Below are 54,180 nucleotides of genomic sequence, written 5' to 3'. Positions count from 1 at the left end.
GCGAGTGTCGCCGTTCTTGGTATTCCGAAGCACGGCCATATCCCGTTTGAGGTCGAGGTCTTCCAGCGTCAGGCCGAGGATTTCGCCCTTCCGCGCGCCGGTGGACAGAGCGAAGATGACAATCGGATAGAGGTGCTTGTTCACACTGGCCCTGCAGGCCGTGAGAAGGGCAGCACGCTCTTCATCCGATAGAAAGCGCACCCGCTCATTCCGCAGCTTGGTGATCTTCTCCAGTTCACCTACGGGATTCTGGCGTGTCCACTGCCACTGTCGGGCGTGTTTGAACACCGCGAAGAGGGTGTCCTGATAGTACTTGATCGTGCGAAGGCTGCGCACGCCGCCGGAAGGGTTGCCCGCCTTGTCGCCCTTCTTCATGCGCTTCTCTTTTGCCAGGGCGGCTAGCTTCCGGCTGATCATTTCCGGCTCGATATAGGTCAGGCCGTATTCACCTAGCGCGGCTTCCCAGTAGGCCAGGTGCGACTTCTCAGACCGCTGGGTGCCGATTGTCTTCCGGGGCATGATTTCATTGCGATAGCGGTCGATGGCGTCCGCCAGCGTCTTATTGGCTGTGATCTTGGCGACGGCCTGTAGCTCGCCCCGGCGAATGGCGGCTTCCGTCTGCTGGGCCCACATCTTTGCGTCCGTCAGGCGCTTGAAGGTTTTCTGCTGAGGAGGGAAGCCCTTGATACGGATGAGCGCGCGGTAAGTCGTTCCGTTCTTCCGCTCGCGCTTTTCGATGGCCGCCATGAGTTAATCCGCATGTCTGTTTGGGGACACTATGGGGACACTGAATATCAAGTTTCGCCCATAAATCTCAATAGGCGACAAAAGCGGATTTCAGTTAAGATACTGAAATATATAGATTAAAAAGATTGGGCGTTGTGGAGCGGTTTTGGGCTAAAGCGGAATCATAATCCGCGTGTCGGGGGTTCGAGTCCCTCCTCCGCTACCAAATTTCATTTTAAAACAACGACTTAACTCCAACACGTCCATGCCGGCATTTCGGCATGGCTCCTGCAGCGCGAGGTCCAAGAGCCCTTTCGGGGCACGGATTTTCGCTGCCTTTGTGCCGAAATGGCGCAGGCGTGTCACAGGATGGAGCAAATGAAGATTCTTCTTTCCCGAACCGGATTGACGCTGGGTGCGATCATGGCGGTTGCTGCGGCGCTTGCCCTTTATGCGTTTGTCGGCGCCTCGTCGGCCTATGCCTGCAACGTCAATCACAATATCAATTCGAACTTCAATTCGAATTTCAACTCGAACTTCAATTTCAACAGCAATACCAACGTCAACGGCAACAGCAACTCGAATTCGAACAGTAATTCGACAACAACCAGCCTGCGGGTCAGCGTCACCGGCTGACAGCGGACCCCCCCCTCTGTCATCGAACTGTCACGAAACTGTCACAAAAGCCGGATGCGGGTCGTACCACCGCTTCCGGCTTTTTCCTTGCCCCCGGGGACAAGTCTCTGCTGACCCCGGGGACAAAGCGGGGACAAGTGCCTGGCGGCCTGCCTCCTAGAAGGGGCAGGGATCGCGGAAGGTGCAGAAGCGGCCATCCGCGGGGTGGCGCAGCGTCAGTTCGAGGGCATGGAGCTGCAACCGGTCGGCCGCCCGCAGCGCTTCGTCATGGGCGTAGAAGTTGTCGCCGAGCACCGGATGGCCGAGGCTCAGCAAATGGACCCTGAGCTGATGCGAACGGCCCGTCAGTGGACGGAGCATCACGCGGGTCGCGCCCGGTTCGCGTTCCATCACTTCCCATTGCGTCAGCGCCGGCCGGCCGTTGTCGCGATCGATCATCTGTTTCGGCCGGTTGGGCCAGTCGCAGGCGATCGGCGCGTCGACACAGCCCTTCATATTGGCGACCTCTCCCCAGACCCGCGCGACATAGGCCTTCCCGATCCGGCGGCGTTCGAACTGAAGGCCGAGATGGCGTTGCGCCTTGCGGTTCAGCGCCATCACCATGATTCCCGAGGTGTCGCGGTCGAGACGGTGAACCAACAGGGCGCCCGGAAAGGCGTTGCGCGCCCGGCTCTCCAGGCAATCGGCCAGCGCCGGATCCTTGCCGGGAACCGAGAGCAGACCGCTCGGCTTCGAGAGAACCAGAAGATCGTCGTCGCGGTGGAGGACCGACAGATCCGTTTCGACGGTGACGGCGCTGTGTGCGGGGGCGGTCAGCATCGCTGATCAATAGTGCGGCGGTGGCGGTTCGGCGCCCGCAGGGGCGTCGGCGCGGTCCTCGACCGCCTGCAGACGGCCGCCCAGCGTGCCGAGGCGGCGGCTCAGCTCGTCGATCGCCTGCCATTGACGGGCGACAAGCTCGTTCAGTTCCTCGATCTCGCGTTCGCGGTGGGCGAGCCGTGCCTCCAGCTCATCGATCCGCTCACTGAGGGGTGCCGTTTCGGTCATTGCTCTGCCTTGCCAACCAGTTTCCGCTTTTCCGCCGCGCTCAGCTTCTTGACGGCATATTCCGCCTTCGAGGCTTCGGAGCGATTGGCGAAGGCCTCGACCATCGCCAGCCGGACCGGCGGATAGCTGCGGGTGAATTTTGCGCCGCGCCCCTCGGCATGCGCCTTGTAGCGCGCCTCGGGATCGAGCGCGATACCGGTGTAGAGCCTGCCGCCCGCGCATTCCAGAATATAGAGATACCAAGGTCTGTTCATCGGCGGTTCCATATGCGCCCGGCGCATCGCGCGGTTGTCAAATGCCATATTGGCGCAGTGACGGCCTGCGTCAAAAGGTGTTAGATGCCAGCCGGCCCGGGGAAGGTACGGATTTCGATGAGACGTCGATGAAGCAACGAAGAAGCGGCGCCCTGCGCGGGCTAGCGCAGGTCGGCACCCGCAAGAGGCCGAATGGCAGCACGCTGGGCGAGGTGCTGGAGTCGCTGGGCGATCGCAGCTTCGGCTGGGGATTCGTGCTGGTCGGTCTCGTCAACATGCTGCCGCTGCCGCCCGGCGCCAACCTCTTTCTGGGGTTGCCGGCGATCTTCATCGCCGCGCAGATGGCCCTCGGTCGACGGGCCCTGTGGCTTCCCGATCTGATCACGAAGCGGCTGTTCGCCCGCAAGCGCTGGCGGGCTGGGGCGCTGAAGGCCCTGCCGCTGGCCCGGCCGCTGTCGCGGGTCATGCGGATGCGCATGCCTGGCCTGTTTCGCGGACCGGCCGAACGCCCGCTCGGCGTGCTGCTGCTGATGACCGCGCTGGTCCTGTGCATGCCGGTGCCGTTCACGGGCTGGCTGCCGGCGATTTCGCTTTTCGTGGTCGGGCTCGGCCTTGTCGAGCATGACGGACTTGTGGTCGGCATCGGCGCCAGCGTCGCCAGCGCGGCGATCGGCGTTGCCGCCTTTGTCATCGCTGCGATCTGGTTCGGACTCAATTACGCCGCGCATTACTAGACAGCGAGAGACGTCAGCCGCCCAAATCGTACTGGCCGCCGCGCTCGACGCCGCGCTTGTAGGCCGGCCGCGCATGGATCGCGTCGAGATAGCGGTTGAGATTGGCGTAAGGCTTCATCAGGCCGAGCGAACGGGCGGCTTCAAGTACGAAGACGATCTGGAAATCGGCGCCGGTCAGCGTGTTGCCGACGAAGAAGTCGTTCTTTCCGAGCGCCTTGTCCATGTAGCCGAAGTGATTGGCAATCTCGCTTTCGAGGCGCGGACGCAAGGGCGCGGCGGCGTCGCCGAGGCGCATCGTGTAGAGCGTCAGCATGACCGGCAGCATCGCCGATCCCTCGGCGTAATGCATCCAGTGCAGCCAGGGCAAGAAATCCGGCGTGTTCTCGCCCGGCATGAACTTGCCCTTGCCGTATTTGCGGATCAGATATTCGACAATGGCGCCCGATTCGGCGACTGTTTCGCCGCCGTCGGTGATGACGGGCGACTTGCCGAGCGGATGGATCTTCCGCAGCTCGTCGGGCGCGAGATTTGTGGTGGCATCGCGCTTGTAGCCGGCGATCTCATAGTCGAGGCCAAGCTCCTCCAGCAGCCAGAGGATGCGCTGGGAACGCGAATTGTTGAGATGGTGGACGGTAATCATGCGCGCCTCGTGCTTGCCGGTTGCCAGATGTCGTTGCGGCCTATCTTGCACGAAGCGCGTGAACGCTGAAGAACTGTTTTTCGTCGGTCCAGACTTCGATCGGATCGTAGCCGCCACGGGCGGCGAGATCGCGGAAGCCGTCGAGCCGGTACTTGTGCGAGCTTTCGGTGTGGATTGTCTCGCCTTCCTGGAAATGAAAGCGCTGCGCGCCGATGGCGACATCCTGGTCGCGCAGCGACACAAGATGCATCTCGATGCGTTCCAGACCGTCGTTCCAGCGTGCCTCGTGACGAAAGCGCGACAGATCGAAGGTGCCGCCGAGTTCGCGGTTGATGCGCCTGAGCAGATTGAGGTTGAAAGCGGCGGTGACGCCGGCCGCGTCGTCATAAGCGGCGCGCAGCACGTCGATATCCTTTACCAGATCGATCCCGACGATCATTATCGCGCCGCTGCCGAGCAGGTCGTGGGTGCCGGCGAGGAAGGCGGCTGCTTCTTCCTTCGTGAAATTTCCGATGGTCGAGCCGGGGAAGAAACCGGCCGTCGTTTCATGTGCGACGCCGGGGACATCGGGCAAGGCGAAGGGAGCGGTGTAGTCGGCACAAACCGGTGCGATGCGAAGCTCGGGAAAGGTCCTGGCGAGGTCGGTGCTGGCGGCGACAAGATGATCGCGCGAAATGTCGACCGGAAGATAGACGGCGGGGCGGTCGAGGGCGTCCAGCAGGATGCGGATCTTCGTTCCGGCACCCGAACCGAATTCGACCAGCCGGGTGCGCGGTCCGAGCAGGCGCGCAATGTCGCTTGCGTGGCGCTCGAGAATGCCGGTCTCGGTGCGTGTCGGATAATATTCGGGCAGTTCGCAGATATCGTCGAAGAGGCGCGAGCCGCGGGCGTCATAGAGGAACTTGCTGGATATGAATTTCCGCGGTGCCGAAAGTCCGTCGATCACGCCGCTGCGGAATTCGTCGAGCGAGGGTTCATGGTCCTGAAGCTCCGCCAGCCGTGTCTTGCTTCCTGTCATGCGTCCTCCGCCAGCCTGAAGCCGCTGAATTGCCATCTGGCACCGGGCCAGAAAAAGTTTCGATAGCTCGGCCGCTCGTGGCCCGGCGGCGTGGCACAGGAGCGGCCGCGCAGCACCATCTGGTTGACCATGAACTTGCCGTTGTATTCGCCGACCGCGCCGCTTGCGGGCCGGAAGCCCGGATAGGGCAGGTAGGCGCTGCCGGTCCATTCCCAGACGTCCTGACAGAAGCCGCGCGCCAGCGGGCGCGGATGCAGATTGAGCGCCGGTTGGTGTTCGTTCGGATGCGGCCAGGTGCGGGCCGCGACTTCCCATTCGGCTTCGTCCGGCAGACGCTTGCCGGCCCAGGCGGCATAGGCGGCCGCTTCGTAGAGACTGACATGCGTTACCGGTTCGTCCTGACGCAGACGCAACCGCCCGTGCAGGGTGTAGGCGGTCCAGCCGAGATCTTCATCGTGTCGCCAATAGGCCGGTGCGCGCCAGCCTTCCGCCTGCACGGCCTCCCAGCCGTCGGCATGCCAGAATTCCGGGCGGCGGTAGCCGTCATCCGCCATGAAGTCGAGATATTCGCCGATGCTGACGGGCCGTGTGGCGACGCGCGCATCGTTGAGCAGTACACGATGGGCCGGGCCTTCATTGTCGAAGGCAAAGCCTGCGCCGTCATGGCCGATGGTGTAGGCACCGGCCGCAATTTCGTGCCAGCCGAGCTGCGGCGCGGCGTCGTTGGCAGCCGGATTGCGCTCGCGACGGCTGTAAACGGGCTCTGTCGGATTGAGCGAGAATGCATGCTTGATGTCGGTGAGCAGCAATTCCTGATGCTGCTGCTCGTGATGGAGGCCGAGTTCGACGAGAGTTGCGGTGTCTTCCGGGCAATCGTCGAGGAGCCGCTGCATCGCCGCATCGACATGTGCGCGATAATCTGCGACTTCGCCGGCGGACGGGCGTGTGATCATGCCGCGTTGGGCGCGGGCCAGACGCTCGCCAAACGCCTCGTAGTAGGAATTGAAAAGATAGTGATAGCTCTCGTCGAACTGCGCGTAGCCCGGAAGCCGGGGACGCAGCAGGAACGTCTCGAAGAACCATGTCGTGTGGGCGCGGTGCCATTTCGCGGGACTGGCCGCCGTCATCGACTGGATCGTCTGATCTTCGGCACTGAGCGGGGCGGCAAGCGCCTCGGTCGTTTCGCGGACGGCCTTGTAGCGTTCCTTCAGGCTGGCCTGACAGGCATTTGCACAGCCGGCTGCATCGCCGCGCGCGTGGGGGAGGGATTCCGTCATAGGCCGATTTGCCGCCGCTCGCGATTGTCGCTCCTTCCATAATGGTCACGAAGCGACCCGGTTCCAACCCCGCAGAGCCTCTTTGGAGAACAAAAAATCCAACGACGATGTTCTTGACAGAGAGGCGACAGCTAAAAAAATCCCGCGCGGTGCTTCGCCGTGGCGCGTATAGTCCGCAATGCAGACATGCGCAGTCGACGCCGGCACGGATCGTTCGCGCCGCCGTCAGCGCTTCAACAGGAGGCCAAATTGGCCAAAGGTCAGAAGAAGAGCAATCGCGAAGCCAAGAAGCCCAAGGCGGACAAGAACAAGAAGAAGGCTCCCGCCGCGGCCGCTTCGCCCTTCGCGGCACCGACCAAGACGCCCCCCGGCAAGGGCGGCAAGAAATAAGCCTGCAAACGAAAATGGCCGGGCGCGAAGCCCGGCCATCCGATCCATCGAAGGATAAATGCCTTACGCCACTGTCAGATTGGCAGCGGACGTCTTGCCTTTTTCGGTCACGAGTTCGTAGTTGACCTTCTGGCCTTCGTTCAGCGTGCTGAGGCCAGCGCGCTCCACGGCGCTGATGTGAACGAACACATCGCGGCCACCGTCGGACGGCTGAATGAAGCCGTAACCCTTCTGGCCGTTGAACCACTTCACGATACCTGTCGCCATCTCTTCGTCTCCTCAAACGCATTTGCATGCGTCAATAACCGCGCGCCTATCGCGCGGCGTCGTACAACCTGATCTTTTGGGAGTCTTGAAAAGGCCCGTAGGACGGAGCAGCCAAGCCAGGCCAAAATGTCGATTGCCCGGAAAGACAACAGGATAAGACTGGCCAAGTCAACGGGTTTGTCCGCAGGTGGCGGCCGAAGAATGGCGGGAACCCGCGAAAAATAATGGCATTCATCAGGAGACGCTTGCGCGCTTTTTCTGCTGCGTATCGCGCGCGGCCAATCGCTTCTCCGGCATTTGCAGTCACGCCGCCGCCTTCGTACCGGTGCCGGAATGCGGTCTGCTTCTCCGTATTTGTCGCGCCGATCTTCGGCGCGACTTACAGAAGGCCGGTGAAATGCCGCCCGACAACGGACGGCTGCCTCACTTGTCGATGTTCTTGCGGACGAAGGTCACAGCATAAAACGCCTCGCCGTCGAACAGATCCCTGGGTGCACCGAGTCCCTCGATCATCTGGAACTTGCGCTGCACGATCTGGCCTTCCATGCGGTAGCCCTTCTCGCTCATGTTCCGGCGGTGGAATTCCATGGCGGCGGGGGTGAAATCGCGCGCAAGTACGGTGATGCGCTCGGGCTGGTCGCTGGTCTTGTCGTCGGCCATCGCTTGTCTCTAGCTCGTTTATGCTTATGCGGGAGGCGCGCGCGGTGCGCAGCGCGGTTTTCGGGGGCAGTATGGGGCGGGGGGCAGAGCTTGTCGATAGGCCGGGACGTCAGAAAAGCGGCTGGGCCGGCAGGGTGAAGGAGCCAACCAGCAGGAACAATCCAAAGAGCAGGATGAAGCCGCCACCCACGATCCGCAGGGTCCGTTCGAGACGCTGCGTCCAGGGACTGTCGACCTTGCCGGCAAGCCGAAGCGCAGCGTTTTTCGAGGCGACCGTCAGCAGCGCCAGCGCCGATACCGTGATCGCGGTTCCAACCGACATGGCGAAGGCTGAAAGCGCCCCGATGTGAAAGGCACCCTGCGTCAGCGCGAAGAGCAGCACCAGGATCGCGCCGCTGCAGGGGCGCAGCCCGACCGACAGGATGATCGCAATCATGCCTTTCAGGTCCCGCGCCTTGCGCAAATCCTGCGGCGCCGGCAGATGCGCGTGATCGTGGCCATGGTCATGGCCATGGTCATGGTCATGGTCATGATGGCCGTGATCATGGGTATGCACATGGATCGGGCGGAAGGCACGCCAGAGAAGCCAGGCGCCAATGCCTGCAATCAGCAGATAGCTTGCCCGTTCGACCATCGGCACGATGTCGGCCGTGGCACGCTGGGTCATGCCCAGCAGGACGGCCAGGATGCCGACCAGCAGGATTGCCGTCACGGCTTGCGCAAAGGCCGAGAGAAAGGCAATCAGGATGCCGCGCTTCACTTCGCGTTCGTCGGCAAGCAACCACGAGGTGACCACGACCTTGCCGTGACCCGGTCCGGCGGCGTGAAAGACGCCATAAAGGAAGGAGATCGATACGAGACCCCAGGCGGCGGCCAGCGAGCCCTGCAAATTGACGGCCCGCAAGGCGCCGGCCAGGGCACGATAATATTCCTGCTGCATGGCCATGATGTAGCGCATCAGCGTGGCCGCGAAGCCGGGTTCGGGCGGTGGCGCCTCGCCGCCCGGCATGGCGAAAGGGCTCTGGGCCAGGGCCGGCAGGTGAAACGCCAGCAATGCGGCCAGGACCGTCAATGCCGCCAGCGCGGTCCTGTTCGAGGCGGCGATCACGGCGTCTCCTGGCATGTCAGTGTCGCGGTTGCGGCGAACATTTCGCCGAATTGCGTCTGGCTGCCGGTAAAGGCCGTCTCAGGCAGCGTCGTCCAGACATTCTCGACATTCGGCGTTTCAATCCGGGTGGCGCAACGATCCGCCGCCGCGCCGACCAGCCGCAGCGGATCCTTTTCGACATAGTCGATCGAGATGTAATAGGAGGGATCGAAGACGCGGAATTTCGCCGGCGTTGCCGCCGTTGCAAGCTGTGGTTCCTCGAGGGGCAGGGTGAAGGTGAGGGTCAGGCGCCCGCTTTTTTCGTCCCAGGCCGAATGGGCATCGCGGGGCTTGCCGAATTTCGCCGTTTCGCCGCCCCGCGTCACCTCGGCAAAGTAGTTCCACTCCTCGAGATTGGTCATGTTGACGTCGGTCAGGGCGGCCAGATCCTCGGGCTTGTAAGCGCCGCCCGGCTTTTCGAGGCCGTCGAGCGCGAAGGCCGAATAGAATTCATCGAAGATCCAGACGATCGTGAGGGCGGCAAACCGTCCCTCGCCATCGATATGGGCTTCCGTCTTCAGGTCGATCCAGACATGGGGATGGGCCACGGCCGGCCCGGCCGTTGCAATCCCGCCCAGCATTGCCGCCAGAAGCGGCAGAATACGCACTGCCGAACCGAAACTGAAATTCACCATCGCCGACCGGCACCTCGCGGCATGTACATGGACGGATATCCGGACCGGGTCCGGATATCCGCGGGATCGTCAGAAGCCTTCCAGCAACGCATAACGGTCGCGATGGAAATTTCCGTCGCCGAAGGTCGCTGCCGCCACACGCGCACGCTTCATGAACAGGCCGATATCGAACTGGTCGGTCATGCCCATGCCGCCATGCATCTGCAGGCCTTCATTGGTCATCAGGGTGGCGATGTCGGACAGGCGCGCCTTGGCAAGGCTGGCAATCAGCGGCACGTCGTTGCGCCGGGCTTCGAGCGCGGAGAGCGCATCCAGCACGACCGACCGGGACAGCTCGATCTCGGCGAAGAGCACGGCCATGCGGTGCTGCAGTGCCTGGAAGGAGCCGATGACCTTGCCGAACTGCTTGCGCTCCTTCAGATAGGCCAGCGTCGTGTCGAAGACTTCCTGCACCAGACCCAGCATCTCGGCCGAGAGGCCGATGCGGGCGATGTCGAGCACCTGCTCCAGCACATCGATGCCGCCATCGACCGAGCCCAGCACGGCGGTGGCCGGCACGGCGACATTGTCGAAGGCGATCTCGGCGGCGTTGCGGCTATCGACCATCAGCGTGCGTGTGACTTTGACGCCTTCCGATTTCGGATCGACCAGGAACAGCGTGATGCCGGCCCGGTCGTTTTCGTTGCCGGCGGTGCGCGCGGCGACGATCAGCTGATCGGCGACATGACCGTCGAGCACAAAGGTCTTGCGGCCCGAAATCCTGAAATCCTTGCCATCGGCCGCGGCGCGGGTGGCGATGCGTGCCGGATTGTGGTGCGGGCCTTCTTCGAGCGCCAGCGCCATGACACGGTCGCCGGCGGCAATGGCCGAGAGAATGTCCTGGCGTTGCGTCGCATTGCCGGCGAGCTGTACGGCCGAGCCGCAGAGCAGCACGGTGGAGACCAGCGGGCTTGCCGCCAGCGTGCGGCCGGCCTGTTCGAGCACGAGGCCGAGACCGACGGGACCGAAATCGGTGCCGCCGTATTTTTCCGAGATCATGATGCCGGCAAAGCCGAGATCGGCCATCTCCTTCCAGAGGCCGCGGTCGAAGCCGGTGGCATCCTTCGTGTCGCGCAGCTTGCGCAGATTGGCGATCGGGGCGCGTTCCTGAAAGAACTGCGTTGCGGTGTCGCGCAGGAGCTGCTGCTCCTCGGTGAGTACTAGTGCCATCGCGTTTCTATGTCTTTTTCTGTTTCTGTGAATAGGCGAGGGCGCGCCGCAATTGTGCGTGAGTTGCCGGCGCGCCCGAACGGGAATGCGCTGCGCGTCAGTCGGGCAGGCCGAGCACGCGCTTCGAAACGACGTTCAGCTGGACCTCGCTGGTGCCGCCTTCGATCGAGTTGCCCTTGGAGCGCAACCAGGAGCGGGTGACGGCAATTTCGTCGCCAGTGAAACCTTCGCCCTCCCAGCCCAGCGCCTTCGTCCCCATGATTTCGAGCAGCAGTTCGAAGCGGCGCTTGTTGAGTTCGGTGCCGTAATATTTGAAGATCGACGAAGCGGCACCCGGACCCTGTCCGGCCTTGGCTTCCTCGGCCGAGCGCTGCATCGTCAATGCGAAGGCCTTGCCGTCCATCTTCTGGCGGGTGATGTGGTCGCGCAGCGCGGGGCTCGCGATGCGACCGTTCTCCTCGCCGTAATAATCCTTCGCCGCCTGTTCGAGGCCGCCGAGACCGGCACCGGAGCCCGCGCCACCGAGGCCCATGCCCGAGATCATCTCGCGTTCGTGCTGCAGCAGGCGCTTGGCAATGGTCCAGCCCTTGTTGAGTTCGCCGACCAGATTTCCCTTCGGCACCTTCACATCGGTGAAGAAGGTTTCGCAGAAGGGCGAGGCGCCCGAGATCATCGAGATCGGCCGCGCCTCGACACCGGGCGATGCCATGTCGAAGAGCAGGAAGCTGATGCCGTCGTGCTTCTTCGTCGGATCGGTGCGGACGAGGCAGAAAATCCAGTCGGCCTTGTCGGCATAGGAGGTCCAGATCTTCTGGCCGTTGACCAGGTAGTGATCGCCCTTGTCTTCGCATTTCGTCTGCAGGCCGGCGAGGTCCGAGCCCGCGCCCGGTTCCGAATAGCCCTGGCACCAGCGGATTTCGCCGCGCACGATTTTCGGCAGGTGTTCCTTCTTCTGCTCCTCGTTGGCGAATTCGAGCAGGGCCGGCCCGAGCATCCAGATGCCGAAGCTCGACAGCGCCGGACGCGCCTTGATGCGGCGCAGTTCCTGCTGGAGGACCTGGTTTTCCTCTTTCGAGAGACCGCCGCCGCCATATTCTTTCGGCCAGGTCGGCGCGGTCCAGCCGCGCGACGCCATGCGGTCGAGCCAGAGCTTCGCCTCGGGGTTCGGATATTTGGCGTTGCGGCCGCCCCAGACGGTTTCATCCTCGGAGGTCATCGGCGTCCGCATCGAGGGCGGGCAGTTCTCCTCCAGCCAGGCCCGTGTCTCCTGGCGGAATTTCTCCAGCGTTTCCATGGAAATCTCTCTCATAGGGGTTCGATTTTGGTTGGCGACAGCATAGCAACCGGCCCCGCCGAGGCAACCGGCATCGGCGGGTGAGGGGGAGGGCTCTTATGGGTGAATGCGGAACTTCGCTCAGGCCGCATTGGGGCGGCCGGTGCCGCGCATCACCAGCCCCGGCGGCTCGCGGCCTCCCGCGAAGGCATCGAGATTGGCGGCAATGGATTGCCAGCGCCGGACATCCGACCCCTCGGTGTGGGCCGAGCAATGCGGCGTCATGATCAGATTGTCGAGCGTGTGGAAGGGAAAACGCGAGGGGCGCGGATTCTCTTCCGGCGTGCCGCCGGGCAGCGGACGGTTCGGATAGATGTACCAGGTGTCGATGGCGGCGCCGGCAATGCGCTTGCCGGCAAGCGCCTTGTAAAGCGCTTCTTCCTCGATCACCGGTCCGCGCGCGACATTGACGATGACGGCGGACGGTTTCATGCGCGCGAAGGCGGCCGCGTCGATGGCGTGGCGGGTGTCGTCGTTGAGGTCGCAGGCGAGCAGGATGTAGTCGCTTTCGGCCAGAAAGCGTTCCGTGTCGGCGCGGGTGCCGATCCAGTCGAGCGGTGCGGGCGCCGCGTCGCGGGGGCTTCGGGCGATGGCAATGACGCGCATGCCGAAGGCCGCTGCACGGACCGCCGCCTCGCGGCCGATATTGCCATAGCCGAAAATGCCCAGCGTCTTTCCATGGACTTCGCCGTGCAGGGCTTCCGGGTCGCGGCTCGTGCCCTGATATTTCCACGAGCCGCCGCGAAAGCTGGCATCGAGCTTGCGGAAGCCGATCTCCCATTCGAGAAGGCTTGCGATCGCGAATTCGGCCATGGCCTGTTCATGACCGCGGGCGTTGCAGATGAAGCAGCCTTGCGGCAGGCCTTCCGGCTTCAGCCAGTCGAAGCCGGCAAAGGGAAGCTGGAAGAGGCGCAGCTTCTTCGCCTTCGGGATCAGCGCGAAGGCGCCGCCCGATACCAGCGCGTCGCTGCCCACCACCACGGCATCGGCGTCGCCGAGCAGCGCCTCGCCCCTGTCGACCGGATCGCCGGGCAGCCAGAGGCCGATCTCCCAGTCCGATGTCAGGCGCGCTTCCATATGGGCGCGGTTGTCGGCGCAGGTCTGGCCGAGCAGGGCAAGCTTCAGGGGCATCGGCTCTCCGGGGATCAGGATTTCAGATAGCGCGCGACGTCGGACCGTTCGCGCAGTTGCCGGGCCCATTTGCGCAGCACGCCGGCCAGGCGCGGCTCCTCGACGCCGAGCTGTGCCATGGCGACGCCGCCATTGACGCTTTCGCGGTAGTCGGCGATCAGCCCGTCGCGCAGTTCGAAACGGCTCATGCCGTCGATGACGACCTGGTTGCCTTCATATTGCGGCAGGGTCGAGACGAATTTCGAGAGCGACCAGGCGTAACCGAGATTACCGTTGCAGACAGGGTCGATCATGCGCCAGTCGTAGTCGCGCGCATCGCGGTGGAAGAGCTCTTCGAGCATATGGGCGATTTCGGCGCGGCCCTTGTGATCGCCATAGATGTAGTCGTGATAGACCGCATCCTCGGTGAAGCATTCGGCAAAGGCCTTGCCGTCGCCGGCCGTGGCGGCGGCGGAGAAGCGCGCGAGCAGGTCTGCAAATTCATCCGGCGTCATCGCGCTTCTCCTTTATTTCAGGCCGCGCCGAGTTCGCGCTTTGCGAATTCGGTCACGGTCTTGTAGTCGGCCTTGCCGTTCGGGGCCCGGAAGGGGACCGTGCCGATCAGAATGCGCTTGGGCGTCTTGTAACCGGCCAGCTGGTTGCGGACATGGGCCCGCAGCGCTTCCTCGTCGAAGGCGGCGCCGTTGCTGAGCTTGACGACGCCGGTGACGGCCTGGCCCCATTTCTCGTCGGGCAGGCCGACGACCAGCGCGTCCTCGATGGAGGGATGCGTCTTCAGCGCTTCCTCGACTTCTTCCGGGTAGACCTTTTCGCCGGCCGTGTTGATGCAGGCCGAGCCGCGGCCGAGCAGGGTCAGCGTGCCGTCGGGCTCGACGGTGCACCAGTCGCCGGGGATCGCATAGCGCTCCCCGCGTACCGTCTTGAAGGTGCGGGCGCTCTTTTCGGGATCCTTGTAGTAGCCGACCGGGATCGGCGCGCCGAGCGCGATGAAGCCCGGCTTGCCCGAGCCCGGCTCGACCAGTTCGTCGTTCTCGTCGAAGACCTTGCAGCGTTCGCCGATCTGGAACTTGGCGGTGGCGATCTCGCCGTCCTTCGTCATCAGCGAGGAGCCGAGGCCGACCGCTTCGGAGGCGCCGAAGCTGTCGGTCATGATCGCGTTCGGCATGTATTTCAGCAGGCCGCGCTTCACCTCGGTCGACCACATGACGCCCGAGGAGATGATGGTGACGATCGAGGACAGGTCGTATTTGCCGGGCGTCTCCTCGAGCGCGCGCAGCATCGGCTTGGCAAAGGCGTCGCCGACGATGGCGACCTGCTGGACCTTGTTGCGGTCGACTTCCGACCAGAGTTCGTGCGGGTCGAGCGAATGGCTGTCGAGGGTGACGATGCAGCCGCCCGAGACCATGTTGCCCAGCGCCGTCAGCAGCCCGGTGCCGTGCATCAGCGGGCAGGCCGGGATCATCGGACCGGCGGGGCCGACTTCCTTGATCGCCGCGACCAGGGCAGGCAGCGATTCCGGCACGGGGCCGAGGCGGCGCAGCGCCGAAAGCTGCACTTCGCGCAGATCGTCGTGGCGCCACATCACGCCTTTCGGCATGCCGGTGGTGCCGCCGGTATAGATGAAGAGCAAGTCGTCGGGCGAACGTTCGATGTCGAGCGTGGCGCCGGCGCCGGTATTGGCCAGGGTTTCGTAGCGTTCGGCAAAGGGCGCGATGTCGCCGCCGTCATTGACCTCGATGAAGGTCTGCACTTTCGTCAGGCGCGGGCGGATCTCCTCGATGATGTCGCGGAACTCGCTGCCATAGACGACGGTCTGCGCATCCGAATTGTCGAAGATGTAGAAGACTTCGTCGGGCTTGTAGCGGTAGTTGACGTTGACATGGGTCAGGCGCGATTTGAACCCGGCGGCCAGCAGTTCGATATATTCCGGCCGGTTGCGCATGTAGAAGGCCAGCTTGTCGCCGGGCTTCGCGCCGCGCTCGATCATGGCGCGGGCGAGATTGTTGGTGCGTTTCGTCGTCTCGCCCCAGGTGATGCGGCGGGGCCCATGAATGAAGGCCGGCGCTTCGGCCGGCAGGACGGGCGATATGGCGTCAAGAATGTCGCCGAAGTTCCAAGGCATGTTTTCCCTCCCGGAAAGCGTGTTCTGGCGGCCCCCGGCGCGGCGGCCGGGCGGGCCTGTTTCTTTTGCGGCCAATATAGGGAGGAAATCGCGGGCGGTCATCCGGCGCGCAGATGCCGCTGCGTCAAGCGCGCGGCAGTGATACGGCTAGCAGGGCAGGCCGGGGCCCGCGTCGCGGCTGGCGACCAGGCAATGGGCGGTGACGCCGGCCGCGCCGGCACGGAGCAGACGGTCGATCGCCTGCTTGAAGCGCCCGTCGACACGGATCGCGACATTGGGGTTGAGGCTGCCGCTGAACGGGCGTCCGGAGACATGGGTGATCGCGTTCGAGGCCTGCGAATTGACCGCGATCATGTAATCGGTGCCGCGCTCGCGCAGGATCAGCGGGCCGCCCGACCAGCCCGGCATCATGTCGCAATCGTGGTTCACGACACGCGGGTCGAAGCGGTTCAGATGGGAGCTGCGCTTGCGCACGGGGCCGCAATGCTCGGACATCTGCAGCGGGCCGCGCTCGCCATTGTGGCCGGCAAGCATGAAACGGGCGCCGGCTTCGCGCAGGGCGACGGCCGCCAGATCGTCGATCACCCGGGGTTTCAGCCTCTCGATGTCGCCGGGCAGGCGCCGGTCGAGCACGGCGACCGCCCAGTCATTGTGCCAGTCGCGGTCGCGATAGGGCGTGCGGCTGCCGCTTTCGATGAAGATGATGGCGGCGGCGATGTCGGGCGTGCCATGCGGGCGGAACGCACATTCCGTCAGGCGGCCCTGCGGGCCGATGAAGACATGGGCGGCCGAGGCGATGACCTCGTAGTCGCGGTCCTCGGGCAGCAGGGCGGAGGCCAGCAGGACGCCGGTCGGCCGCCTTGTCGTGCCCGCGCAGACAATGACGCCGACGCCGCTCAGGCCGTCTTCGGGGCGGATGTCGCGGCGGTCGTCGCGGCCGAAGATGTTGGCCTCGGCAGCGCCGGCCAGCAGCAATGCGAGGCCGAGGACGGCCGCGCCTGCCCACCGAGAGGGCCTGCCATTGGTCGCGCGCATCTGCACCTCCGGGGCCATTCGGGCCCAGACGACGGTCAGACTAGCACAGGCGACGCTGCGTCAACCAACAAGAGCGCGTGATCGGCTGCGGCGCCGGGCGGCCCAGGCCGTAATGCGCAGGCCGAGCGCCAGAAAGCCGAGGCCGGCGGTAATGGCGAAGATCACCCTGGGCTCGGGTGGGGTCTCGCTGGCGAGGCGGCCGAGATAGGAATTCATGAAGATCAGCCAGACATAGGCGACGCCGGTGAGATGCAGGCGGCGCCAGACTTTCGGGCCGAGCTTGCGGACCGACCAGTCGTTGGAGGTCAGCGCCAGCAGGGCGATGAAGATGTAAGCCAGGCCGCCGCCGATAATGGTGACGGTCTCCGGCATCTCGCCGATGGCGACGAACCATGACGTCAGCGCGCCGAGATGGATGAAATGAGCAAGCGCGAAGGAAAGCCCGAGATAGCGGCGGTGGCGCTTCAGCCAGCGCGTCGTGTCCGATGGGAAAAGCTGCGCCAGCGCGCCGGCCGCGAAGACCACGACGAAGATCAGGAAGGCAAAGCGGGCCGTGTAGCGCGTGATGTGAAGCAGGCCCTCTTCATTGGCGCCCTGGAGGGCGATGCTGCCGGCGGCGATGGCGGCAGCCACGCCGAGCACGGCGGCAAAGAGCCACCAGGGGATCTGCCGGCCGGGCCGGAAGGTCGGGTCGTTGCGGATCGCCTGGCCGGACATCGTTTCGCCCCCGAATTTTTCATACCGTCTGTATGAGATACAGGCTGTATAATCCGAAACGAGTTTCCATACAAGCTGTATGAAAGAGGAAATGACCCGCGAAACCCCTGCCAAGCGACCCTCGAAGAACCGCGACAAGCTGCTCGCGGCGGCGCGGCGGCTGTTTGCCGAGCGGGGCTATGCCGAGACCGGCACCGAGGACATCGTGCGGGCGGCCGGTGTGACGCGGGGCGCGCTCTATCACCAGTTTGCCGACAAGCGCGATCTCTTCCGGGCGCTGCTGGAGGAGATGCTGCCCGAGATCGGGCAGCGGCTTTTCGAGGAGACGATGGCGCAGATCACGCATGACCGCGAGGACCTCCAGGTCGGGTGCCGGGTGCTGCTCGGCATCTATACGGACGCGGAAGTGCGGCGGCTGTTCCTGATCGAAGGGCCGGCGGTGCTGGGGCTTGCCGGTTGGCAGGCGCTGCAGGCGCCGCTGTCGACGCTGTTTCTCGACCATGCGTTGCAGCATCTGGTGGATGAGGGGTTCATTGCGGCCGGCGAGATGCGGTCGATCAACGGCTTGCTGTCGGGCGCGCTGCAACAGGCGGCGCTCGGCATCGCGGCGGCCGACGACCCGGAGGCGGCGCGGGTGGAATATACGGCCGGGCTCGACCGGATCATCGACGGTCTGATGCATCAGGCGTGAAAAAGGGCGGCTCCCGGAGAAGCCGCCCTGTTCGTTTCGGTGCCGCGGGCGCTATTCGGCGGCGGACATCTTGTCGAGCGAATAGGCGCCGCCGCCCTGGCCGTTGAGCTGGCGCAGGAGCTTGATGCCTTCCTCGGCGATGTCGTCGCCGATCATGCGGTCGCCCTCGCCATAGAGTTCCTTCATGTCGATGAAGGCGGCGTAGTTCATGGCCGTGCGGTCGGTGATGATGCCGGCCTTCAGCAGCGTCTTGATCAGCACCCGGAAGATGTTCGAGCTTTCCTGCATGCTCTCGCGGATGTTGGTGTCGGTCATGGCTTCCATGAAGGCGCCCTGGACCCATTCCCATTCGAGGCCGACGGCGGCATAGATGTGCTTCTTCTGCTCGGGGCTGCCGAGATTGAAGAGCAGTACCTGGAAGACCTCCCAGGCCCAGTCCTCGATCGCATCGCGTTCTTCCGCCTTCAGGTTCGGAATGGTGCGGTCGGCCCAGATCTTGCCGAACTTGTGGTGGAAGGCCTCGTCCGTCATCGTGAGCTGCATCAGCTTCACCATCAGCGGATCGCGGCCCCATTTGTAGAAGGAGGCGAAGGCGCCCATGGCGAGGCCCTCGACCAGCATCTGCATGCCGACCAGCTTCTTCCAGACCAGCGGCGTGTTGACCAGTTCGGTCAGGACGTCGCCGAGCGCCGGGCCGACGGGCACCGGCTTGCCCCAGCGGGCCTTGATGTAGTTGGAGAAGCCGGCGACGTGGCGTGCTTCCTCGCGCGTCTGGTTGGCGGCGTATTCCTGCGCGCCCGGATCCTTGAGGATGTGGCAGAGGCTGGCCGACAGGGCCAGTGCGCCGGCTTCGCCGTGCAGAATCGAGGAGAGACCCCACTGCACGTCCATGTTGACCAGCTTGATCTTCTGCTTCTCGTCGAGCTTGTCCTTGACCGCGGTCTTGAGGTCGGTGTTCTGCGCGGGGTCGATCAGATACTCGTTCTCCATGTCGAACGGCGCGGAGAAGTCGATGTACTTCTTGTCCATCGGATCCCAGAAGTGATCATGGGTGGCCGAGATGATCTTGTCGAAAGCGGTGGAACGCTTGCCGTAGCGCTCGACTTCCATCATTGCGGGGAAGTCGTCCGGCGCGACCGCCTCATAGGCTGCATCCACGGTGATATTGGTCGTGATCTTTGTCATTTCTGCTCCTACCCTGATCGGCACAGCCAGTTGCCGCTGCCATGCCCCGTTTGAATATCAATATAGCGGCAGGGGTTAATGGATGCAAAAAATAGTGACGCTTCTGTCATTTTTAATAATTGTGATGTCAAGGCATTGAATCAAAAGGAAAAAAAGTGATGGATGGCGACCAATTGACTGCAGGAATGGTCGAAACGGCGCATGGGCGCCTCAGCTATCTGGACAGTGGCGGGGCGGGGCCGGCGGTGCTGTTCATCCACGGCAATTCCTCCTGCAAGGAAATCTTCGGCCGTCAGCTCGAAAGCGAGATCGGCCGACGCTATCGCTGCATCGCCTTCGATCTGCCGGGGCATGGCCAGAGCTCCGATGCGCCCGACCCGCAAAAGACCTATTCGATCCACGGCTTTGCCGATGCGGCGATAGCTTTCGCCGAGGCGCTCGGCGTCGAGCGCGCGGTGCTCATCGGCTGGTCGCTGGGCGGACATGCCGCGCTCGAGATGATGGCGCGCTGGCCCGGCACGGTGGCGGCGTGGATCACCGGGACGCCGCCGGCCGGTGCGGCCGATATGGGCGACGCCTTCCTGCCGTCGGACCATATGGCGCTGACCTTTGCCGAAAGCTTCACACCCGAACAGGCCGAGCTCTATGCGCAGGAGACGGTCGGGGAGGGCGTGCCTGTCGAGCCCTGGATGGTGGCAGGCTGCCAGCGTGCGGACGGGCGCTTCCGACCGCTGATGCTCAAGTCAGTGGCGGCCGGACTCGACCTGGACGGGCGCGAGATCGCGACGACGTCGCCACTGCCACTCGCCGTCGTCTCCGGCGCCGACGAGCCCTTTGTCAACAACGTGTTCCTCGAGAGCGTCAACTATCGCAATCTCTGGGACGGCAAGGTGCATGTACTTGAGGGTCTGGCACACAATCCGTTCTGGCAGGCGCCCGAACGCATCAATCCGCTGTTGTCGCGGTTTCTGGCCGAGGTGACGTGAGGTCAGACGGCGGTGTCGCCGGTGCCGCGCGGCGAGAGCCGGCGCTTTGGGGAGGGGCCGCGATAACCCGGTGTCTCGACGAAATGGATCGGCTTCGAGACCGCCGCGACGATGGCCTCGTAAAGCACGCCGGCCGAAAGCGGCTTCGGAAGGTAGTCGGTGACGCCCTGATCGCGGGCATGAACGATGCTTTCACGGCCGATATGGCCCGAGATCATCAGGATCGGCACGTCGGGGTTGGCGCCGTCCGCCGCATCGGCGGCACGGACGCGGTGCGTCATCTCGAAACCGTCCATCGGTTGCATCGAGCCGTCGGTGATGATGATGTCGGGCCGGTGTTCGGCGAAGGCGTCGAGCCCGCCAAGCCCATCGGGCGCTTCGAATATCTGTTCGACACCCATCGATTCGAGCAGGGCCGCGAGAAGGCGGCGCATTTCCGCGCTGTCCTCGACGACGAGAACCTTCAGTCTGCGGAAAAAGTCAGCGTCCGCCCTTGTCGGCGACGATGTCATCCCTGACGCCTCCGCTCCGTTGCGCTCGCCGCGATGAGTTTCTGCAAGGCGTTGAGCGTCTCGAGCGTGATGGCCGGATCGGCGCCGGGGCTTTCGAGGGCCTCGCGAATGGCGTCGAGATGAAAGCGGAAAATCGTGTCGTCATGCCATGCCGTCGTGCCGGCACTTTCAATATAGAGGCAAAGCGAATTGGCGAAGCGGCCGACCATCGGGTGACCGAAGGTGCCGGCGAGGCCGCGCATGTCGTGGAGAATGGCATAAAGCCGGCCCCGGGCTTCCGCATCGCCGCTGCAGGCGGGTTCGACCAGTGTCAGCAAGGTACGGACCTGCTCGCGGAGCGAGTCGCCATACCGGGCTTCAAGGCCCTTGATCGTCGATTGCATCTGGTCGAGAACGCGGGGATCGAGGCGCATCGGCGCGACGTAGTCTGCGCCGAGCTTGCGCTCCGCGATCGACGGCACCCGAATGAAACGAACTTCGGGCGGCGTCTGCTCGGCCGATTCCGCGTGGGTCGTCTTGCTGAGGTCAGTCATCGGTCGGTTCCTCACAGAAGGGCCACGGCGCCGCGACGGTCGATGCCATCGAATGGTTGGTCGCGGCGGCGACGGTCCGGACCGCGATAGGTCGGAGTCTCGACGAACTGGCGCGGGCGGTCGATCACCTGGATCAGCCGCTGATAGAGGCCGCGGGCCGAGATCGGTTTGGACAGAAATTCGGTGATGCCGATGTCGCGCGCCCGCTCGATGGAGGCGAGATCGGTGTGGCCCGAAACCATGATGATCGGCACCATGCCGAGCGCACCGGCCGTGATGTTGCGCAGCCGTTCGGCGAAGGCAAAACCGTCAACCGGGAGCATTGCCGCATCGGTGATAACGATGTCGGGTTCGTAGCGGCGAAACAGTTCCCAGGCTTCGTCGCCCTCGGCCGCGACGTGAACGTCGGTGACACCCAGTGCATGCAGCAGCGTCATCAGCAGATGCCGCATATATGAGCTGTCGTCGACGACCAGAACGGTCAGCGATTTGAAGATCGATTGAGTCATGCCCCCACCCCGAAATGAAACGGACGGGGCCCGCGGGGCGTGTTCGCACTGCCCACCCGTTTCAACCTTTACAGGCCTCAACCTTAACGGCCGTTTCTTAAGAAAATGGAATCGCCCCGGGGCCGCCCGCCGGCAATCGTGCCGGGGAGGGACGGCCGTCGGGCGGTCAGGCGCGCGCCGTGACCAGCCAGATCGCGCCGCCCAGTGCCACGCCTTCGGGGCCGACATGGTGCGTCAACGCCTCGCGCACCGCGTCGGCGGTTCCTGCCCGTTGGGTGTCGTCCAGTTCCCTGAAGATGCGGGACAGGGGGCCGATGTCCAGTGTCTGCTGCAGCGCGTCGGCGACGGGGTCGGGACCGCTGCCGACGACCAGCGTCGCATCGAAGGGTTCGATTTCGATGGTGCTGTAGCCGGCGCTCGTCAGGACGCCGTGAAAGCGGTCGCGGTCGTCAAAGGCAAAGGGGCCGGGTGCGCCCGGAACAGCTGGCTCCTGTTTCGGTATGTGCGGCAAAGCGGCAAAGAGCGGGACGGAAACCCAGGCGTTTTCCTTCATCGGCCGCCAGCAGGCGAAGGCGACGCGGCCGCCAGATGTCAGGGCCTTGCGCATATGCGTGAATGCCGGGACCTGCTCGAGAAAGAACATGATGCCGAAACGGGAAGCAAGAAGATCGAACGAGCCCGGCGGGAAGGTATGCGTCGATGCATCGGCCAGCATGAATTCCGCGCTGCTGTTCAGCGCCGCGGCGCGCTGCCGCGCCCGGGCGATCATGGGCTGGGAGATGTCGACGCCGAGCGTATGTCCGGCAGCGCCTGCATGGGCCGCGATTTCGAAAGTCGTCGCGCCGCAGCCGCAGCCGACATCCATGACCCGTTCGCCGGGCCGGACGGCGCCGAGCCGCAAGACCGCATCGGAGAAGGGCTGCAGCATGCGATCGAGCTTGTCCTGGTAATGCGCCCAGCGGTTGCCGGCGTCGCCGTTCCAGTATTCGATCTGCTCGGCGTTGGGGCCTTCGGTTGCCAGGCGTCCCTCTGCGGTGTTCTGCGTCATCATGCGACCTCCCGATTTTGGCGGTCACCATAGCACGAGATCCGAGCAGCAGAATGGGCTAGCGGTCCGTGACGTCCTGGTCGGACGAGTCCTCGGATTCGGCGGCAGGTTCGTCGGCGATGGCCCGTTCGTCGCCGTTCAACCTGCTGGCCAGGGCGCGCAGCTTTTCCTCGACCGCGCCCATGCCGAGCTGGTATTCGGCATCGGATGCCGCTGCGCTTTCGGCGTCCTGGGCGTCGATGCCGGTCGGAAGTTGCGTTTCGATGGCATGCGACCCCGCCAACGCCATCAGGCGGGCCAGGCGGTCGGCAATCAGCGCGGCATGATCGGCGAAGCGCTCGGCGCCGCCCGCGGCAAGCAAACGGGCCGCAGCCAGTTCTGCAGCGATGGATTCGATCTCGGCATCCTCGGCGAAGGCGCTGCGGGGCGGTGAAAGCGAAAGACCGCCGGGCCCCGTTGTCAGATTGACGACGGGAATAGAGACGCCGGCGCGGTCGTCGCCGTCGAGCGCGATCTGAAAGCTCGTATACTGTCCGCCGATGCGGCGGCCACTGATCAGATTGATGCGATTGTGCGAGGCCGAGCCGACGATGGCATCGATTTCCGCGCGAAGGTCATCGTAGCGGTCGGCCAGCAAGGCGCGGCGTCCGATGTCGGCGCTCCGTCCGGCATCTGCAACCAGATCGGCAGCTTCGCGCAGGCGTTCGGTCACGGCGTCGATCGCGAGAACGGCCGTCTCGATGGTGCTGAGTGCGGTCGCGATCCGCTGTCCAAGTTCGGCGGCCGAGAGCGACCCCGATGCCGTGGCCGTGCTGCGCAAGGCACGGCGGAGCGCCTCCGGCGACACGCGCGGCGCTTCTTCCGGCGTCGGCGGCTCAAGTTTCCGCCGCGCGATCAGACGAGAGAAAAGTCCCATATCGATCTGCCTGTCCGGCGCGATGGCGCGCCCCGCGCAGACTAGCGCAGCGAGGGTTGACGACATCTAAAGGCGCCGCCCGGGTCGCCTTACCGTGCTAGATTGGGGCCGATGTCCGATTTTCGTGCCCCTCTCTGGAAGATTGTCCGGCCGTTGGCCCGGCTTTACTGGCGGTTGCGCCGGCCCTTGACGGCCGGCGTGCGCGCGGTCGTGTTCGATTCCGAGGGCCGCGTTCTGCTGGTGCGGCATACCTATATTGCGGGATGGTATCTGCCCGGCGGCGGTGTCGATCGCGGCGAGACGATGCGGGCCGCGCTGCGGCGCGAACTTGACGAGGAGGTGGGGGTGCTGGTCCATGGCGAGCCGAAGCTCGCCGGACTTTATGCCAATTTCCGCGAATTCAAATCCGATCACGTCGCACTGTATGTGCTGGACCACGGTACGTATGAGCACGTACCGCGCAAAAGCGCGGAGATCGCCGAAGCAGGTTTCTTTTCGCCGGGGGCGCTGCCTGCGGAAATCAGCGCCTCGACGCGGCGACGGATCGCGGAAGTCTTCGAGGGGCGCGTACCGGACGAATTGTGGTAGCGCTCAGCGCGCCGGCCTGCGTTCGGCCCAGGGCCGCGCTTCCTCAAGTTGCGCGGCGAGGCGGAACAGCGTCGCTTCGTCGCCGTACCTGCCGGTGAACATTGTGCCGATGGGAAGGCCGGCCGCATTCCAGTCGAGTGGCATCGACATCGAGGGTTGACCGGTCATGTTGGCGATGGCGGTACCCGGCATGTATTCGTAGCTGACACGCATGTAGTTGCCGACATCCTCGGTCATCATGTCGAGTGTGCCGAGCGGCATTGGCGGTATGCCCAGTGTCGGCGCGAGAAATATGTCGTAATCCTCGTGGAAGGCGGCCATCTGACGGCCAAGACGATGGATGAACAGGGTCGCATCGGCGTAATCGGTGCTGTCGCGCATCCGGGCGGCCTGCGCGATCAGCCATGTGATGTGTTCGACATCGTTCTGCGTGACCTCGCGGCCCAATGCTGCGGCGCGCTGCCGGAGAGTCAGCGCCGTGTTGGCGCCGACGATCGTGCCCTGATGGCGGCTGATCTCTTCGCGATCAAGGGTCGGGCTGGCCTCTTCGACATGATGACCCAGGCTCTCGCAGAGCCGCGCCGTGTCCTCGACCGCTTTCACCACATCCGGGTGACAGGCCGAACCGTCCGAGCGTCGTGTCGTGAAAGCAATACGCAGCCGGCCGGGCTTTGCGCCGACTTCCTGCAGGAAGGGACGCGTCTGTGCCGGTGCCGCATAGGGATCGCCCGGCGCTTCGCCGGCCGTCGCATCGAGCAGCGCGGCGCTGTCGCGCACCGAGCGCGAAACGACATGCGAAATCGACATGCCGGACCAGCCCTCGCCACGATCCGGTCCCATCGGCGTTCGGCCGCGTGTCGGCTTCATTCCGAACAAGCCGCAGGCTGCGGCCGGAATGCGGATCGAGCCGCCGCCGTCGCTGGCATTGGCAAAGGGGAGGATGCCGGCCGCGACGGCTGCCGCGGCGCCGCCCGACGAGCCGCCCGGCGAGCGGGTGAGGTCCCATGGGTTTCGCGTCGGGCCATAGAGGCGCGGTTCGGTGGTTCCGGCCAGTCCGAATTCAGGCGAGTTGGTCTTGCCGAAGATGACGAGGCCTGCCGTCAGGTAACGTTCGGTCAGCGTCGAATTGTGATCGGCTCGGTTGCCCTCGAAAAGCGCCGAGCCGTAGGTCGTCACCGTGCCGTCGAGCAGGAGGTGGAGATCCTTCAGCAGAAAGGGGACGCCGCGAAACGGACCATCCGGCAGTCCCCGCGCGATCTGCGCGCGGGCCTCGTCATAATGCTTCAGGACGACGGCGTTGATCTTCGGATTGATTGCCTCGGTGCGGGCGATGGCCTCATCGAGCAGTTCGGCCGGACTGACGTCGCCGCGTTTGACGAGAGCGGCGAGCGCCATGCCGTCATACCTATCATAGTCCGCGAACCCCGCCATTTGTCCGGTCCCCCTCAATTTCCCGTGATCCCGCTGCCGATCTTAGGGAGGGCGTGGCGCCGCGCCATGATTTTTTTCCGCCACAATTGCGACCTAGGAATCTCGATCTGCGGGGTACAGCATATTGCGTGCACATGCCAAAGAGGGCATGGAACGATGGAGGTTGCCATGAAAAAGACAATTCTCGGCGGTTGTGTGGCTGCGGGTCTCATGCTGGGCGGTATCGGCGCGGCGCAGGCAACCGACACCGTCGACTGGAATGCGCTGCCGTCGGATGACGCGGCGCTGCAACAGCTCGATACCAGGCAAGAGCGTGCGTTGCGACAGGCCGTCCGTCATTGCGGCAGCCTTCATCGCACGCAGCATCAGCGCGATGCATGTGTCTATATCGATGTCGACCGTGTGATGCGTCAAAGCGACGATGCGGCCCTGAAGGCCTATCATTTCGCCTTGCCGCGCTCGCTGCGCTACAATGAGCACCGGAATACGGGTCTGGCCATCGAGCAGGTTCAGGCGAAACGCGAGCGGGCGGCCGACTGACGATCGGCATTTTCCGCTCTAGTGCGGCGGTCCGCCAAGATCGAGGATCGGGCCCTTTGGCACGATGCCGGTCGGGTTGATCGTCTTGTGGCTGCCGTAATAATGCTTCTTGATGTGATCGAAATTCACGGTCTCCGCGACTCCGGGTACCCGATAGAGTTCGCGCATGTAACGCGACAGGTTCGGATAGTCGGCGATGCGGCGCAGGTTGCACTTGAAGTGTCCGTGATAGACCGCATCGAAACGGATCAACGTCGTGAAGAGACGCCAGTCGGCTTCGGTCAAGCGGTCGCCGGCCAGCCAGCGCTGCGCTGACAGGCGCTGCTCGATCCGGTCGAGTTCGGCAAAGAGCGCCGTGACGGCTTCCTCATAGACCGTTTGCTCGGTGGCAAAGCCTGCCTTGTAGACGCCGTTGTTGACGTTGTCGTAGACGGATTTGTTGGTGCCGTCGATTTCTGCGCGCAAGTCGGCGGGATAGAAGTCGCGTGTGTCGTCGACGCCTTCGATGCCGTCGAAAGCCGTGTTGAACATGCGGATGATGTCGGCGGATTCGTTGGAAACGATCGCTTTTGTTTTCTTGTCCCAGAGTACCGGCACCGTGACGCGGCCGGTGTAGTCGGGGTCTGCCAGCGTGTAGACTTCATGAAGCTTCGTCTTGCCATTGATTTCGTCGCGCGTGCCGCCGTCGCCGCGCATGGTCCAGCCGTCTTCGAGCATCAACGGGTCGACGACCGAAACCGAAATCGCGCCTTCGAGCTTCTTGAGCGCGCGGAAGATCAGCGTTCGGTGCGCCCAGGGGCAGGCCAGCGAAACATAGAGATGATAGCGTCCGGCCTCGGCCCTGAAGCCGCCCTCGCCGGTCGGGCCGGCCGCGCCGTCCGCCGTGACCCAGTTGCGAAACACCGACTGCTGTCGTTCGAAGCGGCCGCCGGTCGATTTGGTGTCGTATCCCTTGTCGGTCCATTTGCCGTCGACCAGAAGTCCCATGACGGTGTCCTTTCCTTGTGTATCCGTTCGTTTCTGACGTTCAGTGTTCGGGCGGCAGGTCGACCATCAGAATTTCGGCGTCTTCGCCGGCGCGGATGACGATCCTGTCTTCATCGCGGATGGCGGCGCCGGCGCGCTCGGGCACCAGCGTGCCGTTGATCGTGACGCTGCCTTTCGCCGGCACGAGATAGACAAGTCGACCGCTCTCGACGACATGGGTCACCTCGGTGCCCGCGTCGAGCGTTGCCCCGAGAATTTCGGCATCCTGCGCAATCCAGAGCGCCTCGGCGGGTGCGTTGGCCCGGCCGCTGGCAAGCGGCACCAGCTTTCCCTTCCTGTCCTGCTTCGGAAAGGAGGCCATTTCCCAGCGCGGGCGAAGGCCGCGCTGTGCCGGTTCGATCCAGATCTGAAAAAGCTGTGTGTCGCCGGCCTCGAGATTCCATTCCTCGTGCAGGATGCCCTTGCCGGCGGACATCACCTGCACATCGCCGGCCTTGGTGCGGCCTTCATTGTTGAGGTGATCGCGATGGGTGATCGCGCCATCGCGAATATAGGTGATGATCTCCATGTCGCGATGGCCGTGCTGCGGAAAGCCGGTGCCGGGGCGGATGCGATCGTCGTTCCAGACGCGCAGCTTGCCCCAGCCCATGCGCGCGTCATCATGATAGCCGGCAAAGGAGAAGTGATGCTTCGCCTCCAGCCAGCCATGGTCGGCGTACCCGAGGCTTTCGAATGTACGAATGTCGATCATGATGTTCTCCCGGCGGCCGGTTTTGCGTCGTTCGGACCGCGCGCTAGTTTTTCAGCTTCTTTGCGATGGCCGCGACATGCGCGCCCTGCTTGCGGGCGAGGCTCAGTTCCTTTCCGCTCGGGGTACGGCTGCCGTCGCCGCCCGCCAGCGTCGAGGCGCCATAGGGCGAGCCGCCGCGCACTTCCGAAATGTCGAAGAGTTCCTCGCCGACAGCATAGGGCAGGCCGACAACGACCATGCCGTGATGCAGCAGCGTCGAATGGAACGAGGTGATGGTCGTCTCGTTGCCACCGCCGGTGCCTGTCGAGGTGAAGACGCTGCCGGGCTTGCCGGTGAGGGCGCCTTTCGACCAGAGGCCGCCGGTCTGATCGAGGAAGGTCCGCATCTGACCGGTCATGTTGCCGAAGCGGGTGGGGCTGCCGAAGACAATGCCGTCATAGTCGGCCAGCTCCTGCGGCTTCGCGACCGGGGCTTCCTGGTCGACTTTCATGCCGGCCGATTTCATCGCCTCTTCCGGCATGGTCTCGGGTACGCGCTTCAGCGTTACCTCGACGCCGTCGACGCTGCCGGCGCCCTCGGCAACCGTCTTCGCCAGGGTTTCGATGTGTCCGTAAGAGCTGTGATAGAGGACGAGAATTCTGGTCTTGTCGGTCATGACGTTCTCCTGTTCAGGCCCCCCGAAAGGGAAGTAGTCAAATCCATGCCTCCTATCTAATTGATCTTTAAAGGGATACAATCGCTAGAAATTGGAACTAATTGTTGCTTCCTAGGAACAATTTGATGGCGGATCTCAACGGGTTTGCGGTTTTTGCACGGGTGGTCGAACTCGGCGGCTTCACGGCGGCGGCCGATGCGCTCGGGCTCTCCAAATCGGTTGTCAGCCGCCAGGTTTCGGCGCTGGAGGATCAGCTCGGCGTTCGCCTGCTCAACCGGACGACGCGTCGGATCGCGGTGACGGAGGCGGGTGCGGTCGTGTTCGAGCATGCCAGCCGCATCGTCGCCGAGGCCGAACAGGCGGCCGAGGAAGCCAATTGCATCGAAGGCGCCGTGCGCGGGCGCCTGCGCGTCAACGCGCCGATGAGTTTCGGCATTCTCGAACTCGGACCGGCTTTGCCGGCCTTTCTGGCGCGTTATCCCGATCTCGATGTCGAGCTTGTGCTCAACGATCGCCGCGTCGATCTGATCGAGGAGGGCTTCGACGTTTCGTTGCGCATTTCGGAACTTGAGGATTCAAGCCTGATCGCGCGCCAGCTTGCGCCGGTCGAGCGTTTCGTCGTCGGCGCGCCGGCCTATTTCGAAAGCCACGGGCATCCGGCGCGGCCGGCCGATCTCGCCCGGCACTCCTTCCTGCTCTATACGCTGCTGGCAAGGCCCGGGCAGATGACCTTCGTCCATGCCGAGGGCCGGCGCGAAACGGCCGAGGTCAAGGGACGCTTCTTCTGCAACAATGCCGATGCGATGCTGCCGCTGATGCGGGCGGGCACGGCGCTCTGCCTCGCACCCGATTTCATCTGCCATGAGGAGTTGCGCGCCGGCCGGCTGGTGCGGGCGCTCGCGGACTGGTCGATGCCGCCCTTGCGGCTCCATGTCATCTATCCGCATGCGCGGCATCTCTCGGCCAAGGTGCGTGCCTTCGTCGATTTCGCGGTCGAACATTTCGGGCCGGGCCGGGCGCGGTGGGAGGGGGCCGGTCAGTCCACCTCGCCGGTCTCGGACTGATCGTCCTCGATCGGCGGCTCGTCCTTCTTGCGCGCATATTTGCGCTTCGGCTTGACGACGCGCTTGCGGAACAGCGGATCGGCCAGCGCTTTGGCCACCGGGTTGCGCGGTTTCGGTGGCGGCTTTCGTTTGGTCATGCGGGCCTCCGGACATGCAAACGGCCGGGTCATTGGAGACCCGGCCGCGACTTCTGTCCAGCTCGGGCTGACGGTTCAGACCGGTTCCCAGGTGAACACCGAACCCGTATTGCCGAGATCGGTGTAGCCGCCGGCCATGGCCGGGAAGGCGTGGGAGAGGATCGTTTCCGGCGTCCAGCCGTCGATGCGGGCGACGCTCTTGACCGGCCGGGGCTGCGAGAAGAGCACGATTTCGTTGCCGCGCACGGCAAAGATCTGCCCGTTGGCGTTACAGCCGGGGGCGGCCAGCGCCACCGCGAAATTGCCGACCTGCTCGGCGCGCATCGCATTCTTCATGCGTTCGACGCGCTTGGCCGATTCCTCATCCTTGACCGGAATGGTCGCGATCATGCGTGTCCAGGCGAAGGGCGCGATGATGTTGGAGCGCACATTCTTGGCTGCGCCTTCCATCGCGATGATGCGCGAAAGACCGGCAATGCCCATCTTGGCGGCGGCGTAGTTGGCCTGGCCGATATTGCCGATCAGGCCGGAGGTCGAGGTGAAGAGGACGAAGTTGCCGTCCTGCTGCTCACGGAAATGATTGATGGCGGCGCGGGTGATGTTGTAGCTGCCCTTCAGATGCACTTCGAGAACGGCGTCCCAGTCCTCGTCGGGCATCTTGTGGAACATGCCGTCGCGCAGGATGCCGGCCGGGCTGATGATCGAGTGCAGGCCGCCGAAGGTGTCGAGCGCCTGGGTGATCATGTTCTCGGCGCCGGACTTCAGCGAGACACTGTCGGAATTGGCGACCGCTTCGCCGCCCGCCGCCTTGATCTCGTCGACGGTCTTCTGCGCGGCCGAGGCATTGCCCTCATCGCCGCCCTTGACGCTGCCGCCGAGATCGTTGACGACGACCTTGGCGCCCTGTTGCGCCGCGATCAGCGCGCATTCGCGGCCGATGCCACCCGCCGCGCCGGTGACCAGCACCACCTTGCCCTCAAGAAGTCCCATGGCTTGCTCCCTGTCTCTCGTTGTCCGGAGGATTTCCGTGTTGGCGGGCAAGCTAGCCGATGGGTACGGGCCCGTTCCAGCCTTTTTCGGGCCGGCTGTGGCCGTCCTGACGCTTTACGCAAGGATTTGGCCATGCTACCGGACTATCCTTTCAGGGCAATGGCCGCGATCCCACCGGACGCGGCGCCAGATGGGTTGACGCAAATGGCATGCGGCGCGACGCAGCGACGACGAATGAGGGAAGGGCGCCCCGGTGCGCCCCGTCCCGTGCGCGTCCGCGCCATCCGTCCGTTCCGCGTCTGAGCGCGCGGCGCGGCGGCGCGGCGGGCAGGCACTTCGTCCCGTTTTCGCCTCCCTTGCCTGAAAGAAATACCAATGTTTGAAATCGTAGCCGAGCGGCCCGAGCACGGGCCGGCCATCGAAACGCTGCTCGATCTGTCCTTCGGTCCCGGTCGTTATGCCAAGGCCGCACAACGGTTGCGCGAGGGCAATCATCCGGTGCCGGAGCTCTGCTATGTCGCCTTTGCGGGCGAGGGGGCGGAGCGGCGCATGGTCGGCGCGTTGAGCTTCTGGCCGGTCGTCATCGGCGGTGTGCCGGGGTTGATGCTGGGCCCGCTCGCCGTCGAGCCGCAACTGCGCGGCAAGGGCTGCGGCATCCAGCTGATGGAGCGTGGCCTCGCCGATGCCAAGAAGCTCGGCTACCGGCTGGTGATCCTGGTCGGCGATGCGCCTTACTACGCCAGGGTCGGCTTCGGCCCCGTGCCTCCCGGCCGCCTCACCATGCCGGGGCCGGTCGATCCGGCGCGGCTGCTCTATCGCGAGCTCGACATCGGCGCCTTCAGCGGCGTCAGGGGCGCGATCGAGAAGCCGAAATCCGTGCGCTCGGCCGGTTAGTTCTTCAGCATCGCCGCGACCAGCCGGGGCACGTTGTGTCGGAACATCGCGACATAGGTCGGGGCATCGCCGTCCGGACCCGACAGGGCATCCGAATAGAGTGCGCCGCCCATTTCGGCGCCGGTCTCGCGCGAGATGGTTTCCATCATGCGCGCGTCCGACATGGTTTCGATGAAGAGCGCCTTGATGTTCCCGGCGCGGATCTGGTCGATCAGCCGCGCCAGGGTCTGCGCGCTCGGCTGCGCGCCGCCGGAAAAACCGAGCGGGGCGTGGAATTCGACGCCGTAAGCATCGCCGAAATAGCCGAAGGCATCATGCGTGGTGATGACCTTGCGCCTGTCCGGCGGCACCTTGCCGATCTCGGCGCGCACCCAGGCATCGAGTTCCTTCAGCTCGGCGATATATGTTTCGGCATTTGTCGCATAGGCGTCGGCGTTGGCCGGATCGGCCGCGGCCAGCGCCTCGGCGATGTTGCGCACATAGACGATGCCGTTGGCCGCATTCTGCCAGGCATGCGGATCGAAATCCTGCGGCACGGATGGATAGCCCTGCTCGTCATGGCTGTGTCGGTGATCGTGCCCGTGGTCATGCGCATGGTCGTCTTCCATCTCGCGCGGGGTGATCCCGAAGCTGGCAACGGCATAGGTTGCCTCGCTCTTCGCGGCTGCGGCGAGGCGCACCATCCAGGGTTCGAAACCGAGACCGTTGATGACAAGAAGATCGGCATCGGCGAGAGCGGCAGCATGGGACGGACCGGGCTCGAATGTATGGGCATCGCCGTCCGCTCCGATCAGCACCGTCAGCGCCACCCTGTCGCCGGCAACACGTTCGACCATGTCGCCGAGTATGCTGAAGCTCGCCACGACCTTCAGCGGTTCGGCGGCGAGCGGCGTCAGACCGATCGTCAGAAAAAAAGTGATGCAGGCAACCAGGTTTTTCATTCACGTGCCTCCGTCAGTCATGGAAATGCGCGCGCGGGAAATAACGCGTGCGCAGGCTGTCGCGGGTGCCGAGCAGGATCGAGCCGAGATAGAATCCGCCGGCGGTCAGGATGATCGCGGGGCCGGAAGGCAGGCTGAAATTATAGGAGATCAGCAGGCCGATCAGGCCGGAGGCGAAGGCCATCGCGACCGAGAGCGCGGCCAGCGACCAGACGGCACCGGCCCAGAAGCGCGCCGCCGCCGCCGGCAACATCATCAGGCCGAGCGCCATCAACGTGCCGAGCGCCTGGAAGCCGGCAACGAGGTTCAGCACCACCAGCGTCAGAAAGACGAAATGCCAGAACGTACCGCCGCCGGTCGTTGCGCGCAGGAAGGCCGGGTCGAAACATTCGATCACTAGCGGCCGGTAGATCAGCGCCAGCGTCACCAGCGTCAGGCTGGCGATCGCGGCGACCAGCAACAGGGCGCCGTCGTCGACCGACAGGATGGTGCCGAAGAGCACATGCAGCAGATCGACGCTCGAGCCGCGCATCGAGACGATCAGCACGCCGAGCGCGAGGCTGATCAGATAGAAGCCGGCAAGGCTCGCGTCTTCCCGGAGTGCCGTCACGCGACTGACCAGGCCGGCCAGCAGCACCACCGTCAGGCCGGCAATGAAACCGCCCAGACTCATGGCCCAGAGCGAGAGACCGGCGACGAGGAATCCGATCGCCGCGCCGGGCAGGATCGCATGGCCCATTGCGTCGCCCATCAGGCTCATCCGGCGCAGGACCAGAAAGGTGCCGACGGGCCCCGCGCCCAGCGCCAGCGCCAGGCAGGCGACCAGCGCGCGGCGCATGAAGCCGTATTCGACGAAGGGTTCGATCAGCGCCGCATAAAGCATCATGCCGCGTCGCTCCAGCTGTCGGAGATATAGCGCGCGCGGCGCAGGTTTTCCGGCGTCAGCGCTTCGGCGGCCGGACCCCAGGCCACGGGTTCGCGCGCCAGCAGCAGAACTTGCGGGAAGGCGGCGCGAACGCGCTCGATGTCATGCAATACCGCGATCACGGTGCGGCCTTCCTCGTGCCAGCGATGCACGAGATCCATCAGATCGGCGGCCGTGCGTTCGTCGATCGCGGCAAAGGGCTCGTCGAGCAGGATGACGCCCGCATCCTGCAGCATCAGCCGGGCGAAAAGGACGCGCTGGAATTGTCCGGCCGACAGACTGCCGACCTGGCGGTATTCGAAGCCCGCAAGGCCGACTGCGCCGAGCGCCGCACGGGCCCGTGCGGTCAGGCCGCCGGTAATGGCGCCGAACAGTCCGATCTCGGCCCAGAGCCCCAGCGATACCGCATCGATGACGCTGATCGGGAAGCTGCGGTCGACCTCGGCCAGTTGCGGCAGATAGGCAAGGCCGCGTCGCGTCAGGCCGTTCATGCGCACTTCACCCTCGTCGGCCGCGACAAGACCGGCAATGGTTTTCAGCAGCGTGCTCTTGCCGGCGCCGTTCGGGCCGACAATGGCTGTCAGGCTGCCCGGGGCAAAGCAGCCGGTGAGATGATGCACCGCCGGCTCGCGGTCATAGGCGACCGTCAGGTCCTTGATATCGATGGCGGGAACGGTTCGAGGATTCATCGCGCCAGCGCCCAGAAGACGGCCAGCCAGAGCCCGGCAAGTGCCGCAGCGGCCACGGCCAGCCGCGCGGGCAGGCCCGATCCGAAGACGCTGACACGCGGCCGGTCTGCCGGCGCGCGTACGGGCTCATGGCGATGGTCGGCCACAGGAATCTCCAGCAGGCTCAACGGATGTAATAATATAACATCGGGAAACTAGGCGCTAATCCCGGAAGCCGCAAGCGACAAAAGAAGGGCAGGCCGGCCGGTCAGCGGCCCTCGCGCCACCAGGCCAGCGCCAGCGTGCCGAGGATCAGCAGCAGGGCCAGCGGTCCAACCAGCAGCGGCGTCTGGCGGACCGCATGGACCAGATATCGCTCGTTGCGGCGCAGGCCGAGCCAGTTGTCGCCTGCCGCCTGGCGGTTGGCGCGGACCGAGCGAATGCCGGGCGTCGCGTCGGCATTTTCGCCAACCCACCAGACCCCGCCGCCGGTCGCCCGGGCCAGCGGCTGCATCGGCTTGTCGGCGGCCCGGACATCGGCAAACTCGCGCGGGTTCAGCGCTCCTGCTGCCGCGACAACGTCGAGTTCGCCCTGCGATACGCGATAGAGACCCAGTTCGCGCACCGGCACGGTCGACGCGAACTGGCCGGGTGCGGTTTCGTCGAGCGCGACTTCGGTAATGGCGCCGGACGGCGCCGTCACGATGGCCGGCGGCGTTGCCTCTTCCATGGTGCGGCGCTCGATGGTCAGCATGTCGCGCTGCACCGAAGCGGTCAGCTTTTCCTCCTCGAGATCAGGCTCCTTCATCAGCCAGTGGGCGAGGCGCCGCAGCAGCTCGGCCTGCGGTCCACCGCCCTCATAGCCGCGCGACCAGAGCCAGACGTGATCGGAGAGAATCTGGGCAACCCGGCCCTTGCCGGCATGATCGAGCACCATCAGCGGGCGTGCGTCGGGCGTTTCCATCAGCACCTTACCCTGGCTGACCTCGACATCGATGGTGCGGAACCAGCGGCCCCAGGCCGGCGGATCGGACTCCCCGCCGGGCAGATCGGCGGTCACCGGATGGCGCCGGCCGGTATCCGTGACCTGGGGACGGAAGCCACCCACGGTCGTTCCATTGGTTGGTTGTGCCGGCAGGATTGTCGCCAGCGGCGTGCGATAGATCGAATAGGGCGAGGCGAATGCCGGGCCCGAGGCGGCTAGGAAGGCCCCGCCATTTTCGACATAGTCGACGATGTTCAGAAAATAGGCGATCGGCAGCATGCCGCGCCGCTTGTAGCGGTCGAAGACGATCAGGTCGAACTGGTCGAGTTTCTCGTCGAAAAGCTCGCGGTCCGGAAAGGCGATCAGCGACAATTCACCGATCGGCGTGCCGTCCTGCTTTTCTTGTGGACGCAGGATGGTGAAGTGAACGAGGTCGACCGATGGGTCGGCCTTCAGCAGGTTGCGCCAGGTGCGTTCGCCCGGATGCGGTTCGCCCGACACCAGCAGCACCCGCAACCGGTCGCGAATGCCGGTTGCGACAATGACGGCGCGATTGTTGAGCAATGTCAGTTCGTCCGGGCCTTCGGCAACCTCGATCTCGATGACGTTGGCCCCACCGTGCTTCAGTGCCAGCGTGACGTCGGTCTGTTCGCCGATCGCGGTATCGACGGTTGTCTCGGGTATGCCGTCGACGGAGATCGTGACGGTTGCGCGGCCGCCCGTCGAGCCCTCATCCGCCGCGGTCTCGTCGACACGAAAGGAGAGTGCCACGGGTTCGTCGACAATGCCGAAGCGCGGCGCCTCGATGACATGCAGCCGCCGGTCCCGCTCGTTGCGGCGGCCGACGATCAGTGCGTGAACCGGGGCATCGAATCCGAGCGCTGCTGCGTTCTCCGGTATGTCGTGAACCTGACCGTCGGTGATGAATATCGCACCGGCGATGCGTTCGCGCGGTACGTCGGCAAGGCCCCGTTCCAGTGCGGTGAAAAGCGCCGAGCCCGCCTCGTCGCCGGGATTGCTCTCGACCGGGACGACGCGCGTCTCGATACCTTCCTCCCGCGCCAGGCGCTCCTGCAGCTTGGTCAGCGCTGCATCCGTCTCGGCGGCGCGGTTGCCGATCTGCTGGCTCAGGCTGCGGTCGACCACGATCGCGGCGATGTCGGGAACGGCTTCGCGCTCTTCCTGCCGGATGGTCGGGTTCAGTACCGCCAGCACCAGAATTGCCAGCGCCGCCGTGCGCCAGGGCGCACCCCTTGCGCCGCGCCAGGCGGCATAGGCCAGTGCGGCGACGCCGGGCAATGTCAGCAGCGCCACCAGCAGCACCGGCACAAGCGATTCGAAAACGATGTTCCATGCCATTTGCGTCTCCTACTGACCGAGACGCTCGAGAAGAGCAGGGACATGCACCTGGTCGGCCTTGTAGTTGCCGGTCAGCGCATACATCACGAGATTGACGCCGAAGCGGTCGGCCATTTCGCGCTGGCGCTCGCCGCCGGGGCTGACCGGGTAGAGCGGCCTTCCCGCTGCGTTGCGCGCCCAGGCGGCTGCGTAGTCGTTGGAGCCGACGACGATGGTCGAAACGCCGTCATTGGTGCGGCCCGCGTCGCGGCCGGCGGTCGCCTCGACCCAGATCTGGCCGCCATCCCAGCGGCCCGGAAAACTGTGCATCAGGTAGAAGGACTTGGTCAGCACATGATCGTCGGACAGGGGCTCGATGGCCGGCAGGTCGAGTTGGCCCAGCAAACGGCGCAGCGTCATCGTGCCGGGCGTCAGCGTTCCGACAATCGCCCGGTCCTGATCGCGTGTGTCGAACAGAATGGTGCCGCCGTTCTTCATGTAGGTGTCGATCCGGGCCAGCGCTTCGGGCGGCAGGTTCTCCTGACTCGCGGTCATCGGCCAGTAGAGGATCGGAAAGAAGGCGAGTTCGTCGCGCATCGGGTCGACGCCCATCGGTTCGCCGGGTTCGAGCGCGGTGCGCATGCGCAATACGCGGCTCAAGCCCGCCAGACCCGCCGCGCTCACCTCATCGGTCTCGCGGTCGCCGGTAATGACATAGGCGAGCCGTGTTTCAAGCGATGCGGCGAGCGCAAAGGCGTCGGCATTGCCCTGTGCGTCGGCACCGGATGCCGGGAGCAGCAGGAGCGCCGCCGTCAGTGACGGCAGGATTCGGGCGCCGAACCGGCGACGCCTGATCTTCTCGGCCTCGAAAAGACCCGTCATCCAGAGCGCGGCGACGGTGTCGAGGACGACAAGGACCAGCGCCAGCGCGAATGCGAAGGCGGCGAGGCGCATTTCGGCATTGCCGACGAAGCCCCGGCGCTCGGCGACGCCCGGCGTTTCGACAAGCGGTGTCAGGGACAGTGCCGGCGTCACAAGGTTGAGCGCCCGCGGCGCATCGGGCGGGCCATAGAGGCCGGGCGGATGGCGGGGGCCGCGCTCGACATCGTCGAAGCGGATGGCCTGAATGGCGGTCGCGGTTGCGGGCGGTGCGCCAAGGCGGCCGAACCCGTCCAGCGTTGCGACGGGGCTCAGCATTTCGCTCGAGCGGCGCGGCCCGTCGGGGCCGTCGCCGGCAGCGGCGGTGAAACCTTGCGACAGCGCCACCGTTCGCCGGAGCATTTCGACAAAGAGCCCGGACAGCGCCAGGTTCGACCAGTCGCTGTTGGCGGTTACATGAAAGAGCACGATGGTACCGTTGCCGCGCTTCGATGCGGTGACCAGCGGTGTGCCGTCCTGGAGCCGCGCCCATGTCCGGTTGTCCAGATCGGGCGCGGGCTCGGCCAGCACCTGGCGCATGACGGTCACGTCTTCGGGCAGGTCGATGCCGTGGAACGGACTGCCGGGCTCGAAGGGGGCGAGGCGCTGCGGTTCGCTCCACGACAGGGCACCGCCCAGGGCGCGGCCGCCACTGCGCAGCGGCACGGGCACCAGATCGTCGCTCCGTTCGGCAAGACGGGGTCCGGCAAAGCGGATCAGCATGCCACCTGCTTCAACCCATTGACGAACGCGTTGATAGTCTGTGGTCGGCAATGTGCCGAGATCGGCCAGAACCAGGACCGAAAGCGGTGTATCGAGCAGCGTCCCGATCTGGCTCTGTTCGCCGCTGGCGGCCTCGCGCAATTCGGCAAAGGGGGCGAGGGCGCGGCGCAGATAGTAGATGTCCGACAGCAGCGGTTGCGCCTCCTCCAGCGATGCGCCGGAGACGATGCCGGCGCTGTGCCGCCGCCAGCTCTTGTCTGTCAGTACGACGGCGCCGGCCGATGTCTCGCCGGCAATTTCGAGGCGGGCGATACGATTGCGCAATTCGAGCGGCAGGTCGAACCCGGCTTCGGCGCGCATCTCGCCGTCGGCAAAACGATAGCTCGCTTCGCCAAGAATGCCGCCTTCCTCGTTCAAGGCGCGCACGGCGCCTTCCGCTGTGTTGACCTGGCCTGCGCGCATGACCGTTGCGGTGAAGGCATGGTCCGCCGTTTGCGGCGAAAGCAACGCCAGCGCGCGGGCATCGGCGGTGGGTTCGATCAGGGTCAGGCCGGCGGTGCCGGCGATGGCCGCGAGACGGCGCGAAAAGGCAGCGCCTTGACCGTGTTCGATGCCGTCGGCGATCCAGAAGATCCGGGTATTGCCTGCGGCCAGCGTCGCGGCGGCTTCGAGATGCGACGCCAGGGCGGCCCGGTCCGGTGCGATCGGCTGCGGCTGCATCGCGCGGGCGCGCGCGGCGGCAGCGTCCGCCGCTTCGAAATTCAGTTCCGGTGCGCTGACGGTGGGCGCCGTGCCGACAAGCAGAACGGGCTGATTGTTGCGTCCGGCATCGGCGATCAGTCCATCCATCGTCGTTCGGCGGTCGCTCCAGCGGGCCGCAGCGGTCCAGCCATTGTCGACGACGATGAGAAGCGGGCCCGCGCCGGCAAGACGCTCTGCCGGGTTCCAGACCGGCTGGGCCAGCGCCAGCACGATCAGCGCGGCGATTGTCAGGCGCAGAATCAGCAGCCAGAGCGGCGTATGGGCCGGGGTTTCTTCCTCGCGGACGAGGCCGGCCAGCAGCCGGATCGCCGGAAAGCGTATGCGCTTGGGCAGCGGCGGGCTGATGCGCAACAGCCACCATATGGCCGGCAGCGCGGCGAGGCCGATCAGCATCCACGGGGCGGCAAAGGCGAGGGGACCGAACTGCAGCATGATCAGATGCCCGGGCGCGGCGGTTTGCGCGCCTCGATGGCGCCCGACAGGGCGGCATAGAGCGCCAGCAGCGCCGTTTGTGGAACGCGGTCGGTGCGATGCGTCGCAAAAGTGAAATTGATCCGCCGCGCCACGTCCATGATGCGATTGCGATGGATGTCGAGGCGCTGGCGATAGGCCTCGCGCAGATTCTGCGCGCGCCCGACCATCAGGCGCATGTCGTCCTCGACGCCTTCGAATTCGGTGCGGCCCGAAAAGGGCAGGTCTTCCTCTGCCGGATCGAGAACCTGGATCAGATGGCCGCGCACACCCTCCGCTGCATAGCCCTTGATGCGGGTGGCGATGTCTTCGGCGGGCGAGAGAAAATCGCCGATCAGGACGATCTGCGCATAGCGCGGCAGATGCTCGGGCGGCGGCAGGCTTTCGAACCTCATCGCCTCGTGGTCGACCGGTGCGTCAAGCAGTGCATGCGCCATCCGTCGCTGTGCGGCGCGTCCGTTCATCGGCGCGAAGCCGCCGCCCAGCAAGGCAACGCTTTCGCCGCCCTGCACCAGCAGGGAGGAAAGCGCCAGTGCCAGCACCGTCGCGCGATCCTTCTTCGTGCAGGGCGCAAGGTCGGAGGCGTAGTCCATCGAGGCCGAGCCGTCGCGCCAGATCCAGATGCTCTCGGCGGCCTCGCGCTCGGTCTCGCGCACGAACAGATGCGCCGAGCGCGCCGAATGCCGCCAGTCGACCGAAGAAGCCGTGTCGCCTTCGCGGAAGCGCCGGAACTGCCAGAAGGTTTCGCCCATTCCGATGCGACGGCGTCCATGCACGCCCTGCGCAACCGTCGAGGCGACATGCTCGGCTTCCGTCGCCAGGGGCGGCATGACCTCGGCCAGCGCCTCGGCCTGCTCGCGCAGGCCGGTCGCGCCCGACGGGGCAGCCGGTGATCCGGGAAGGCGCATCGCTCTCACTCGCATTCAGCTGAAATTGCGGCACAGCCTGTCGATCACGCCCGACACCGTGACGCCTTCGGCGCGGGCCGAGAAGTTCAGGGCCATGCGATGTCGCAGCACGGGCGCAGCCAGGGCCGTCACATCCTCGACCGAGGGCGAAAAGCGCCCGTCGATCAGCGCGCGGGCGCGCACCGCCAGCATCAATGCCTGGCTGGCGCGGGGGCCGGGACCCCAGGCGACATGGCGTTCGACTTCCGTCGAGGCGCCTTCTTCGGGCCGTGCCGAGCGCACCAGTTCGAGAATCGCATTGACCACCTTCTCGCCCACCGGCACGCGGCGCACCAGGCGCTGCGCGGCCATCAGGTCTTCGACGCTCATGGCAGCGCGCGCCGTCACGGTCTTTTCGCCGGTGGTGGCCAGCAGCATGCGGCGCTCGGCTTCGAGATTGGGATAGTCGACATCGACCTGCATCAGGAAGCGGTCGAGCTGCGCCTCGGGCAACGGATAGGTGCCTTCCTGTTCGAGCGGGTTCTGCGTCGCCAGGACGTGGAAAGGCGCCGGCAATTCGTAGCGCACGCCGGCCACCGTTACATGCTTTTCCTGCATTGCCTGCAGGAGCGCCGACTGGGTGCGCGGGCTGGCGCGGTTGATTTCGTCGGCCATCAGCAACTGGCAGAAGACCGGCCCCTTGATGAAGCGGAAGCTGCGATGGCCCTGATCGCTTTCCTCCAGCACTTCCGAGCCCAGAATGTCGGCCGGCATCAGATCGGGCGTGAACTGCACGCGCTTGTCGTCGAGGCCCAGCACCTGGCCCATCGTATGGACCAGCAGGGTCTTGGCCAGGCCCGGCACGCCGACCAGCAACGCGTGGCCGCCTGCCAGAACCGTCACCAGCGTCTGGTCGATCACCTGCTCCTGGCCGTAAATCACCTCGCCGATGGCCTCGCGCGCCGCCGCGATTCTGGCGCCGGTGGCCTCGATTTCCTCGACGGCAGTGCCGTCCGCTTCACTGAGTGTCTGCATTGACCTACATATACCGTATCTGCCGCATGTCGCGCTTGTGCCCGCGCCGCCATTGGCGTGGGGCTTCGTGACGATAATATGGCCGGAATCGCCGGTCTGCGGCAGCAAATCGGCTTCAACTTGCCGGGAGGACGGAAGAAATATGACCGGGGCGACCGGAAAGAGCGCGAATGGGCCCGGGAAATCCGAGGCCGGCAGTGCGCCGGGTGGATTGAAGGGCTTGGCGGTGGCCGAGGCCGAGGGCAAAAAGGCACGCGGATTGCCGCCGGTCCACAAGTGGAATCCGCCCTTCTGCGGCGATCTCGACATGCGCATCGCGCGCGACGGCACCTGGTACTACATGGGGACGCCGATCGGCCGCGCGCGCCTGGTGCGCCTCTTCTCGACCGTCCTGCGGCATGACGAGGACGGGAAATTCTATCTGGTGACGCCGGTCGAGAAGGTCGGCATCACGGTCGACGACGCGCCGTTCCTCGCGGTGGCGATGAAAGTCGAGGGCGAAGGCCGCGACCAGCGCCTGACCTTCACCACCAATGTCGGCGACGAGACGGTCGCCGGGCCCGACCATCCGATGCGTTTCGAGATCGATGCCGAGACCGGCGAGCCCGCACCTTATGTTCATGTGCGGGCCCGGCTCGAGGCGCTGATCAACCGTGCCGTCTTCTACGATCTGGTTGAACTCGGCGTCGAGGAGGAGCATGAAGGCGCGCGCTGGTTCGGGGTCTGGTCGGGCGGCATCTTCTGGCCCTTCATGCGGGCCGAGGAGATGGCCTTCTAGGCCCGCCGGCATGGACAGCTATCGAAGCCGCATCCTTTCCCGCACCGACCGGGAGCCGCCGCCGGTCAGCGCCCTGCTGGCGCCCGGCGGCGTGCCGCGGCTGCGGGGCGACCATGATCTCAATCCGCCCGACACGGATGTCTGGGTCGAGCCGCATGAGCGGCCGGCGCTCCGGGCCGCCGCCGTGCTGGTGCCGGTCGTCGAGCATGCGCACGGGGCCCATGTGCTGCTGACCCGCCGCGCCGACCATCTCGGCACCCATTCGGGCCAGGTCGCCTTTCCGGGCGGCAAGATCGACCCGGGCGAGACCCCGGCCGAGGCGGCCTTGCGCGAGGCCGAGGAGGAAGTCGGCCTTGCCCGCGCCCATGTCGATGTCGCCGGCTATCTCGACGCCTATGAGACCGGCACCGGCTTCCGCATCCTGCCGGTGGTGGCCTTCGTCACGCCGGGCTTCAGCCTGACGATTTCGCCGCATGAGGTCGCCGAGGCCTTCGAGGTGCCGTTCGATTTCCTGATGGATCCGGCCAACCACAAGCGCCACAGCGCGGTCTGGCGCGGCAAGCGGCGCGAATATTATGCAATGCCCTATAATGGCCATTACATCTGGGGCGCGACGGCGGGCATGCTGAAGAACATGTATGACCGTCTCTACGGCGCCTGACGGCCCGCGCGAAGACCGGGGCAGACAGACGGGCCCGCCCGTCCTATATCTGAGGGACCGCGACAGCATTGCCGGAGTTTGAAAGAATGAGTGCCGAGAAGGACCAGAGCCGCGAATTGGCCCGCGCCGAATGGCTGAGCGCGCCGGACACCAGCGCGGTGCTGGCGGCGCTGGCGGCCGAAGGCGGCAGCGCCCGCGTGGTCGGCGGCGCGGTCCGCAACGTGCTGATGCGCGAACCGGTCTCCGATATCGACATTGCCACCACCGAGACGCCCGAGCGCGTGATGGCCCTGCTGGCGGCCCGGGGCATCAAGACGGTGCCGACCGGCATCGATCACGGCACGGTCACCGCCGTCACGGCCAGCCGCCGCTTCGAGATCACGACGCTGCGGGCCGATGTGGCGACCGACGGGCGGCGCGCCGATGTCGCCTTCACCGGCGACTGGCTGACCGATGCGCAGCGCCGCGATTTCACCATCAATGCGCTCTATTGCGACGCCGACGGCACCATCCACGATCCGCTGGGCGGACGCGAGGACATCGCGGCGCGGCGCGTCCGCTTCATCGGCGATGCGCATGAACGTATCCGCGAGGATTATCTGCGCATCCTGCGCTTCTTCCGCTTTCACGCCTGGTACGGCAAGGGCGAGCCCGACCCGGCCGGTCTGCGCGCCTGTGCCGAAGAGCGCGCGGGGCTGAAGCAGCTTTCGGGCGAACGGGTGCGCGACGAGCTGCTGAAGATCGCGGCGGCCGACAACGGACCGGCGGCGTTCCGCCAGATGGCGGCGGCCGGCATTCTCTCGATCGTGCTGCCCGAGGCGACCCGTCTCGACCGTTTCGAACATCTGGTCGAGATCGAGACGACGCAGCTCTTCCGTGCGCAAGCCGATCCGATCCTGCGCCTCGGCGCGATGCTCGATCTCGATCAGGCCGGCGTCGCGGCGCTGGCATCGCGGCTCCGGCTCTCCAACCGCGAGCGCGAGCGGCTGACGCGGATGCTGACCGACCGCACCAAGATCGTCTGCTACCTGTCGATGCGCGAGGTGCGCCGCGCGCTCTACACGATGGGCCTCGAACTGTTCAAGGATCGCGTTTCGCTCGGCTGGGCCGACGACCGGCGCGGCCACAATGCCTTTCAGTGGCGGGCGCTCTTGGCCATGGCCGACAGCTGGGAGCGGCCGGTGCTGCCCCTGACCGGCGAGATGATCAAGGCGGCCGGCGTGCCCGAAGGCCCGGAGATCGGCCGCGTGCGCGACGAGGTCGAGGAATGGTGGATCGACAGCGATTTCATCGAGGACGAATTCTCGATCATCGAACGGCTGAAGGCGATCGTGCAGGCCACCGTCTATTGAGAGAATATTTCGACATGCGGATCGTCCTCGTTTCCCTGCTGCTCCTCCTGCCGCTGGCCGCCTGCGGCGACAGCGCTTCCGAGAACGACGCGGCCAAGGCCGCCGCCGTCTTCTACGACATCAGTCTCAGCGAACGCACCGGCGGGGTGCCGGTCGGCGATTTCCGCACGCGGCTGCGCGGCTCGATCTCGCCGATGCTCGACAGCCTGATCGCGCAGGCCGGCGAGGCCGAGCGCCGCCATGCCGTGCGCACCGGCAACAGCGAACCGCCCTATCTGCAGGGCGACGTCTTCTCCTCGCTCTTCGAAGGCGCGACGGCCTATGAGATCGGCAAATGCGAAGCCGACGACGCGACAGTGACCTGCGACGTGCTGCTGGTTCACGACGCGCCCGAGCAGCCGGTGCAATGGACCGACCGCGTCGTGCTGGTGGCCGCCGACGGGCGCTGGGCGGTCGACGACATCGTCTATGGCGGCGACTGGGATTTCGCGCCGAAGGGCACGCTGCAGCAATTGCTGCGCGGCGTCATCGCCCTGGAGGAGTAGAGGGTCCCGCGACCATCTGCCGCCCGGCTGCGGCATTTGCGCGGATTGCCGCGGGCGCGCGCCCGCGCCTAGCCTTTTGCCATGCGCAGCGATTTCATCGAACGATACGACCTCCGGGTCCCGCGTTACACCTCCTACCCGACGGCGCCGCATTTCGGCCCCGCGGTCGATGGCGCGCGCTACGAAGCCTGGCTCGGCGGTCTCGATCCGGCGCTGCCGCTGTCGCTCTATCTCCATGTCGCCTATTGCGCCGAGATGTGCTGGTTCTGCGGCTGCCACACCAAGGCGACGCGCAAATATGCGCCGGTCGCCGATTATCTCGAAGCGATGCTCGACGAGACGCGGCTGGTCGCGCGGCGCCTGCCGGGGCGGATGCTGGTCAATCACATCCATTTCGGCGGCGGCAGCCCGACGCTGCTGACGCCCGGCGATTTCGGCCGCACGCTGGCGGCCTTGCGCGAATACTACAATGTCGCGCTCGATGCCGAGATCGCGGTCGAGCTCGATCCGCGCACGGCCAATGCCGATTATGTCGCGGCGATGGCGCGGGCCGGCGTCACGCGGGCTTCCGTCGGCGTGCAGGATTTCGATCCGCGCGTGCAGCGCGCGATCAACCGCATCCAGCCGCATGAGATGACGGCGGCCGTCATCGGCTGGCTGCGCGCGGCCGGCATTTCGGCCATCAACATGGATCTCTGCTACGGGTTGCCGTACCAGACGGTGGCGAGCCTGCTCGACACGGTCGACAAGGCGGCGGCGCTGCGCCCGGCGCGCATCGCGCTGTTCGGCTATGCACATGTGCCCTGGATGAAGCCGCATCAGAAGCTCATTCCCGAAGATGCGCTGCCCGGCATCGCCGAGCGCTGGGCGCAATACGAGGCCGCATCGCAGCGGCTTGCCGCCCATGGCTATGTCGCGATCGGGCTCGACCATTTCGCGCTGCCCGACGATGCGATGGCGCAGGCGCTGGGCGCGGGACGGCTGCAGCGCAATTTCCAGGGCTACACCACCGATGCCGCGCCGGCGCTGATCGGCTTCGGCGCCTCGGCGATCGGCGCGCTGCCGCAGGGCTATGTCGCCAACGAGCTGGCGATCGACCGCTACAAGGCTTGCGTCCGCGCCGGCCGCCTGCCGGTGACGCGCGGTATCGCGGTGACGGGCGAGGACCGCCTGCGCCGCGCCGTCATCGACCGGCTGATGTGCGACATGGCGGTCGATCTCGATGAGGTGGCGGCGCTGCATGGCGCGCGGGCCGAGGATTTTTCAGCCGAACTCGCGCACCTCGCGCCGCTCGAGGCCGACGGCCTGATCCGCCGCGAGGGCAGCCGCCTCGCCGTCACCGAGGACGGGCGCCCGCTGGTGCGCGCCGTCTGCGCCGTCTTCGACAGCTATCTGGGGCAGGGCGCGGCAAGGCACTCCAAGGCCGTCTGACCCCTTACGGCCACTTCACCATCGGCGGCATCGACGACAGGATCGCATCGACATTGCCGCCGGTCTTGAGGCCGAAGGTCGTGCCGCGGTCATAGAGCAGGTTGAACTCGACATAGCGCCCGCGCCGGATCAGCTGTTCCTCGCGCTCGGCCTCGCTCCAGCTCTCGTTCATGTGGCGGCGGACGAGCTGCGGATAGATGTCGAGAAAGGCGCGGCCCACGCCTTGCGTGAAGGCGAAGTCCCTGTCCCAGTCGCCGCTGTTGAGGTGATCGTAGAAGATGCCGCCGGTGCCGCGCGGTTCGTTGCGGTGGGGCAGGAAGAAATATTCGTCGCACCATTTCCTGAAGCGCGGATAATAGCCGGCGTCATGCGCGTCGCAGGCGCGTTTCATCGCCGCGTGGAAATCGACCGTGTCCGGATGATCGGCGCGGCGCTGCTGATCGAGCACCGGCGTCAGGTCGCCGCCGCCGCCGAACCAGGCCTTGGTCGTCACGACATGGCGCGTGTTCATGTGCACGGCCGGCACGCGCGGGTTCTGCATATGTGCGATCAGCGAAATGCCGCTCGCCCAGAAGCGCGGATCCTCGTCGGCCCCCGGCATCTGCTTGCGGAAGTCCTCGGAGAATTCGCCGAAAACGGTCGAGATGTGGACGCCGACCTTCTCGAAGACGCGGCCCTGCATCACCGACATCTCGCCGCCGCCCTCATCCTTCGATCCGTCGCCGCGTTTCCAGGGCGTGCGCACGAAACGCCCGGCCGGGCGGTCCGCGAAGGTGCCGGTCAACTCGTCTTCCAGCTTTTCGAACTCGGCGCAGATCAGGTCGCGCAATTCGCGGAACCAGCGGGCGGCGTGCGTCTTTCTTTCCTCGGTCTCGGTCATGGGGCGGGCATACTTTCGTTGGACGGTGACGGGCCTCTTTTAGCCGTCCGCCGCGCGCGCTTCACCCCTCATCTTGCGGCGGCCGGAAAGCCCGCCGTCTGGCGCAGCGCTTCCGACAGCACCATGGCGGCGGCGACCGCCATGTTGAGCGAGCGGGCCGGCGGGCGCATCGGAATCAGCAGCCGCGCATCGGCGGCGCGGTGGACCGCCTCGGGCACGCCGGCGCTTTCGCGGCCGACCAGCAGGATGTCGGTGGGGGCGAAGCTGAAATCCACAAAACTTTGATGTGCTTTGGTGGTCAGCAGCACCAGCCGCGCCCCGGCCGGGCGGGCGGCCGTGAAATGCGCCCACGAATCATGCCGCGTCACCTCGGCCAGTGCACCGTAATCCATCGCCGCGCGCTTCAGGTCGCGGTCCGACCAGGGAAAGCCGCAAGGCTCGATGATGTCGACCGGCACGCCGAGACAGGCGCCCAGCCGGATCAGCGTGCCGGCGTTTTGCGGAATGTCCGGTTCATGGAGCGCAAGGCGCATCGGAGACCTTTGACGGGAAGGGTGGGAGCCGTCTTCCGGCGTGCCCGAACGGCGCCGCGCGCGTCAATTCGACATGCGGCGATGCGTCATCCTGCCACAGGTGCGGCGGGGCTGGACAATGCTCCGATTGGATGCCACAAAACCACGCAATGCACGGGGCGAAAGCAGGGGATTCGTCGGTCTTTCGCTCGAAGTGACGGGTGTCTTCCACCCCGTTGCCGCTATTCAACGAGGAGACCTGAACCGTGGCACAAACCCACGCGGTCGAGCCGACCAGGCGCGATTTTCTCTATGTAGCTACCGGATCCTTCGCTGCCGTCGGCGCGGCCTATGCCGTCTGGCCGCTGATCGACCAGATGAACCCCGACGCCTCGGTTCTGGCGCTGGCGTCGATCGAGGTCGACATCTCGAACATTCCGGAAGGCCAGGAAAACACCTTCAAATGGCGCGGCAAGCCGGTCTTCATCCGTCACCGGACCGAAGCCGAGATCGCCGCCGCCGAAAGCGTCGATGTCGCGACGCTGCCCGACCCTCAAGCCGATGTCGATCGCCTGCGTCCGGGTCCCTCGGGCGAGATCGACAAGAAGTGGCTGGTGGTGATCGGCGTCTGCACGCATCTGGGTTGCGTGCCGCTGTCCTATCGCGGCGAATTCGACGGTTATTTCTGCCCCTGTCACGGCTCGGTCTACGACACCTCCGGCCGCATCCGCAAAGGCCCGGCGCCGACCAATCTCGAAGTGCCGCCTTACGAATTCGTGTCCGATTCCAGAATTCAGATCGGCTGAGGGGCATAAAAAGATGAGCCATCAAAGCACCTACACACCCGGCAACGGCTTCTCGCGCTGGATGGATGAGCGCCTGCCGATCATGCGGCTGGTCAATGACAGTTTCGTCGACTATCCGGTGCCGCGGAACCTCAACTACTGGTGGACCTTCGGCGCCGTGCTGAGCTTCTGCCTCGCGGTCCAGATCGTCACCGGCATCGTGCTGGCGATGCACTACATCCCGACCACGGAACTGGCCTTTGCCAGCGTCGAGCACATCATGCGCGACGTCAATTACGGCTGGCTGATCCGCTATGTGCATTCCAACGGCGCCTCGATGTTCTTCATCGCGGTCTATATCCACATGTTCCGCGGTCTCTATTACGGCTCCTACAAGGCGCCGCGCGAAGTCCTGTGGATTCTCGGCGTGCTGATCTATCTGCTGATGATGGCGACCGCCTTCTTCGGTTACGTGCTTCCCTGGGGCCAGATGAGCTTCTGGGGCGCCACCGTCATCACAAACCTCTTCGGCGCCATCCCGCTGGTCGGGGAGAGCTTGCGCACCTGGCTCTGGGGCGATTTCGCGGTCGGCGATCCGACGCTCAACCGCTTCTTCTCGCTGCATTACCTCTTCCCCTTCCTGATCGCCGGCGTCGTGATCCTTCACGTCTGGGCGCTGCATGTGACGGGGCAGAACAATCCGGCCGGCATCGAGGTCAAGGATCCGAAGAAGGACACCGTGGCCTTCACGCCCTATGCGACGATGAAGGACGCCTTCGGCCTGTCGATCTTCCTGATCCTCTTTGCCTATTTCGTCTTCTTCAATCCCAACGCGCTGGGCGAGCCCGACAACTACATCGTCGCCGATCCGCTGGTGACGCCGGCCCATATCGTGCCGGAATGGTATCTCCTGCCCTTCTACGCGATCCTGCGCGCGGTCCCCGACAAGCTCGGCGGGGTGGTGCTGATGTTCGCCGCCATCGCGATCCTTTTCGTGCTGCCCTGGCTCGACACGTCGAAAGTGCGTTCGGCGCGCTTCCGGCCGCTCTACAAGCAGTTCTTCTGGATCTTCGTCGCGGCCTGCATCGGGCTGGGCTATTGCGGCGGCCAGTCGCCCGACAAGATCCTGATCGCGGTGGGCGATGGCGGTTTCGACGTCACCGATCTCTCGCGCGTCCTGACCATCTACTACTTCCTGCACTTCCTCGTTCTCTTCCCCGTTCTGGGGTTGATCGAGAAGCCGAAACCGCTGCCCGAAAGCATTGCCGCTTCGGTGCTGGGCGGCAAAGCGGACAAGAGTTGAGGGGAGACGGAAAAGTGGAAAACAAGATGATCCAGATCTCCCGCAAGACCGGCCTTCTGGCGCTCGCCGCCGCGGCCGCCCTCGGCCTGCCGCTCATGGCCGCACCGGCCGAAGCCGCGACCGACTCGGTCAAGCCGATCCAGTCCGAATGGTCCTTCGAGGGCGTCTTCGGCGTCTATGACCGCGACGCGCTGCGCCGTGGCTACAAGGTCTACAAGGAAGTCTGCGCGGTCTGCCATTCGGCCGAGCTGGTGCGGTTCCGCAATCTGATGGAGCCGGGCGGGCCCGAATTCACCGAAGGCCAGGTCAAGGCGCTGGCCGCCGACATCGTCGTCGTCGACGGGCCGGACAGTTCGGGCGAAATGTTCGAACGGCCGGGCGAGCCCAAGGACCGCTTCCCCTCGCCCTATCCCAATCCGGAAGCCGCTGCGGCGGCCATGGGTGCTGCAGCGCCCGATCTCTCGGTCATCGCCAAGGCGCGGCCGGACGGGGTCAACTATCTGCATTCGCTGCTGGTCGGCTACACCGAAGCGCCGGAAGGTTTCGAGGTGCTGCCGGGCCTGCACTACAACACCTATTTCCCCGGCCATGTGCTGGCCATGCCGGCGCCGCTCTCCGACGGCCAGGTCGAGTATGAGGACGGCACGCCCAACACGGTCGACCAGATGGCGCGCGACGTCACCCATTTCCTGATGTGGACGGCCGAGCCCAAACTCGAACAGCGCCACCGCATGGGCTTCCAGGTGATGATCTATCTGGCACTCTTGAGCGGCCTGCTCTGGTTCGCCATGCGCAAGGTCTGGGCCGACGCGCACTGACCGGCGTCACACGAAATTGACGGAAAAGGGCTCCTTCGGGAGCCCTTTTTCATGGCGCCGCCGCGCTGGTTTGTTATACGGGGACACATAACCCCGGTCGTCATGGCCCGCTTCATGCGGGCCATCCACGTCTTGGCGCCACGCTCGGAAAGAAAGACGTGGATGGCCCGGACAAGCCGGGCCATGACGGTAAGCGGAACGGGAGAGATCAGTGGCAAAGACCGTCCTCGGCGTGATCGGCGGCAGCGGCGTCTACGAGTTTCCGGGCCTGCGCAACGAGCGCTGGGAACGCATCGCCTCGCCCTGGGGCGAGGCCTCCGACGAGCTGCATTTCGGCGAGCTGCCCATCGGCGACGGGCGCATGGTCGAGATGGTCTTTCTGCCGCGCCATGGCCGCGGCCATCCGCATTCGCCCTCCAGCATCAATTACCGCGCCAATATCGACGTGATGAAGCGCGCCGGCGTCACCGACATCATCTCGGTCTCGGCGGTCGGCTCGCTGAAGGAGGAACTGCCGCCCGGCCATTTCGTGATCGTCGACCAGTTCATCGACCGCAGCTTCGCGCGCGAGAAAAGTTTCTTCGGCGAGGGCTTCGTCGCCCATGTCTCGATGGCCCATCCGGTCTGCCCGCGCCTTGGCGATCACATCGAGGCGGCCTGCAAGGACAACGACATCGCCTATACGCGCGGCGGCACCTACATGGTCATGGAAGGTCCGCAATTCTCGACGCTGGCCGAAAGCGAGCTCTACCGCGCCTGGGGCTGTTCGGTGATCGGCATGACCAACATGCCGGAGGCGAAACTCGCCCGCGAGGCCGAGATCTGCTACGCGACGGTCGCCATGGTCACCGATTACGATTGCTGGCATCCCGATCATGCGCATGTCGAAGTCTCCGACGTCATTCGCGTGCTCGAGGAAAATGCCGGCCATGCCCGCGCCGTCATCCGCGCCGTGGCGACCAGCTTCGGCCCGGAACGCACGCCCTCGCCGCAGGGCCTCGACCGCGTCCTCGATACCGCGCTGATCACCGCGCCCGACAAGCGCGACCCCGAACTCGTCCGCAAGCTCGACGCCGTCGCCGGCCGGGTGCTGGGGTGAGGGTTGTCGGTTGTGACGGGCGGTTCTGATAAGATTTCCCACCCTCCCCTTGGGGGAGGGTCGAAATTTGTGAAGCGTTAGCGGAACAAATTTCGGGGCGGGGTATGCCGTAAGTTGCAGCCCCCGCCCCGAAAAATTCTTCGCGTACCGCTCGAATTTTGTCGACCCGCCCCCAGGGGCGGGTGGGCGTGACGGTTATAGTCCGGGCTGGACGGACAGCTGGCAGACGGCCGAACAAGATTAAACGGAGACATATGGACGTGAAGCAATTCATCCGCACCATTCCGGACTACCCGAAGCCCGGCATCCTGTTTCGCGACATCACCACGCTGCTCGGCGATCCGGTCGGCTTCCGCAATGCGGTCGACGCGCTGGTCGCGCTGCATGACGGCGCGACCTTCGACATCGTCGCCGGCATCGAGGCGCGCGGCTTCATTCTCGGCGGCGCCGTCGCCCACCGGCTCAATCTCGGTTTCGTGCCGGTGCGCAAGAAGGGCAAGCTGCCCTTCACCACCATCGGCGAGGAATACGATCTCGAATACGGCACCGACACGGTCGAGATTCACATCGACGCCATCGATGCCGGCGCGCGCGTGCTGCTGATCGACGATCTGATCGCGACCGGCGGCACGGCCGAGGCTTCGGTCAAGCTGATCGCGCGGGCGGGCGGCCGGGTCGCGGCGGCGAGCTTCGTCATCGAACTGCCCGATCTGGGCGGCCGCCAGCGCCTCGAGGCGCTCGACATCGAGGTGCTCTCGCTCTGTTCCTTCGAAGGCCATTGACGCCGCGCGGCGAGAAAGGGCCCCATGAAGATCGACGGCATCCATTACCGCACCATCCGCGTCGCCGATGATGGCTGGTCGGTCGAGATCATCGACCAGACGCAACTGCCGCATCGCTTTGCGCTGGTCCGGCTCGAAACCGCCGAGGATTGCGCCCGCGCCATCCGCGACATGAATGTGCGCGGCGCGCCGCTGATCGGCGCCACCGCGGCCTATGGCATCTGCCTGGCGCTGCGGGCCGATCCGTCCGATGCGTCGCTCGATGCCGCCTGCGCCATGCTCGGCGCGACGCGGCCGACCGCCGTCAATCTCCACTGGTCGATCGATCAAATGCGCGCCGCCGTCGCGGGTGTCGGCGCCAATGCGCGGGCCGAAGCCGCCTATGCCTGCGCCGCGCAACTCTGCGACGCCGATGTCGAGACCTGCCGCCGGATCGGCGAGAACGGCCTGCGCCTGATCCGCGGCATCGCCGAGGCCAAGCCCGGCCGCACCGTCAACATCCTGACCCATTGCAATGCCGGCTGGCTCGCCTGTGTCGACTGGGGCACCGCGCTGGCGCCGATCTACATGGCGCATGATGCGGGCATCCCGGTCCATGTCTGGGTCGACGAGACGCGGCCGCGCAACCAGGGCGCGGCGCTGACCGCCTTCGAGCTGGGCGGGCACGGCGTGCCGCATACCATCATCCCCGACAATGCCGGCGGCCATCTGATGCAGCATGGCCAGGTCGATATGTGCATCACCGGCACCGACCGCACCACCGCGACCGGCGATGTTGCGAACAAGATCGGCACCTATCTGAAGGCGCTGGCGGCCGATGCCAACGACGTGCCCTTCTATGTCGCGCTGCCCCACACCACCATCGACTGGACGCTCGATGACGGCGTCGCGCAGATCCCGATCGAGGAGCGCGATGCGCGCGAGGTCACCCACATGACCGGCCGCACCGACAAGGGCGACATCGTCACCGTCGGGATTTCGGCGCCGGGCAGCCCGGCTGCCAATTACGGCTTCGACGTCACGCCGGCGCGTTACGTCACCGGTCTCGTCACCGAACGCGGCGTCTGCGCCGCCAGCCGCGAGGGATTGCTCTCGCTCTATCCGGAGCGGCGCGGATGACGGCGGCGGACGAGGCATGGCTGCGGCAGCGCGTCATCGACGCCGCGCTCGATCTCGCTGCCACCGGTCTCTCGCCGCAAATGTCCGGCAACGTCTCGGCGCGGGAAGGCGCGCGCGTCTTCATCACGCCCTCGGGCGTTGCCTATCCCGATCTTCTCCCGGCCGATATCGTCGAGATCGCGCTCGACGGCCGCGTCCTGTCGGGCCGCTTCCCGCCTTCCAGCGAATGGCAGATGCATTGCGCCATCTATGGCGCGCGGCCGGAAGCGGGCGGCATCGTCCATGCCCATTCCGATTTCGCCACTGTGCTGGCCGTGCTGAAGCGCGACATTCCGGCCTTCCACTACATGGTGGCGGTGGCCGGCGGGAAGGACATCCGCTGCGCGCCCTATGCGACCTTCGGCACGGCCGAGCTCGCCGCCCATGCGGTCGCCGCGCTGACCGACCGCCGCGCCTGCCTGCTCGCCCATCACGGCCAGATCGCCATCGGCGCCAGCGTCGAGGATGCCCTCCATCTCGCCCATGAAGTCGAAACGCTGTCGGCGCAATATTGCCGCGCGCTGCAACTCGGCCAGCCGGAGCTGCTGCCGGACGCCGAAATGGCGCTGAATGTCGAGAAGTTCAGGCGCTACGGCCGCAAAGGGTAGGGCAGGCGGGCGTTGCCGCGCCTCGCGTCAGCCAACCCGAATTCGTCATTGCGGGGAGCGCCAGCGACGAAGCAATCCAGAAGCGGCAGACTCAGCGCTTGTCGCTTCTGGATTGCTTCGTCACACCTTCGGTGTTCCTCGCAATGACGAATTTTGTTGCGCGCACCCAACCCAGAAGTGTCACCCCGGCGCGTGCTCTCCGGCACACCATCTCCCCCAACACTCGTCACCCCCGGGCTTGACCCGGGGGTCCAGAAGCCGCCGAAGGCGGCGTCCTCTTCGCAAAAACTGCGGTATCAAATAAAGCAAGGAGTCCTTGCGAAGAACGACGGCGCGCGTTGCGCGCCTTCTGGATTGCCGGGTCGAGCCCACTGCTGTCCGGTTAAGCATAGGCAATCTCCAGTTGCGCAGGATTTGGCG

Annotated in this window: 61 protein-coding genes (1 of these 61 only partly in view); 21 read left to right on the top strand and 40 right to left on the bottom strand. The window is 65.3% G+C overall.

What is annotated here, in order from left to right; genetic code table 11:
- Positions 1-747 carry the 5' portion of a site-specific integrase gene (locus AAC071_RS04470; protein WP_339830475.1) on the bottom strand. The gene continues 366 nt to the left of window position 1, outside the view, so the window shows 747 of its 1,113 coding nt (coding positions 1-747); it begins with the start codon at positions 745-747; the stop codon falls past the left edge of the window.
- Between the two features lie 357 nt (positions 748-1,104).
- Here AAC071_RS04470 and AAC071_RS04465 point away from each other — a divergent pair, with 357 nt between their 5' ends.
- On the top strand, positions 1,105-1,362 hold the full coding sequence (locus tag AAC071_RS04465) for a hypothetical protein (RefSeq protein ID WP_339830473.1): 258 nt from the start codon (positions 1,105-1,107) through the stop codon (positions 1,360-1,362).
- 156 nt (positions 1,363-1,518) lie between these two features.
- Here the strand turns inward: AAC071_RS04465 and AAC071_RS04460 are convergent, their stop codons facing one another.
- From AAC071_RS04460 to AAC071_RS04450, 3 genes are read right to left on the bottom strand one after another with little or no spacing between them, the layout of a single operon-like run.
- Positions 1,519-2,181: an RluA family pseudouridine synthase gene (locus AAC071_RS04460; RefSeq protein WP_339830471.1), complete on the bottom strand. Its 663-nt coding sequence runs from the start codon at positions 2,179-2,181 to the stop codon at positions 1,519-1,521.
- A 6-nt stretch (positions 2,182-2,187) separates the two neighbouring features.
- Positions 2,188-2,409, bottom strand: a complete 222-nt coding sequence (locus tag AAC071_RS04455) for a SlyX family protein (RefSeq protein WP_339830469.1) — start codon at positions 2,407-2,409, stop codon at positions 2,188-2,190.
- On the bottom strand, positions 2,406-2,663 hold the full coding sequence (locus AAC071_RS04450) for a GIY-YIG nuclease family protein (RefSeq protein WP_339830468.1): 258 nt from the start codon (positions 2,661-2,663) through the stop codon (positions 2,406-2,408). Before AAC071_RS04450 ends, AAC071_RS04455 begins: the two co-directional genes overlap by 4 nt.
- 128 nt (positions 2,664-2,791) lie before the next feature.
- Here AAC071_RS04450 and AAC071_RS04445 point away from each other — a divergent pair, with 128 nt between their 5' ends.
- The gene (locus tag AAC071_RS04445) at positions 2,792-3,397 is read left to right on the top strand and encodes an exopolysaccharide biosynthesis protein (RefSeq protein ID WP_339830467.1); all 606 of its coding nucleotides are present in this window, start codon (positions 2,792-2,794) and stop codon (positions 3,395-3,397) included.
- 13 nt (positions 3,398-3,410) lie between these two features.
- Here the strand turns inward: AAC071_RS04445 and AAC071_RS04440 are convergent, their stop codons facing one another.
- Genes AAC071_RS04440 through egtB form a run of 3 tightly spaced genes read right to left on the bottom strand, consistent with a single transcriptional unit; the run spans position 3,411 to position 6,332 of the window.
- Positions 3,411-4,037: a glutathione S-transferase gene (locus tag AAC071_RS04440; RefSeq protein WP_339830465.1), complete on the bottom strand. Its 627-nt coding sequence runs from the start codon at positions 4,035-4,037 to the stop codon at positions 3,411-3,413.
- A gap of 40 nt (positions 4,038-4,077) precedes the next feature.
- Complete coding sequence (egtD, locus tag AAC071_RS04435) at positions 4,078-5,055, bottom strand: L-histidine N(alpha)-methyltransferase (protein WP_339830463.1); 978 nt, start codon at positions 5,053-5,055, stop codon at positions 4,078-4,080.
- Positions 5,052-6,332: an ergothioneine biosynthesis protein EgtB gene (gene egtB, locus AAC071_RS04430; protein ID WP_339830461.1), complete on the bottom strand. Its 1,281-nt coding sequence runs from the start codon at positions 6,330-6,332 to the stop codon at positions 5,052-5,054. Before egtB ends, egtD begins: the two co-directional genes overlap by 4 nt.
- Positions 6,333-6,491: 159 nt before the next feature.
- Here egtB and AAC071_RS04425 point away from each other — a divergent pair, with 159 nt between their 5' ends.
- Positions 6,492-6,722 carry a hypothetical protein gene (locus AAC071_RS04425; RefSeq protein ID WP_339830459.1) on the top strand — a complete coding sequence of 77 codons (231 nt, stop codon included), beginning with the start codon at positions 6,492-6,494 and terminating at the stop codon, positions 6,720-6,722.
- Between the two features lie 63 nt (positions 6,723-6,785).
- Here AAC071_RS04425 and AAC071_RS04420 read toward each other — a convergent pair whose 3' ends face one another.
- The 11 genes from AAC071_RS04420 to AAC071_RS04370 form a co-directional block, all read right to left on the bottom strand.
- On the bottom strand, positions 6,786-6,989 hold the full coding sequence (locus tag AAC071_RS04420) for a cold-shock protein (RefSeq protein WP_304734018.1): 204 nt from the start codon (positions 6,987-6,989) through the stop codon (positions 6,786-6,788).
- Positions 6,990-7,412: 423 nt separating this feature from the next.
- Complete coding sequence (locus AAC071_RS04415) at positions 7,413-7,649, bottom strand: AMP nucleosidase (RefSeq protein WP_339830454.1); 237 nt, start codon at positions 7,647-7,649, stop codon at positions 7,413-7,415.
- Between the two features lie 109 nt (positions 7,650-7,758).
- Positions 7,759-8,772, bottom strand: a complete 1,014-nt coding sequence (locus tag AAC071_RS04410) for a nickel/cobalt transporter (RefSeq protein WP_339830452.1) — start codon at positions 8,770-8,772, stop codon at positions 7,759-7,761.
- Positions 8,754-9,431 carry a DUF1007 family protein gene (locus AAC071_RS04405; RefSeq protein ID WP_339830450.1) on the bottom strand — a complete coding sequence of 226 codons (678 nt, stop codon included), beginning with the start codon at positions 9,429-9,431 and terminating at the stop codon, positions 8,754-8,756. Before AAC071_RS04405 ends, AAC071_RS04410 begins: the two co-directional genes overlap by 19 nt.
- 69 nt (positions 9,432-9,500) lie before the next feature.
- Complete coding sequence (locus AAC071_RS04400) at positions 9,501-10,640, bottom strand: acyl-CoA dehydrogenase family protein (protein ID WP_339830448.1); 1,140 nt, start codon at positions 10,638-10,640, stop codon at positions 9,501-9,503.
- 97 nt (positions 10,641-10,737) lie between these two features.
- A complete protein-coding gene (locus AAC071_RS04395) occupies positions 10,738-11,934 on the bottom strand; it encodes an acyl-CoA dehydrogenase family protein (RefSeq protein WP_339830446.1) in 1,197 nt (398 codons plus the stop codon).
- A gap of 120 nt (positions 11,935-12,054) precedes the next feature.
- Positions 12,055-13,104 (bottom strand): 2-hydroxyacid dehydrogenase, encoded by a 1,050-nt coding sequence (locus AAC071_RS04390; RefSeq protein WP_339830444.1) that lies wholly within the window; start codon positions 13,102-13,104, stop codon positions 12,055-12,057.
- Between the two features lie 14 nt (positions 13,105-13,118).
- Positions 13,119-13,598, bottom strand: a complete 480-nt coding sequence (locus AAC071_RS04385) for a nuclear transport factor 2 family protein (RefSeq protein ID WP_339830442.1) — start codon at positions 13,596-13,598, stop codon at positions 13,119-13,121.
- A gap of 17 nt (positions 13,599-13,615) precedes the next feature.
- Positions 13,616-15,226 carry an acyl-CoA synthetase gene (locus AAC071_RS04380; RefSeq protein WP_339830440.1) on the bottom strand — a complete coding sequence of 537 codons (1,611 nt, stop codon included), beginning with the start codon at positions 15,224-15,226 and terminating at the stop codon, positions 13,616-13,618.
- A 147-nt stretch (positions 15,227-15,373) separates the two neighbouring features.
- Positions 15,374-16,261, bottom strand: coding sequence for a hypothetical protein (locus AAC071_RS04375; RefSeq protein ID WP_339830438.1), 888 nt, complete (start codon positions 16,259-16,261; stop codon positions 15,374-15,376).
- A gap of 60 nt (positions 16,262-16,321) precedes the next feature.
- A complete protein-coding gene (locus AAC071_RS04370) occupies positions 16,322-16,978 on the bottom strand; it encodes a hypothetical protein (protein WP_339830436.1) in 657 nt (218 codons plus the stop codon).
- A 91-nt stretch (positions 16,979-17,069) separates the two neighbouring features.
- On the opposite strand from AAC071_RS04370, the gene AAC071_RS04365 reads away from it, so the two are divergent.
- Positions 17,070-17,669 (top strand): helix-turn-helix domain-containing protein, encoded by a 600-nt coding sequence (locus AAC071_RS04365; RefSeq protein ID WP_339830435.1) that lies wholly within the window; start codon positions 17,070-17,072, stop codon positions 17,667-17,669.
- A 51-nt stretch (positions 17,670-17,720) separates the two neighbouring features.
- Here AAC071_RS04365 and AAC071_RS04360 read toward each other — a convergent pair whose 3' ends face one another.
- Entirely contained in the window at positions 17,721-18,854 is a 1,134-nt protein-coding gene (locus tag AAC071_RS04360; protein WP_339830434.1) for a ferritin-like domain-containing protein, read from the bottom strand.
- 158 nt (positions 18,855-19,012) lie between these two features.
- On the opposite strand from AAC071_RS04360, the gene AAC071_RS04355 reads away from it, so the two are divergent.
- Complete coding sequence (locus AAC071_RS04355; RefSeq protein WP_339830433.1) at positions 19,013-19,840, top strand: alpha/beta hydrolase; 828 nt, start codon at positions 19,013-19,015, stop codon at positions 19,838-19,840.
- A gap of 2 nt (positions 19,841-19,842) precedes the next feature.
- Here the strand turns inward: AAC071_RS04355 and AAC071_RS04350 are convergent, their stop codons facing one another.
- The 5 genes from AAC071_RS04350 to AAC071_RS04330 form a co-directional block, all read right to left on the bottom strand.
- Positions 19,843-20,352 (bottom strand): response regulator, encoded by a 510-nt coding sequence (locus AAC071_RS04350; protein WP_339830432.1) that lies wholly within the window; start codon positions 20,350-20,352, stop codon positions 19,843-19,845.
- On the bottom strand, positions 20,349-20,885 hold the full coding sequence (locus tag AAC071_RS04345; RefSeq protein ID WP_339830431.1) for a hypothetical protein: 537 nt from the start codon (positions 20,883-20,885) through the stop codon (positions 20,349-20,351). The genes AAC071_RS04350 and AAC071_RS04345 overlap by 4 nt, the downstream gene beginning before the upstream one ends.
- A gap of 11 nt (positions 20,886-20,896) precedes the next feature.
- Positions 20,897-21,394: a response regulator gene (locus tag AAC071_RS04340; protein WP_339830430.1), complete on the bottom strand. Its 498-nt coding sequence runs from the start codon at positions 21,392-21,394 to the stop codon at positions 20,897-20,899.
- Positions 21,395-21,560: 166 nt separating this feature from the next.
- Positions 21,561-22,442, bottom strand: a complete 882-nt coding sequence (locus tag AAC071_RS04335) for a methyltransferase domain-containing protein (protein WP_339830428.1) — start codon at positions 22,440-22,442, stop codon at positions 21,561-21,563.
- Between the two features lie 58 nt (positions 22,443-22,500).
- Positions 22,501-23,424 (bottom strand): hypothetical protein, encoded by a 924-nt coding sequence (locus tag AAC071_RS04330; RefSeq protein ID WP_339830427.1) that lies wholly within the window; start codon positions 23,422-23,424, stop codon positions 22,501-22,503.
- Between the two features lie 45 nt (positions 23,425-23,469).
- Here AAC071_RS04330 and AAC071_RS04325 point away from each other — a divergent pair, with 45 nt between their 5' ends.
- Positions 23,470-23,946 carry an NUDIX domain-containing protein gene (locus AAC071_RS04325; protein WP_339830426.1) on the top strand — a complete coding sequence of 159 codons (477 nt, stop codon included), beginning with the start codon at positions 23,470-23,472 and terminating at the stop codon, positions 23,944-23,946.
- A gap of 3 nt (positions 23,947-23,949) precedes the next feature.
- Here AAC071_RS04325 and AAC071_RS04320 read toward each other — a convergent pair whose 3' ends face one another.
- Positions 23,950-25,377 carry an amidase gene (locus tag AAC071_RS04320; RefSeq protein WP_339830425.1) on the bottom strand — a complete coding sequence of 476 codons (1,428 nt, stop codon included), beginning with the start codon at positions 25,375-25,377 and terminating at the stop codon, positions 23,950-23,952.
- A 168-nt stretch (positions 25,378-25,545) separates the two neighbouring features.
- On the opposite strand from AAC071_RS04320, the gene AAC071_RS04315 reads away from it, so the two are divergent.
- Positions 25,546-25,917 carry a hypothetical protein gene (locus AAC071_RS04315; protein WP_339830424.1) on the top strand — a complete coding sequence of 124 codons (372 nt, stop codon included), beginning with the start codon at positions 25,546-25,548 and terminating at the stop codon, positions 25,915-25,917.
- A gap of 18 nt (positions 25,918-25,935) precedes the next feature.
- Here AAC071_RS04315 and AAC071_RS04310 read toward each other — a convergent pair whose 3' ends face one another.
- Genes AAC071_RS04310 through wrbA form a run of 3 tightly spaced genes read right to left on the bottom strand, consistent with a single transcriptional unit; the run spans position 25,936 to position 28,310 of the window.
- Positions 25,936-26,904, bottom strand: coding sequence for a glutathione S-transferase family protein (locus AAC071_RS04310; protein WP_339830423.1), 969 nt, complete (start codon positions 26,902-26,904; stop codon positions 25,936-25,938).
- Positions 26,905-26,944: 40 nt separating this feature from the next.
- Positions 26,945-27,655 (bottom strand): pirin family protein, encoded by a 711-nt coding sequence (locus AAC071_RS04305; protein ID WP_339830422.1) that lies wholly within the window; start codon positions 27,653-27,655, stop codon positions 26,945-26,947.
- A gap of 43 nt (positions 27,656-27,698) precedes the next feature.
- Positions 27,699-28,310: an NAD(P)H:quinone oxidoreductase gene (gene wrbA, locus AAC071_RS04300; RefSeq protein WP_339830420.1), complete on the bottom strand. Its 612-nt coding sequence runs from the start codon at positions 28,308-28,310 to the stop codon at positions 27,699-27,701.
- 125 nt (positions 28,311-28,435) lie between these two features.
- Between wrbA and AAC071_RS04295 the strand changes: the two genes are divergently transcribed.
- The gene (locus AAC071_RS04295; RefSeq protein ID WP_339830417.1) at positions 28,436-29,374 is read left to right on the top strand and encodes a LysR family transcriptional regulator; all 939 of its coding nucleotides are present in this window, start codon (positions 28,436-28,438) and stop codon (positions 29,372-29,374) included.
- Here AAC071_RS04295 and AAC071_RS04290 read toward each other — a convergent pair.
- Both AAC071_RS04290 and AAC071_RS04285 read right to left on the bottom strand, forming a co-directional pair.
- A complete protein-coding gene (locus AAC071_RS04290; RefSeq protein WP_339830414.1) occupies positions 29,347-29,511 on the bottom strand; it encodes a hypothetical protein in 165 nt (54 codons plus the stop codon). The genes AAC071_RS04295 and AAC071_RS04290 overlap by 28 nt on opposite strands.
- Positions 29,512-29,586: 75 nt before the next feature.
- Positions 29,587-30,501, bottom strand: coding sequence for an SDR family NAD(P)-dependent oxidoreductase (locus AAC071_RS04285; RefSeq protein ID WP_339830412.1), 915 nt, complete (start codon positions 30,499-30,501; stop codon positions 29,587-29,589).
- Positions 30,502-30,876: 375 nt separating this feature from the next.
- On the opposite strand from AAC071_RS04285, the gene AAC071_RS04280 reads away from it, so the two are divergent.
- Entirely contained in the window at positions 30,877-31,395 is a 519-nt protein-coding gene (locus tag AAC071_RS04280) for an N-acetyltransferase (protein ID WP_339830410.1), read from the top strand.
- On the opposite strand, the gene AAC071_RS04275 is transcribed toward AAC071_RS04280, so the two are convergent.
- The 8 genes from AAC071_RS04275 to AAC071_RS04240 form a co-directional block, all read right to left on the bottom strand.
- Positions 31,392-32,336, bottom strand: a complete 945-nt coding sequence (locus AAC071_RS04275; protein ID WP_339830408.1) for a zinc ABC transporter substrate-binding protein — start codon at positions 32,334-32,336, stop codon at positions 31,392-31,394. The genes AAC071_RS04280 and AAC071_RS04275 overlap by 4 nt on opposite strands.
- A 13-nt stretch (positions 32,337-32,349) precedes the next feature.
- Entirely contained in the window at positions 32,350-33,222 is an 873-nt protein-coding gene (locus AAC071_RS04270; RefSeq protein ID WP_339830406.1) for a metal ABC transporter permease, read from the bottom strand.
- Positions 33,219-33,950: a metal ABC transporter ATP-binding protein gene (locus AAC071_RS04265; RefSeq protein ID WP_339830404.1), complete on the bottom strand. Its 732-nt coding sequence runs from the start codon at positions 33,948-33,950 to the stop codon at positions 33,219-33,221. The genes AAC071_RS04270 and AAC071_RS04265 overlap by 4 nt, the downstream gene beginning before the upstream one ends.
- Positions 33,947-34,096: a hypothetical protein gene (locus AAC071_RS04260; protein ID WP_339830401.1), complete on the bottom strand. Its 150-nt coding sequence runs from the start codon at positions 34,094-34,096 to the stop codon at positions 33,947-33,949. The genes AAC071_RS04265 and AAC071_RS04260 overlap by 4 nt, the downstream gene beginning before the upstream one ends.
- A 101-nt stretch (positions 34,097-34,197) precedes the next feature.
- Entirely contained in the window at positions 34,198-36,273 is a 2,076-nt protein-coding gene (locus AAC071_RS04255) for a hypothetical protein (protein ID WP_339830398.1), read from the bottom strand.
- A gap of 9 nt (positions 36,274-36,282) precedes the next feature.
- Positions 36,283-39,087 (bottom strand): DUF4159 domain-containing protein, encoded by a 2,805-nt coding sequence (locus AAC071_RS04250; protein WP_339830395.1) that lies wholly within the window; start codon positions 39,085-39,087, stop codon positions 36,283-36,285.
- Positions 39,088-39,089: 2 nt separating this feature from the next.
- Positions 39,090-40,034 (bottom strand): DUF58 domain-containing protein, encoded by a 945-nt coding sequence (locus AAC071_RS04245; RefSeq protein WP_339830392.1) that lies wholly within the window; start codon positions 40,032-40,034, stop codon positions 39,090-39,092.
- 15 nt (positions 40,035-40,049) lie between these two features.
- On the bottom strand, positions 40,050-41,048 hold the full coding sequence (locus AAC071_RS04240; protein ID WP_339830389.1) for a MoxR family ATPase: 999 nt from the start codon (positions 41,046-41,048) through the stop codon (positions 40,050-40,052).
- A gap of 142 nt (positions 41,049-41,190) precedes the next feature.
- Here AAC071_RS04240 and AAC071_RS04235 point away from each other — a divergent pair, with 142 nt between their 5' ends.
- From AAC071_RS04235 to hemN, 5 genes are all read left to right on the top strand, one after another.
- Positions 41,191-41,826, top strand: coding sequence for a DUF1285 domain-containing protein (locus tag AAC071_RS04235; RefSeq protein ID WP_339830386.1), 636 nt, complete (start codon positions 41,191-41,193; stop codon positions 41,824-41,826).
- A gap of 10 nt (positions 41,827-41,836) precedes the next feature.
- Complete coding sequence (locus tag AAC071_RS04230; RefSeq protein WP_339830383.1) at positions 41,837-42,487, top strand: CoA pyrophosphatase; 651 nt, start codon at positions 41,837-41,839, stop codon at positions 42,485-42,487.
- 86 nt (positions 42,488-42,573) lie between these two features.
- Complete coding sequence (locus AAC071_RS04225; protein WP_339830381.1) at positions 42,574-43,839, top strand: CCA tRNA nucleotidyltransferase; 1,266 nt, start codon at positions 42,574-42,576, stop codon at positions 43,837-43,839.
- A gap of 14 nt (positions 43,840-43,853) precedes the next feature.
- Positions 43,854-44,384 carry a hypothetical protein gene (locus AAC071_RS04220; protein ID WP_339830378.1) on the top strand — a complete coding sequence of 177 codons (531 nt, stop codon included), beginning with the start codon at positions 43,854-43,856 and terminating at the stop codon, positions 44,382-44,384.
- Positions 44,385-44,465: 81 nt separating this feature from the next.
- Entirely contained in the window at positions 44,466-45,815 is a 1,350-nt protein-coding gene (hemN, locus tag AAC071_RS04215; RefSeq protein WP_339830375.1) for an oxygen-independent coproporphyrinogen III oxidase, read from the top strand.
- 4 nt (positions 45,816-45,819) lie between these two features.
- Here hemN and hemF read toward each other — a convergent pair whose 3' ends face one another.
- On the bottom strand, positions 45,820-46,695 hold the full coding sequence (gene hemF / locus AAC071_RS04210) for an oxygen-dependent coproporphyrinogen oxidase (RefSeq protein ID WP_339830372.1): 876 nt from the start codon (positions 46,693-46,695) through the stop codon (positions 45,820-45,822).
- 68 nt (positions 46,696-46,763) lie between these two features.
- Positions 46,764-47,228 carry a tRNA (cytidine(34)-2'-O)-methyltransferase gene (locus AAC071_RS04205; RefSeq protein WP_339830369.1) on the bottom strand — a complete coding sequence of 155 codons (465 nt, stop codon included), beginning with the start codon at positions 47,226-47,228 and terminating at the stop codon, positions 46,764-46,766.
- Positions 47,229-47,473: 245 nt separating this feature from the next.
- Here AAC071_RS04205 and petA point away from each other — a divergent pair, with 245 nt between their 5' ends.
- The 7 genes from petA to AAC071_RS04170 all read left to right on the top strand — a co-directional run bounded on the left by petA (position 47,474) and on the right by AAC071_RS04170 (position 53,760).
- Positions 47,474-48,013, top strand: coding sequence for a ubiquinol-cytochrome c reductase iron-sulfur subunit (gene petA / locus AAC071_RS04200; protein ID WP_339830366.1), 540 nt, complete (start codon positions 47,474-47,476; stop codon positions 48,011-48,013).
- Between the two features lie 13 nt (positions 48,014-48,026).
- The gene (locus tag AAC071_RS04195; RefSeq protein WP_339830363.1) at positions 48,027-49,295 is read left to right on the top strand and encodes a cytochrome b N-terminal domain-containing protein; all 1,269 of its coding nucleotides are present in this window, start codon (positions 48,027-48,029) and stop codon (positions 49,293-49,295) included.
- A 14-nt stretch (positions 49,296-49,309) separates the two neighbouring features.
- Entirely contained in the window at positions 49,310-50,113 is an 804-nt protein-coding gene (locus AAC071_RS04190) for a cytochrome c1 (RefSeq protein WP_339830359.1), read from the top strand.
- A gap of 211 nt (positions 50,114-50,324) precedes the next feature.
- Positions 50,325-51,212 carry an S-methyl-5'-thioadenosine phosphorylase gene (locus tag AAC071_RS04185; RefSeq protein WP_339830356.1) on the top strand — a complete coding sequence of 296 codons (888 nt, stop codon included), beginning with the start codon at positions 50,325-50,327 and terminating at the stop codon, positions 51,210-51,212.
- A 254-nt stretch (positions 51,213-51,466) separates the two neighbouring features.
- Positions 51,467-51,994, top strand: a complete 528-nt coding sequence (locus tag AAC071_RS04180; RefSeq protein ID WP_339830353.1) for an adenine phosphoribosyltransferase — start codon at positions 51,467-51,469, stop codon at positions 51,992-51,994.
- Positions 51,995-52,018: 24 nt separating this feature from the next.
- Positions 52,019-53,113 (top strand): S-methyl-5-thioribose-1-phosphate isomerase, encoded by a 1,095-nt coding sequence (mtnA, locus tag AAC071_RS04175; RefSeq protein WP_339830350.1) that lies wholly within the window; start codon positions 52,019-52,021, stop codon positions 53,111-53,113.
- Positions 53,110-53,760 carry a class II aldolase/adducin family protein gene (locus AAC071_RS04170; RefSeq protein ID WP_339830347.1) on the top strand — a complete coding sequence of 217 codons (651 nt, stop codon included), beginning with the start codon at positions 53,110-53,112 and terminating at the stop codon, positions 53,758-53,760. The genes mtnA and AAC071_RS04170 overlap by 4 nt, the downstream gene beginning before the upstream one ends.
- The last annotated feature ends 420 nt before the right edge of the window (positions 53,761-54,180 follow it).

It is taken from the genome of uncultured Parvibaculum sp., assembly GCF_963975745.1.
In the GTDB taxonomy this organism is placed as follows: domain Bacteria; phylum Pseudomonadota; class Alphaproteobacteria; order Parvibaculales; family Parvibaculaceae; genus Parvibaculum.
The sequence above is the reverse complement of the archived record's forward strand: the minus strand, read 5'-3'. Positions and strand labels throughout refer to the sequence as shown.

Coding starts and splice junctions, on each gene's coding strand:
- AAC071_RS04465 (WP_339830473.1), top strand. CDS start 1,105: ATGAAGATTCTTCTTTCCCGAACCGGATTGACGCTGGGTGCGATCATG.
- AAC071_RS04460 (WP_339830471.1), bottom strand. CDS start 2,181: ATGCTGACCGCCCCCGCACACAGCGCCGTCACCGTCGAAACGGATCTG.
- AAC071_RS04455 (WP_339830469.1), bottom strand. CDS start 2,409: ATGACCGAAACGGCACCCCTCAGTGAGCGGATCGATGAGCTGGAGGCA.
- AAC071_RS04450 (WP_339830468.1), bottom strand. CDS start 2,663: ATGAACAGACCTTGGTATCTCTATATTCTGGAATGCGCGGGCGGCAGG.
- AAC071_RS04445 (WP_339830467.1), top strand. CDS start 2,792: ATGAAGCAACGAAGAAGCGGCGCCCTGCGCGGGCTAGCGCAGGTCGGC.
- AAC071_RS04440 (WP_339830465.1), bottom strand. CDS start 4,037: ATGATTACCGTCCACCATCTCAACAATTCGCGTTCCCAGCGCATCCTC.
- egtD (WP_339830463.1), bottom strand. CDS start 5,055: ATGACAGGAAGCAAGACACGGCTGGCGGAGCTTCAGGACCATGAACCC.
- egtB (WP_339830461.1), bottom strand. CDS start 6,332: ATGACGGAATCCCTCCCCCACGCGCGCGGCGATGCAGCCGGCTGTGCA.
- AAC071_RS04420 (WP_304734018.1), bottom strand. CDS start 6,989: ATGGCGACAGGTATCGTGAAGTGGTTCAACGGCCAGAAGGGTTACGGC.
- AAC071_RS04415 (WP_339830454.1), bottom strand. CDS start 7,649: ATGGCCGACGACAAGACCAGCGACCAGCCCGAGCGCATCACCGTACTT.
- AAC071_RS04410 (WP_339830452.1), bottom strand. CDS start 8,772: ATGCCAGGAGACGCCGTGATCGCCGCCTCGAACAGGACCGCGCTGGCG.
- AAC071_RS04405 (WP_339830450.1), bottom strand. CDS start 9,431: ATGGTGAATTTCAGTTTCGGTTCGGCAGTGCGTATTCTGCCGCTTCTG.
- AAC071_RS04400 (WP_339830448.1), bottom strand. CDS start 10,640: ATGGCACTAGTACTCACCGAGGAGCAGCAGCTCCTGCGCGACACCGCA.
- AAC071_RS04395 (WP_339830446.1), bottom strand. CDS start 11,934: ATGGAAACGCTGGAGAAATTCCGCCAGGAGACACGGGCCTGGCTGGAG.
- AAC071_RS04390 (WP_339830444.1), bottom strand. CDS start 13,104: ATGCCCCTGAAGCTTGCCCTGCTCGGCCAGACCTGCGCCGACAACCGC.
- AAC071_RS04385 (WP_339830442.1), bottom strand. CDS start 13,598: ATGACGCCGGATGAATTTGCAGACCTGCTCGCGCGCTTCTCCGCCGCC.
- AAC071_RS04380 (WP_339830440.1), bottom strand. CDS start 15,226: ATGCCTTGGAACTTCGGCGACATTCTTGACGCCATATCGCCCGTCCTG.
- AAC071_RS04375 (WP_339830438.1), bottom strand. CDS start 16,261: ATGCGCGCGACCAATGGCAGGCCCTCTCGGTGGGCAGGCGCGGCCGTC.
- AAC071_RS04370 (WP_339830436.1), bottom strand. CDS start 16,978: ATGTCCGGCCAGGCGATCCGCAACGACCCGACCTTCCGGCCCGGCCGG.
- AAC071_RS04365 (WP_339830435.1), top strand. CDS start 17,070: ATGACCCGCGAAACCCCTGCCAAGCGACCCTCGAAGAACCGCGACAAG.
- AAC071_RS04360 (WP_339830434.1), bottom strand. CDS start 18,854: ATGACAAAGATCACGACCAATATCACCGTGGATGCAGCCTATGAGGCG.
- AAC071_RS04355 (WP_339830433.1), top strand. CDS start 19,013: ATGGATGGCGACCAATTGACTGCAGGAATGGTCGAAACGGCGCATGGG.
- AAC071_RS04350 (WP_339830432.1), bottom strand. CDS start 20,352: ATGACATCGTCGCCGACAAGGGCGGACGCTGACTTTTTCCGCAGACTG.
- AAC071_RS04345 (WP_339830431.1), bottom strand. CDS start 20,885: ATGACTGACCTCAGCAAGACGACCCACGCGGAATCGGCCGAGCAGACG.
- AAC071_RS04340 (WP_339830430.1), bottom strand. CDS start 21,394: ATGACTCAATCGATCTTCAAATCGCTGACCGTTCTGGTCGTCGACGAC.
- AAC071_RS04335 (WP_339830428.1), bottom strand. CDS start 22,442: ATGACGCAGAACACCGCAGAGGGACGCCTGGCAACCGAAGGCCCCAAC.
- AAC071_RS04330 (WP_339830427.1), bottom strand. CDS start 23,424: ATGTCGTCAACCCTCGCTGCGCTAGTCTGCGCGGGGCGCGCCATCGCG.
- AAC071_RS04325 (WP_339830426.1), top strand. CDS start 23,470: ATGTCCGATTTTCGTGCCCCTCTCTGGAAGATTGTCCGGCCGTTGGCC.
- AAC071_RS04320 (WP_339830425.1), bottom strand. CDS start 25,377: ATGGCGGGGTTCGCGGACTATGATAGGTATGACGGCATGGCGCTCGCC.
- AAC071_RS04315 (WP_339830424.1), top strand. CDS start 25,546: ATGAAAAAGACAATTCTCGGCGGTTGTGTGGCTGCGGGTCTCATGCTG.
- AAC071_RS04310 (WP_339830423.1), bottom strand. CDS start 26,904: ATGGGACTTCTGGTCGACGGCAAATGGACCGACAAGGGATACGACACC.
- AAC071_RS04305 (WP_339830422.1), bottom strand. CDS start 27,655: ATGATCGACATTCGTACATTCGAAAGCCTCGGGTACGCCGACCATGGC.
- wrbA (WP_339830420.1), bottom strand. CDS start 28,310: ATGACCGACAAGACCAGAATTCTCGTCCTCTATCACAGCTCTTACGGA.
- AAC071_RS04295 (WP_339830417.1), top strand. CDS start 28,436: ATGGCGGATCTCAACGGGTTTGCGGTTTTTGCACGGGTGGTCGAACTC.
- AAC071_RS04290 (WP_339830414.1), bottom strand. CDS start 29,511: ATGACCAAACGAAAGCCGCCACCGAAACCGCGCAACCCGGTGGCCAAA.
- AAC071_RS04285 (WP_339830412.1), bottom strand. CDS start 30,501: ATGGGACTTCTTGAGGGCAAGGTGGTGCTGGTCACCGGCGCGGCGGGT.
- AAC071_RS04280 (WP_339830410.1), top strand. CDS start 30,877: ATGTTTGAAATCGTAGCCGAGCGGCCCGAGCACGGGCCGGCCATCGAA.
- AAC071_RS04275 (WP_339830408.1), bottom strand. CDS start 32,336: ATGAAAAACCTGGTTGCCTGCATCACTTTTTTTCTGACGATCGGTCTG.
- AAC071_RS04270 (WP_339830406.1), bottom strand. CDS start 33,222: ATGATGCTTTATGCGGCGCTGATCGAACCCTTCGTCGAATACGGCTTC.
- AAC071_RS04265 (WP_339830404.1), bottom strand. CDS start 33,950: ATGAATCCTCGAACCGTTCCCGCCATCGATATCAAGGACCTGACGGTC.
- AAC071_RS04255 (WP_339830398.1), bottom strand. CDS start 36,273: ATGGCATGGAACATCGTTTTCGAATCGCTTGTGCCGGTGCTGCTGGTG.
- AAC071_RS04250 (WP_339830395.1), bottom strand. CDS start 39,087: ATGCTGCAGTTCGGTCCCCTCGCCTTTGCCGCCCCGTGGATGCTGATC.
- AAC071_RS04245 (WP_339830392.1), bottom strand. CDS start 40,034: ATGCGCCTTCCCGGATCACCGGCTGCCCCGTCGGGCGCGACCGGCCTG.
- AAC071_RS04240 (WP_339830389.1), bottom strand. CDS start 41,048: ATGCAGACACTCAGTGAAGCGGACGGCACTGCCGTCGAGGAAATCGAG.
- AAC071_RS04235 (WP_339830386.1), top strand. CDS start 41,191: ATGACCGGGGCGACCGGAAAGAGCGCGAATGGGCCCGGGAAATCCGAG.
- AAC071_RS04230 (WP_339830383.1), top strand. CDS start 41,837: ATGGACAGCTATCGAAGCCGCATCCTTTCCCGCACCGACCGGGAGCCG.
- AAC071_RS04225 (WP_339830381.1), top strand. CDS start 42,574: ATGAGTGCCGAGAAGGACCAGAGCCGCGAATTGGCCCGCGCCGAATGG.
- AAC071_RS04220 (WP_339830378.1), top strand. CDS start 43,854: ATGCGGATCGTCCTCGTTTCCCTGCTGCTCCTCCTGCCGCTGGCCGCC.
- hemN (WP_339830375.1), top strand. CDS start 44,466: ATGCGCAGCGATTTCATCGAACGATACGACCTCCGGGTCCCGCGTTAC.
- hemF (WP_339830372.1), bottom strand. CDS start 46,695: ATGACCGAGACCGAGGAAAGAAAGACGCACGCCGCCCGCTGGTTCCGC.
- AAC071_RS04205 (WP_339830369.1), bottom strand. CDS start 47,228: ATGCGCCTTGCGCTCCATGAACCGGACATTCCGCAAAACGCCGGCACG.
- AAC071_RS04195 (WP_339830363.1), top strand. CDS start 48,027: ATGAGCCATCAAAGCACCTACACACCCGGCAACGGCTTCTCGCGCTGG.
- AAC071_RS04180 (WP_339830353.1), top strand. CDS start 51,467: ATGGACGTGAAGCAATTCATCCGCACCATTCCGGACTACCCGAAGCCC.
- mtnA (WP_339830350.1), top strand. CDS start 52,019: ATGAAGATCGACGGCATCCATTACCGCACCATCCGCGTCGCCGATGAT.
- AAC071_RS04170 (WP_339830347.1), top strand. CDS start 53,110: ATGACGGCGGCGGACGAGGCATGGCTGCGGCAGCGCGTCATCGACGCC.